General features: G+C 67.9%; 51 protein-coding genes, 3 tRNA genes and 1 pseudogene (1 of these 55 cut by a window edge). 20 read left to right on the top strand and 35 right to left on the bottom strand.

Going from position 1 to position 56290, the window contains the following annotated elements; genetic code table 11:
• On the top strand, window positions 1-103 hold the 3' portion of the coding sequence (locus BLQ39_RS08645; protein WP_167738519.1) for a GAF domain-containing protein. The gene continues 1097 nt to the left of window position 1, outside the view; the window shows 103 of its 1200 coding nt (coding positions 1098-1200); its start codon lies off the left edge, out of view; the stop codon is at window positions 101-103.
• Between the two features lie 85 nt (window positions 104-188).
• Here the strand turns inward: BLQ39_RS08645 and BLQ39_RS08640 are convergent.
• Window positions 189-264 (bottom strand) — tRNA-Arg (locus BLQ39_RS08640).
• Between the two features lie 174 nt (window positions 265-438).
• Between BLQ39_RS08640 and BLQ39_RS08635 the strand changes: the two genes are divergently transcribed.
• Together BLQ39_RS08635 and BLQ39_RS08630 are read left to right on the top strand one after the other, a co-directional pair.
• Window positions 439-1173, top strand: a complete 735-nt coding sequence (locus tag BLQ39_RS08635) for a flavodoxin family protein (protein WP_092323302.1) — start codon at window positions 439-441, stop codon at window positions 1171-1173.
• 5 nt (window positions 1174-1178) lie between these two features.
• A complete protein-coding gene (locus BLQ39_RS08630; RefSeq protein WP_092323300.1) occupies window positions 1179-2738 on the top strand; it encodes a carboxylesterase/lipase family protein in 1560 nt (519 codons plus the stop codon).
• A gap of 14 nt (window positions 2739-2752) precedes the next feature.
• On the opposite strand, the gene BLQ39_RS15840 is transcribed toward BLQ39_RS08630, so the two are convergent.
• From BLQ39_RS15840 to pxpA, 8 genes are all read right to left on the bottom strand, one after another.
• Window positions 2753-5512, bottom strand: a complete 2760-nt coding sequence (locus BLQ39_RS15840) for an Rv1352/Rv1906c domain-containing protein (RefSeq protein WP_218121504.1) — start codon at window positions 5510-5512, stop codon at window positions 2753-2755.
• Window positions 5513-5672: 160 nt separating this feature from the next.
• The gene (locus tag BLQ39_RS08620) at window positions 5673-6557 is read right to left on the bottom strand and encodes a CHAP domain-containing protein (protein ID WP_092323298.1); all 885 of its coding nucleotides are present in this window, start codon (window positions 6555-6557) and stop codon (window positions 5673-5675) included.
• 105 nt (window positions 6558-6662) lie between these two features.
• A complete protein-coding gene (locus BLQ39_RS08615; RefSeq protein ID WP_092323296.1) occupies window positions 6663-6851 on the bottom strand; it encodes a tautomerase family protein in 189 nt (62 codons plus the stop codon).
• Window positions 6852-6913: 62 nt separating this feature from the next.
• Complete coding sequence (locus BLQ39_RS08610; protein ID WP_092323295.1) at window positions 6914-7879, bottom strand: 5-oxoprolinase subunit C family protein; 966 nt, start codon at window positions 7877-7879, stop codon at window positions 6914-6916.
• Window positions 7869-8762 carry a 5-oxoprolinase subunit B family protein gene (locus BLQ39_RS08605; RefSeq protein WP_092323293.1) on the bottom strand — a complete coding sequence of 298 codons (894 nt, stop codon included), beginning with the start codon at window positions 8760-8762 and terminating at the stop codon, window positions 7869-7871. The genes BLQ39_RS08610 and BLQ39_RS08605 overlap by 11 nt, the downstream gene beginning before the upstream one ends.
• Window positions 8759-10114 carry an acetyl-CoA carboxylase biotin carboxylase subunit gene (locus tag BLQ39_RS08600; RefSeq protein ID WP_092323292.1) on the bottom strand — a complete coding sequence of 452 codons (1356 nt, stop codon included), beginning with the start codon at window positions 10112-10114 and terminating at the stop codon, window positions 8759-8761. Before BLQ39_RS08600 ends, BLQ39_RS08605 begins: the two co-directional genes overlap by 4 nt.
• A 34-nt stretch (window positions 10115-10148) precedes the next feature.
• Window positions 10149-10385 carry an acetyl-CoA carboxylase gene (locus tag BLQ39_RS08595; protein WP_092323290.1) on the bottom strand — a complete coding sequence of 79 codons (237 nt, stop codon included), beginning with the start codon at window positions 10383-10385 and terminating at the stop codon, window positions 10149-10151.
• Between the two features lie 93 nt (window positions 10386-10478).
• The gene (gene pxpA / locus BLQ39_RS08590) at window positions 10479-11216 is read right to left on the bottom strand and encodes a 5-oxoprolinase subunit PxpA (protein WP_092323289.1); all 738 of its coding nucleotides are present in this window, start codon (window positions 11214-11216) and stop codon (window positions 10479-10481) included.
• A 97-nt stretch (window positions 11217-11313) separates the two neighbouring features.
• On the opposite strand from pxpA, the gene BLQ39_RS08585 reads away from it, so the two are divergent.
• The gene (locus BLQ39_RS08585) at window positions 11314-12780 is read left to right on the top strand and encodes a PucR family transcriptional regulator (RefSeq protein WP_092323287.1); all 1467 of its coding nucleotides are present in this window, start codon (window positions 11314-11316) and stop codon (window positions 12778-12780) included.
• 99 nt (window positions 12781-12879) lie between these two features.
• On the opposite strand, the gene BLQ39_RS08580 is transcribed toward BLQ39_RS08585, so the two are convergent.
• From BLQ39_RS08580 to BLQ39_RS08570, 3 genes are all read right to left on the bottom strand, one after another.
• Window positions 12880-14265 (bottom strand): purine-cytosine permease family protein, encoded by a 1386-nt coding sequence (locus BLQ39_RS08580; protein ID WP_092323286.1) that lies wholly within the window; start codon window positions 14263-14265, stop codon window positions 12880-12882.
• Window positions 14266-14594: 329 nt separating this feature from the next.
• Window positions 14595-16580, bottom strand: a complete 1986-nt coding sequence (locus BLQ39_RS08575) for a hydantoinase B/oxoprolinase family protein (protein WP_092323284.1) — start codon at window positions 16578-16580, stop codon at window positions 14595-14597.
• Window positions 16573-18618, bottom strand: a complete 2046-nt coding sequence (locus BLQ39_RS08570; RefSeq protein WP_092323282.1) for a hydantoinase/oxoprolinase family protein — start codon at window positions 18616-18618, stop codon at window positions 16573-16575. Before BLQ39_RS08570 ends, BLQ39_RS08575 begins: the two co-directional genes overlap by 8 nt.
• A 211-nt stretch (window positions 18619-18829) precedes the next feature.
• Between BLQ39_RS08570 and BLQ39_RS08565 the strand changes: the two genes are divergently transcribed.
• Both BLQ39_RS08565 and BLQ39_RS08560 read left to right on the top strand, forming a co-directional pair.
• The gene (locus tag BLQ39_RS08565) at window positions 18830-20080 is read left to right on the top strand and encodes a PucR family transcriptional regulator (protein WP_092323281.1); all 1251 of its coding nucleotides are present in this window, start codon (window positions 18830-18832) and stop codon (window positions 20078-20080) included.
• A 68-nt stretch (window positions 20081-20148) separates the two neighbouring features.
• Window positions 20149-20427 carry a cupin domain-containing protein gene (locus tag BLQ39_RS08560; protein ID WP_092323279.1) on the top strand — a complete coding sequence of 93 codons (279 nt, stop codon included), beginning with the start codon at window positions 20149-20151 and terminating at the stop codon, window positions 20425-20427.
• A 65-nt stretch (window positions 20428-20492) separates the two neighbouring features.
• On the opposite strand, the gene BLQ39_RS08555 is transcribed toward BLQ39_RS08560, so the two are convergent.
• From BLQ39_RS08555 to serS, 5 genes are all read right to left on the bottom strand, one after another.
• A tRNA-Ser gene (locus BLQ39_RS08555) sits at window positions 20493-20583 on the bottom strand.
• A gap of 88 nt (window positions 20584-20671) precedes the next feature.
• Entirely contained in the window at window positions 20672-21928 is a 1257-nt protein-coding gene (locus BLQ39_RS08550) for an LCP family protein (protein WP_256332728.1), read from the bottom strand.
• Window positions 21929-21982: 54 nt separating this feature from the next.
• Window positions 21983-22067 (bottom strand) — tRNA-Ser (locus BLQ39_RS08545).
• Between the two features lie 87 nt (window positions 22068-22154).
• Complete coding sequence (locus BLQ39_RS08540; protein WP_198417069.1) at window positions 22155-22958, bottom strand: HAD family hydrolase; 804 nt, start codon at window positions 22956-22958, stop codon at window positions 22155-22157.
• The gene (gene serS, locus BLQ39_RS08535; RefSeq protein WP_092323276.1) at window positions 22955-24226 is read right to left on the bottom strand and encodes a serine--tRNA ligase; all 1272 of its coding nucleotides are present in this window, start codon (window positions 24224-24226) and stop codon (window positions 22955-22957) included. The genes BLQ39_RS08540 and serS overlap by 4 nt, the downstream gene beginning before the upstream one ends.
• 49 nt (window positions 24227-24275) lie before the next feature.
• Here serS and BLQ39_RS08530 point away from each other — a divergent pair, with 49 nt between their 5' ends.
• Window positions 24276-25280: a diacylglycerol/lipid kinase family protein gene (locus tag BLQ39_RS08530; protein ID WP_092323274.1), complete on the top strand. Its 1005-nt coding sequence runs from the start codon at window positions 24276-24278 to the stop codon at window positions 25278-25280.
• 111 nt (window positions 25281-25391) lie between these two features.
• Here the strand turns inward: BLQ39_RS08530 and pheA are convergent, their stop codons facing one another.
• Window positions 25392-26321, bottom strand: coding sequence for a prephenate dehydratase (gene pheA / locus BLQ39_RS08525; protein ID WP_092323272.1), 930 nt, complete (start codon window positions 26319-26321; stop codon window positions 25392-25394).
• Between the two features lie 35 nt (window positions 26322-26356).
• Between pheA and pgm the strand changes: the two genes are divergently transcribed.
• Window positions 26357-27973, top strand: coding sequence for a phosphoglucomutase (alpha-D-glucose-1,6-bisphosphate-dependent) (gene pgm, locus BLQ39_RS08520; RefSeq protein ID WP_092323271.1), 1617 nt, complete (start codon window positions 26357-26359; stop codon window positions 27971-27973).
• A 17-nt stretch (window positions 27974-27990) separates the two neighbouring features.
• On the opposite strand, the gene BLQ39_RS08515 is transcribed toward pgm, so the two are convergent.
• From BLQ39_RS08515 to BLQ39_RS08505, 3 genes are all read right to left on the bottom strand, one after another.
• Window positions 27991-28665, bottom strand: coding sequence for an amidase domain-containing protein (locus tag BLQ39_RS08515; RefSeq protein WP_092323269.1), 675 nt, complete (start codon window positions 28663-28665; stop codon window positions 27991-27993).
• Window positions 28666-28724: 59 nt separating this feature from the next.
• On the bottom strand, window positions 28725-29714 hold the full coding sequence (locus BLQ39_RS08510; RefSeq protein WP_167738518.1) for an amidase domain-containing protein: 990 nt from the start codon (window positions 29712-29714) through the stop codon (window positions 28725-28727).
• A 111-nt stretch (window positions 29715-29825) separates the two neighbouring features.
• Complete coding sequence (locus BLQ39_RS08505) at window positions 29826-30656, bottom strand: M15 family metallopeptidase (RefSeq protein WP_241986900.1); 831 nt, start codon at window positions 30654-30656, stop codon at window positions 29826-29828.
• A 130-nt stretch (window positions 30657-30786) separates the two neighbouring features.
• Between BLQ39_RS08505 and BLQ39_RS08500 the strand changes: the two genes are divergently transcribed.
• Both BLQ39_RS08500 and BLQ39_RS08495 read left to right on the top strand, forming a co-directional pair.
• Complete coding sequence (locus tag BLQ39_RS08500; protein ID WP_092323265.1) at window positions 30787-31482, top strand: NAD(P)H-binding protein; 696 nt, start codon at window positions 30787-30789, stop codon at window positions 31480-31482.
• 72 nt (window positions 31483-31554) lie between these two features.
• Window positions 31555-31968 (top strand): DUF7715 family protein, encoded by a 414-nt coding sequence (locus BLQ39_RS08495; RefSeq protein WP_092323263.1) that lies wholly within the window; start codon window positions 31555-31557, stop codon window positions 31966-31968.
• A gap of 52 nt (window positions 31969-32020) precedes the next feature.
• On the opposite strand, the gene BLQ39_RS08490 is transcribed toward BLQ39_RS08495, so the two are convergent.
• Genes BLQ39_RS08490 through BLQ39_RS08470 form a run of 5 tightly spaced genes read right to left on the bottom strand, consistent with a single transcriptional unit; the run spans window position 32021 to window position 36229 of the window.
• Window positions 32021-32944: an LLM class F420-dependent oxidoreductase gene (locus tag BLQ39_RS08490; protein ID WP_092323262.1), complete on the bottom strand. Its 924-nt coding sequence runs from the start codon at window positions 32942-32944 to the stop codon at window positions 32021-32023.
• A 12-nt stretch (window positions 32945-32956) separates the two neighbouring features.
• Entirely contained in the window at window positions 32957-33883 is a 927-nt protein-coding gene (locus tag BLQ39_RS08485) for a DNA-methyltransferase (RefSeq protein ID WP_092323260.1), read from the bottom strand.
• A 35-nt stretch (window positions 33884-33918) separates the two neighbouring features.
• A complete protein-coding gene (locus tag BLQ39_RS08480) occupies window positions 33919-34254 on the bottom strand; it encodes a hypothetical protein (RefSeq protein ID WP_092323259.1) in 336 nt (111 codons plus the stop codon).
• A gap of 46 nt (window positions 34255-34300) precedes the next feature.
• A complete protein-coding gene (gene lplAB / locus BLQ39_RS08475; RefSeq protein WP_092323257.1) occupies window positions 34301-35350 on the bottom strand; it encodes a lipoate-protein ligase LplAB in 1050 nt (349 codons plus the stop codon).
• 9 nt (window positions 35351-35359) lie between these two features.
• Window positions 35360-36229, bottom strand: a complete 870-nt coding sequence (locus BLQ39_RS08470; RefSeq protein ID WP_092323256.1) for an alpha/beta fold hydrolase — start codon at window positions 36227-36229, stop codon at window positions 35360-35362.
• Between the two features lie 65 nt (window positions 36230-36294).
• Here BLQ39_RS08470 and BLQ39_RS08465 point away from each other — a divergent pair, with 65 nt between their 5' ends.
• The 5 genes from BLQ39_RS08465 (at window position 36295) to BLQ39_RS08445 (ending at window position 41307) form a co-directional block, all read left to right on the top strand.
• On the top strand, window positions 36295-36765 hold the full coding sequence (locus BLQ39_RS08465; protein ID WP_241982766.1) for a MarR family winged helix-turn-helix transcriptional regulator: 471 nt from the start codon (window positions 36295-36297) through the stop codon (window positions 36763-36765).
• A 5-nt stretch (window positions 36766-36770) separates the two neighbouring features.
• Window positions 36771-38084, top strand: a complete 1314-nt coding sequence (locus tag BLQ39_RS08460) for an MFS transporter (protein ID WP_198417068.1) — start codon at window positions 36771-36773, stop codon at window positions 38082-38084.
• Window positions 38085-38228: 144 nt separating this feature from the next.
• Window positions 38229-39158 carry a 2-hydroxyacid dehydrogenase gene (locus BLQ39_RS08455; protein ID WP_092323252.1) on the top strand — a complete coding sequence of 310 codons (930 nt, stop codon included), beginning with the start codon at window positions 38229-38231 and terminating at the stop codon, window positions 39156-39158.
• A 150-nt stretch (window positions 39159-39308) separates the two neighbouring features.
• Window positions 39309-40013 carry a FadR/GntR family transcriptional regulator gene (locus BLQ39_RS08450; RefSeq protein WP_092323250.1) on the top strand — a complete coding sequence of 235 codons (705 nt, stop codon included), beginning with the start codon at window positions 39309-39311 and terminating at the stop codon, window positions 40011-40013.
• Window positions 40014-40041: 28 nt separating this feature from the next.
• A complete protein-coding gene (locus BLQ39_RS08445) occupies window positions 40042-41307 on the top strand; it encodes an alpha-hydroxy acid oxidase (protein ID WP_092323248.1) in 1266 nt (421 codons plus the stop codon).
• Here BLQ39_RS08445 and BLQ39_RS08440 read toward each other — a convergent pair.
• The 4 genes from BLQ39_RS08440 to ddaH (BLQ39_RS08425) all read right to left on the bottom strand — a co-directional run bounded on the left by BLQ39_RS08440 (window position 41258) and on the right by ddaH (BLQ39_RS08425) (window position 44984).
• Window positions 41258-41686: a hypothetical protein gene (locus tag BLQ39_RS08440; protein ID WP_134574503.1), complete on the bottom strand. Its 429-nt coding sequence runs from the start codon at window positions 41684-41686 to the stop codon at window positions 41258-41260. The genes BLQ39_RS08445 and BLQ39_RS08440 overlap by 50 nt on opposite strands.
• A gap of 61 nt (window positions 41687-41747) precedes the next feature.
• Window positions 41748-43007, bottom strand: coding sequence for an ornithine--oxo-acid transaminase (rocD, locus tag BLQ39_RS08435; protein ID WP_092323245.1), 1260 nt, complete (start codon window positions 43005-43007; stop codon window positions 41748-41750).
• Window positions 43008-43018: 11 nt separating this feature from the next.
• A complete protein-coding gene (ddaH, locus tag BLQ39_RS08430) occupies window positions 43019-43864 on the bottom strand; it encodes a dimethylargininase (protein WP_092323244.1) in 846 nt (281 codons plus the stop codon).
• 220 nt (window positions 43865-44084) lie between these two features.
• A complete protein-coding gene (gene ddaH, locus BLQ39_RS08425) occupies window positions 44085-44984 on the bottom strand; it encodes a dimethylargininase (protein ID WP_092323243.1) in 900 nt (299 codons plus the stop codon).
• A gap of 132 nt (window positions 44985-45116) precedes the next feature.
• On the opposite strand from ddaH (BLQ39_RS08425), the gene BLQ39_RS08420 reads away from it, so the two are divergent.
• Together BLQ39_RS08420 and BLQ39_RS08415 are read left to right on the top strand one after the other, a co-directional pair.
• A complete protein-coding gene (locus BLQ39_RS08420) occupies window positions 45117-45554 on the top strand; it encodes an Lrp/AsnC family transcriptional regulator (protein WP_092323241.1) in 438 nt (145 codons plus the stop codon).
• An 85-nt stretch (window positions 45555-45639) separates the two neighbouring features.
• Complete coding sequence (locus BLQ39_RS08415; RefSeq protein ID WP_218121503.1) at window positions 45640-46005, top strand: GntR family transcriptional regulator; 366 nt, start codon at window positions 45640-45642, stop codon at window positions 46003-46005.
• A 31-nt stretch (window positions 46006-46036) separates the two neighbouring features.
• On the opposite strand, the gene BLQ39_RS08410 is transcribed toward BLQ39_RS08415, so the two are convergent.
• The gene (locus BLQ39_RS08410; protein ID WP_092323422.1) at window positions 46037-49603 is read right to left on the bottom strand and encodes a proline dehydrogenase family protein; all 3567 of its coding nucleotides are present in this window, start codon (window positions 49601-49603) and stop codon (window positions 46037-46039) included.
• A gap of 141 nt (window positions 49604-49744) precedes the next feature.
• On the opposite strand from BLQ39_RS08410, the gene BLQ39_RS08405 reads away from it, so the two are divergent.
• The 3 genes from BLQ39_RS08405 (at window position 49745) to BLQ39_RS08395 (ending at window position 52925) form a co-directional block, all read left to right on the top strand.
• Window positions 49745-50683: a LysR substrate-binding domain-containing protein gene (locus BLQ39_RS08405; RefSeq protein ID WP_092323240.1), complete on the top strand. Its 939-nt coding sequence runs from the start codon at window positions 49745-49747 to the stop codon at window positions 50681-50683.
• 52 nt (window positions 50684-50735) lie between these two features.
• Window positions 50736-52337 (top strand): phytoene desaturase family protein, encoded by a 1602-nt coding sequence (locus tag BLQ39_RS08400; RefSeq protein WP_092323238.1) that lies wholly within the window; start codon window positions 50736-50738, stop codon window positions 52335-52337.
• A gap of 81 nt (window positions 52338-52418) precedes the next feature.
• The gene (locus BLQ39_RS08395) at window positions 52419-52925 is read left to right on the top strand and encodes an SRPBCC domain-containing protein (protein WP_092323237.1); all 507 of its coding nucleotides are present in this window, start codon (window positions 52419-52421) and stop codon (window positions 52923-52925) included.
• A 92-nt stretch (window positions 52926-53017) separates the two neighbouring features.
• Here BLQ39_RS08395 and BLQ39_RS08390 read toward each other — a convergent pair whose 3' ends face one another.
• The 4 genes and pseudogenes from BLQ39_RS08390 to BLQ39_RS08375 all read right to left on the bottom strand — a co-directional run.
• Complete coding sequence (locus BLQ39_RS08390) at window positions 53018-53578, bottom strand: acyl-CoA thioesterase (protein ID WP_092323235.1); 561 nt, start codon at window positions 53576-53578, stop codon at window positions 53018-53020.
• A gap of 137 nt (window positions 53579-53715) precedes the next feature.
• Entirely contained in the window at window positions 53716-54879 is a 1164-nt protein-coding gene (locus tag BLQ39_RS08385; RefSeq protein ID WP_092323234.1) for a bifunctional 2-methylcitrate synthase/citrate synthase, read from the bottom strand.
• A 9-nt stretch (window positions 54880-54888) separates the two neighbouring features.
• Window positions 54889-55800, bottom strand: coding sequence for a methylisocitrate lyase (gene prpB, locus BLQ39_RS08380; RefSeq protein ID WP_092323232.1), 912 nt, complete (start codon window positions 55798-55800; stop codon window positions 54889-54891).
• Window positions 55800-56290: pseudogene (locus BLQ39_RS08375) on the bottom strand (MmgE/PrpD family protein); the annotation flags it as partial. The pseudogene BLQ39_RS08375 and the gene prpB, both read right to left, overlap by 1 nt.

Below are 56290 nucleotides of genomic sequence, written 5' to 3'. Positions count from 1 at the left end.
CGATCCGATGCCTCGGCCGTCCGGCGAGATCGACCTGGTGCTGCTGCGTGAGCTGGCCCTCGCCGTGCAGGGCGAGCTGAGACGCGGGGCGCTGGTCGGCTGACGCTGTCGCGTTCGCGCCAGACGTGCCCGGGCAGGAAAAAAGCCCCACTCTCCAGCAGAAACACTGGCGGGAGGGGCTTTCCGCGTGGTGCGCCCGGAGGGATTCGAACCCCCAACCTTCTAATCCGTAGTCAGATGCTCTATCCGTTGAGCTACGGGCGCGTTGGCGTGTTTTCCAGCTGAAACGCTCGAAGACAACTTAGAAACTATAACAGGAAACGGGACCCTCCCACGTCCACCGGTGGCGGGCGCCGGGCCGGGCGACCGCTGGCGGCGTGCTTCCGAGGCGCTCCCGGACCCCTATCCGGCTCCAACGGCCGGTGCAAAACTGACGACATGATGGAGAAGCGCAACACCCAGGCATCCTTCGACTACACGGGGCTCCGCGCGCTCTTCATCAACTGCACACTCAAGAAGAGCCCGGAAATCAGCAACACGCAGGGTCTCATCGGCCTGAGTGCGAACCTGATGCGGGGGCAGGGCGTCTATGTCGAGACGATCCGCGCCATCGACCATGAGATCGCGACGGGCGTTCATCCCGACATGACCGAGCACGGCTGGGCGACGGATGCCTGGCCGGCGCTCTTCGACAAGGTGCTCACCTCCGACATCCTGGTGATCGGCGGCCCGATCTGGCTCGGCGACAACGGCTCGGTCACGAAGCGGATCATCGAGCGCCTCTATGCGATGTCAGGCGAGGTGAACGACGACGGGCAATACATCTACTACGGCAAGGTCGGCGGGGCCATCATCACCGGCAACGAGGACGGCGTCAAGCACTGCGCGGCAAACGTTCTCTACAGCCTGCAGCACATCGGCTACACGATCCCGCCGGCCGCGGATGTCGGCTGGATCGGCGAGATCGGCCCCGGCCCGAACTACCTCGACCCCGGTTCGGGCGGGCCGGACAACGACTTCACCAACCGCAACACGACCTTCATGACCTGGAACCTCATGCACCTCGCCGCGATCCTCAAGGCCAACGGCGGCGTCCCCGCCTACGGCAACCTGCCGCAGGACTGGGCCAGCGGTGAACGCTTCGGCTTCGAGCCGAACCCGGAGCATCGGTAACGGCCATGCTGGTCAGAGTCGATGCCCCGTCACCGCCCCGAAGCCGCCTCGACGTGCGGGTCAGCGGCGGGGTCGTGCGCGGGACACGCGCAGGCGGCGTACTCGCCTGGCGGGGAATCCCCTACGCCGCGCCGCCGGTAGGTGAACGGAGGTTTCGCGCGCCGCAGCCGGTCGTTCCGTGGCCCGGCATCCGCGACGCCTCCCGGTTCGGAAACGTCGCGCCGCAGGCCTACAAGGGCCAGTTCCGGGGCGCCTCGCCGAAGGTGCCGTCCGGGGAAGACTGCCTGACGATCAACGTGCTGACCGCCGCGGTGATCCCCCGGAAGCGTCTGGGCATGCCGGTGATGGTGTTCATCCATGGCGGCGGCTACACGGTGGGCTCCTCACAGGACTTCACCGGCCAGGGTGAGGGCTTCGTGCGGACCGGCAGGGTCGTCTACGGCAGCTTCAACTACCGGCTGGGCGCGCTCGGCTACCTCGACTTCACCCGCTACTCGACGCTGGAACGCCCGATCGAGAGCAGCCTCGGGCTGCGTGACCAGGTGGCCGCGCTCGAATGGGTGCGCGCCAACATCCGCGGCTTCGGCGGGGACCCGAACAACGTCACACTGATCGGCGAATCGGCCGGCGGGAACGCCGTGATCACCCTGATGACGACACCGGCCGCCCGCGGCCTGTTCGCCCGCGGCATCGCCCAGAGCGCGCCATCCAACGCCGCCTACTCACGCGAGGTCACCGCCGCATGGGCGGCGGAATTCGTCGAGGAGCTGCGTGCCCTGCACCCCGGGGACGATTCCCTGGCCTCGCCGGCTGACCTGCTCACCACGGCCGACGCGGTCGACCTCGTCCGGGCCGGCCTGGTGCTGCAGATGCGCACGCCGGTCACGACCCCCGGCACGTTCTGCATGGCCCCGGTGGTGGACGGCGACTTCCTGCCCGAACGGCCCCTCGACGCGTTCCGGCACGGCCGCGCGCACCGGGTGCCGCTGATCATCGGCACCAACGACCGGGAGGGCTCCGTGTTTCGGGGCCGGCTGGACATCCTGCCGAAGTCGCCGGGTCGCATCCAGGCGATCTTCGAGCAGGCGCCGGCGAGCTCCCACGACGCGATGAGGAACGCCTACCCGGGGCTCCCGTTGAAGCGACCCGCCTCCGATTTCGGTGGGGACTACGCATTCTGGTACCCGAGCATGCTGGTGGGCGAACACCATTCGCGGGTCGCACGCGTGCACGTGTACCGGTTCGACGTGGCACCCCGGCTCATGCGCGTGCTGGGGCTCGACGCCACGCACGGCATCGAGATGTTCGCCCTGTTCGACAGCCTCAACGGGCGGTACGTGCGCACCATGACCGCTCTCGGCGGCCTCGCGCCGTACACGAGCGCGGGCGAGCGGATGCGCCGCCACTGGCTGCAGTTCGCGTGCACCGGCCGGGTCAACGACGCGTGGCCCGCTTACTCCGAGATCGAACGGCTGACGTTGATCATCGACACGGTCGATCGCGTCGAATCAGACCCGCGCGGGGAACGCCGAGCCGGCTGGCGGGAGTTCATGCCCGAGATCTAGCCGGCGACGGTGGCTCAGTCACCGATGCGCGTCCACGCGCCGCAGTCCTCAGTTTGGAATCCGACGGCCCAGGAGTCAATGCGCACGATCTGCCGCTCGTAGAAGGAGAAGTCGTTCGCGATGATCGGGTCGAAGCCGCCCTCGAAGCCGGACAGGGTCTCCCAGTAGCAGCCGTCGCCCCCGGGAGCCGAGTAAAGTCCCGGCATGATCTGGCGCGCGACCGAGAACAGCCCCACACTCGGCACCGTGGTCCTGGGGGTAAAGGTCGCGTCCTTCAAACGAATCCAGGAGCCGCAGTCCGACGTGCTGAAGCCCGCATCACTCGCGGAAATCGTCACGATGCGCTGACCGGAGCCGTAGTCGTTCGTGATGATGCTGTCGAACAAGCCGTCGAAGCCGGAGAGGCGTTCCCAGTAGCAGCCGGCAGTGGCCGCACGGGTGACATACGTTCCCGCAGACAGGCCATAGCCCATGCGGTAGGTGCCGTCACTCGGAATTGCAGTGGAAATCACGATGGCTGCCGTCGCCGCTGACACCCTCGACTTCGATGTGTAGCCCAGCTTCGAACCGCGAACGACAACCGAAATCCGCTTGCCGACATCGGGGCCAGAGGGAACATACGTCGAGGCTGTTGCGCCCGAGATGACGATGCCGTTGCGCATCCACTGATAGGTGAGCACGACAGGAGACGGACTCCAGATCCCCGGGTTCGCCGTGAGCTTCCTGGCGGTTGCAGCCACGCCGGAGATGGTGGGAGTCGGGGCGGCCGTCAGCAGCTTCTCGACCTTCAACGCGGGGCTGGTCCGGGAGGCTGTGGTGTAGCCGGACTTGCTGCCCGAGACGGTGACCGTGATCAACCGGCCGGCGTCCGCCGTGACGAGCGTGTACGTGGACGCCGTCGCGCCGGAAATACTGGCGCCGTCGCGCTTCCACCGGTACGCAAGGGTCACCGTGGCCGGCGTCCAGGATCCGGGCTTGGCGGTCAGCGTCCTTCCAACGCGGCCGGTGCCCGAGATCGAGGGAACCGGAGTCGCGGTGAGCAGCTTCTCAATCGAGGCGGCGGCGCTGGTCCGTGAGACGGGGGTGTAGCCGCTCTTGGAGCCCGTCACAACGGCCGTGACCTGGGTTCCGGCATCCGCTGTGACCAGCTTGTAGGTGCTCGTTGTCGCCCCCGGGATCGCAACACCATTCCGCTTCCATTGGTAGGCAAGGGTCACGACCGTCGGAGTCCAGGACCCCGCGGTCGCGGTGAGCACCTGGCCGACCCGGCGGGTGCCGGAAACGGTCGGCGTCGGCGTAGCCGTGAGCGGCTTCTCGATCCGCAGCGCCGCGCTCGTCCGGCTAACGGAGGTGTAGCCGGATTTGCTGCCCGCCACGGTGACCGTGATCGATCGGCCGGCGTCCGCAGCGACGACCACGTAGGTCGATGCCGTGGCTCCTGTTATGCCGGCGCCGTCGCGCTTCCACCGGTACGCGAGGGTCACCGTGGCCGGCGTCCAGGATCCCGGGTTGGCGGTCAGCGTCCTTCCAACGCGGCCGGTGCCCGAGATCGAGGGAACCGGACTCGCCGTGAGCAGCTTCTCAATCGAGGCGGCGGCGCTGGTCCGCGAGACGGTGGTGTAGCCGCTCTTGTAGCCCGTCACAACGGCCGTGACCTGGGTTCCGGCATCGACTGTGACCAGCTTGTAGGTGCTCGTTGTCGCCCCCGGGATCGCAACACCATTCCGCTTCCATTGGTAGGCAAGGGTCACGACCGTCGGAGTCCACGACCCGGCGGTCGCGGTGAGCACCTGACCGACCCGGCGCGTGCCGGAAACCGTCGGCGTCGGCGAAGCGGTGAGTGTGCTTTCCATTGTCAACGCGGCACTCGTCCGGGCCATGCTGGTGTAGCCGAGCTTCGACCCCGTCACGGTGACGGTGATTGCTTTTCCGGCATCCGTGGCCAGAACCACGTAGGTCGATGCCGTGGCCCCTGGTATCGCGACCCCGGCGCTCTTCCACTGCGTGGCCAGTGCAATCGGCTCCGGCGCCCAGGACCCCGGGCTAACCGTCAGCGTCTGGCCACTTCGCGGGGTTCCCTTGATGATGGGCGACGGCGAAGCGGTCAGGGCGCAGGCCGGAGCAGTTCCCTGAGCGACCTGTTGGAGCATGCTGCCGGTGAAGGTCGTCGTCGCTCCCAGGTCGCCGAGGGGGACCGTGGCAAGCCAGTCCAGTCGGCCGGCACCCGCGCACGCCCAGGTCACAGCATTGCCGGCGACGGTTCCCACCGTTCCAGACGAGCTGGAGACATCAAGGACAATCGCCTCGCCGTGCGCGCCCGCCAGGACAGGAAGGTCAACAGCGAGGCCGGCGAGCGCATCCGCCAGCGGCACAACCTGATCGGTCAGGGTCACGTCAGTGAGGTGGCTCAGGCCGGCGAGGGCCGTCAGGTCGGTGATGGCGTTGCCGGCGACGTTCAGGGTCATCAGGTTCGTGGCGAACTGCAGCGGACCCAGGTCGGAGATGTCCGCGCCAGGGCAATCGAGCGCTGTGAGCAGGCCCAGGTCGCCCTGCGTGACGGCGGTTCCGGCGCCGATGCCAAGTTGGTTGGCGACGCAGGCCTCCAGCCCGACATCCCCGAAGGCGACGGGATCGGTCGAGGCGCCGACCTCGGCGTACGCGGCCGCAGGCACGGTGATGGATGCCGCAACGAGCGCTCCGGCAGCGAGAATGGCGGCAAAGCGCCGTCGAGCTGAACCCCGGGTGGCATGTGTCGAGCGTTCAGTAGACAGCATTGATTCCCCCAGGTTGTTCGGACATTCCAGAAGTCCGATTCGCTCATGGCTGCCGAAATCACGCGAGCACGGCCCCACTCCCGAGTCGGAGCCTAACAACGCCCGAGGGGCTGGAGCCAGCGTCGGAGTACCCCCAAAAAGCCCGGCAATCCCCGCGCGTCTAGCCGGCGACGGTGGGTTCGGCCGACAGGTAGCTGGCCTTCCAGGCCGTGAACGTGCCCGGGCTCAGGTAGGCGGCAACGCCGTGCTGCCCGGCCCACGCCGTCGCGAGGGCCGTGTCGCGGGTCTCGAGCCAGGCGGCGCGGCCGCGGCCGTCTCCCGCGAGCGCATAGATCGTGCCGATTGCGTCCTTCGTGGAGTAGAGAGATGACATGCCGTTGTTCCTTTGCGCGATGGGGGTTTGAATGGACTGACCGGGGGAACTGACCCCGGTCATCGAGTCGTAGCCGAGGTAGACCGGGTAGGCGAACCACTGGTTCCTGGGGCGATTGAGCGTGCGGTCCTTGTTCTGCACGGTGCCGTTGCCGTACGCACCGACCGGCAGAACGGTCGGGGTGGTATTGCCCTCGATCGTGCGGATGCGTCCCCCGCCGATGTCGGTGACCAGGCCGACGTGCTGCATGGTGCCGGTGCCGCTCCAGTCCATGAACATCAGGGCGCCCGGATTGGCGACCGTGCCCGTGCGCCCGAGGGCGGCATAGGCCTTGTAGAGCGCCGTGCAGCCGAGGGCCTGCGGCGCCCCGTTGGCCCGAAGAAACCAGTTGACGAATCGATCGCACCACCCCACGGCGGTGGAGCGGCTGGACCAGCCCTCCGTCGCCGGGCAGGCCAGGGACGCCTTGCCGGTCTGGAGCCGCGCCGTCGCGACCACCGTCGCGAGGGACTGCGTTGGGGCGACCGTGGGCCAGGTCGCCGCCCAGGCCGGGTCGCCGTCGAAGAGGTTCGAGGCGACGGCGCCGAACGCGGCCATCGACAGGCCGCCGGCGACGACGGATCGGCGGGACAGGCCGCCATGGACGGAGACCATGCTGTCGCGTTCGCTCATCGTGGCCCCCTTCGCCCTGACCACTATGCCAGCAGGCGCACGGCCCGCGCTCACCCCAAAAGGGGCCGCGACGCCGTCCGTAGCTCGCCGGTTTCCGATTGACAGCTAGAGCTTTCGCTCCCCACCGAACGACCAGTGACTTCGAGGCACGCCCTCGACTACTACCCAGGTGTTCTCTCGTGAGCTTTCGCCGCACACGGACACCACAGCTTCGGTCACCGCCGATGTCAGCCGGCCCGCAAACTCATCATCCGACAAGCGGTCTTCGAAGACCTTCACAGTCACGAACGGCATTGTCTATCTCCTTCAGCATTGGGGCAATTCAGGCTCATCGTGCAGAATCGGGGGCAGCCGACCTACGACCAGATCTTCGCGACCTGCGCAGCGTGTTCGTGCCGGGCCTCGAGCGCCTGATCCATCGTGACGGCCACGAAGCGCGTCTTTGTGCCCGGCGCACACCGCGCCACAAGGTCCATGTCGGTTGAAATCACGGTGGCGACCATCGCGTAGCCTCCGCCCGACACCGCGTCGCGGTGCAGGATGATCGGCTGGGTGCCGCCCGGAATCTGGATCGAACCCACGGCATACCCGGCATCCACAATGTTCGACGGGTCCTGGCCGGCGCCGAACGGCTGTTCGCGCTCCCGCCACTGGACACCCGGGCCGCTGTAGCGCAGACCCATCCGGTCGGCAACCGGGGTCAGTGTCCACTCGGCGTTCAAGAGGTTGTCGATCCCCTCCTGGGAGAGGTGGTGGTCATAGAGACCGAGCATGACGCGCACGCTCACATCGCGCGAGAAGACCGGCCGGTCTTCCTCTGCAATCGTTGCCAAAACGGGCAACCCATTGTCAATCGGCGCACCCACAGGCAGCACGTCATTGGCGGCGAGCGCCCTGCCCTCAAATCCGCCGATTGCCCCAATCGGGTAGGTGGAGCGCGACCCGAGTACCGATGGCACGTCTATGCCGCCGTGCACCGCAATGAAGTATTTCGTGCCGCCTTGAATCACGCCGAACCGCAGCTCGTCTCCTGCCGCGAGCGCCAGGCGTGCGTACTGGGGGGCAGGCATGCCGTTGATGAACACGTCGACGGGCGCGCCCGTGACGGCAACTATGGCATCCGTCGTCGTCACAACCCTGGGGCCGATGTAGGTGCACTCGAGCACGGCCTCTGCAGGGGTATTGCCAACAAGGCGGTTACCGAGAGAGGCGGAGTACTGATCCATGGCCCCGCCCTGGGGGATCCCGTAACGGTAATAGCCGATCCGGCCCTGGTCCTGCACTGTGGTGGAGAGGCCTGGCTCTCGAATTTCAAATGCCATTGAGCGCCTCCAGAAGCGTCGCCTTGTAGCCTTCGGGGTCAGCGAGTGCCGCTGCCAGATCAAACGAAACCGGCGCCTGCCGATAGGTGAATGTGCCCGCCTCGACCTCGGCTTGAATGCGCTTGTATTCGGCCTCGTCGACTGGCTTGAACTTGACGATGTCGCCGGGCTTGAAGAAGACCATGAAGTCCGCGAAGTCTGCCAGCTCCTGACCCGGGTCGAAGATGGGAGCGGCGGCAACACCGAACATCTGGTAGCCGCCCGCGCCGCGCACCGAGTAGATGCAGCTGAAGCATCCGCCGTGACCGATCGTCAGGGCGGGGGTATCGGTGCGGGGGCTGAGGTATTTTGGCACCTCGAGCTGGTGCTCGCGGTCGACGAGCTGATAGAGGAACGGCAGACCGGCCACGAAACCAACCATGGAAACGAGCCAGGGCGATTCGTGGTGCCGCTTGATGAATTCGGCGGCGTCGGCAAGATTGTTCACTTCGGCGGCATAGTCGAGGTCGTTGCCCTCGGGTCGCTGGTGGTAGCCGGCACGAAAGCGCGCACCGGTCTCGTTCGTGTACGGGTCGTTGTACCAAACGGGAATTTCAACGATGCGGGTTTCCAGCACTTGCCTGGTGGATGCACGCACCTCTGCCTCGAGGGAACGCGCCACCTGTTCGAGCTCGGCGGGTGGGAGCGTATCCGGGTTGAAGCGGATCAGGAGTGACGCATTTGCGGGGCAGATGTCGATGACCCCGTCCAGTGCCTTCGCTTCGAGTGCGTTCGCGATGCTGTTCGAGATGAAGTTGGCCTCGAGAGACATCCCTTCCGCGATTTCAATGAAGAGGAACTCGTCGCCGCCCCACGTGTAGCGCGCCTGGGATTGTTGCGTCATGCGGGTACTCCCAACAAGTCGGGTACGGATTCGATGTAAGCGGTGTGGTGGGTGACCTGACGGAAGTCGTCGAGTGCGACGAGCGTGCGCAACAGTCCTGCGGTGGTTTTGACACCCTCGATGCGCGCCTCGCCGAGAACGCGTTCGGCGCGCGAAATCGCCAGGTCGCGGGTGGGCGCCCACACGATGATTTTGCCCAGGAGCGAGTCGTAGAAGGGTGCCACGGCGTTGCCTGCGATGAAGCCGAAGTCGACTCGCACCCCTGGACCACCTGGCAGGTGGAGGGAGGAGATCACTCCCGGGCTGGGCATGAAGTTGTTGCTGGGGTCTTCGGCGTTGATTCGGAACTCCAGCGCGTGCCCGGTGAAGGCGACGTCCTCCTGCGAGTAACCGAGCTTCTCGCCGGAGGCGATGCGCAACTGTTCGCGCACGAGGTCGATGCCCGTGATCGCCTCGGTGATGGGGTGCTCGACCTGAAGCCGTGTGTTCATCTCAATGAACGCCACTTCCTCGGTCTCGGGATCGTAGAGGAACTCGACGGTCCCGGCGCCGACGTACGAGGCCTGACGCGCAAGGTCAACAGACGAGTCCCGCATCAGCTGACGCACATGGTCCGGCAGCCCGGGCGCCGGAGCCTCTTCGAGCACTTTCTGCTGGCGGCGCTGCATGGAGCAGTCGCGGTCGCCCAGGTGCACATAGTTTTCCCCGTCACCAAAAATCTGCACCTCAACGTGGCGGGCTCTCGTGACAAAGAGTTCGAAATAGACGTCTGACGAGTTGAATGCGGCGAGCGCCTCCGCCTGCGCGATTCCGACCGTGGAAACGAGGTCGGCGGGGCTTGCGACCAGGCGGATCCCCCGGCCACCACCACCGGCGGACGCCTTCACGACCAGCGGGTACCCAATTCCGGCAGCGATGCTGACAATGTCGTCGCCGTCGCGGAGCGCCCCCTCCGTGCCGCGAAGCGTGGGAACGCCGGCGTCGATTGCGGCTTGACGGGCCCGGGACTTATCGCCCATGAGTTCGATGGATTCCGGTGACGGGCCGACCCAGGTGATTCCGGCTGCGATGACCTTGCGGGCGAATGCCGCATTCTCCGAGAGGAAGCCGTAGCCGGGATGCACCGCGTCGGCGCCACTCTCAATGGCGGCTTTGAGGACGGCGTCCTGGTTGAGATAGCTGAGGCTGGCGGGCGCCGGTCCAATGACGATAACTTCGTCGGCGAGTTCGGCGGCGTATGACGTCTTGTCGGCCTCGCTGACGACGGCGACGACGACGATGCCCATTTCATGGGCGGTGCGGATGATGCGGACCGCGATCTCGCCGCGGTTGGCTACGAGCAGTTTCTTCATGAAGTAATCCCGTGATTAGGGTGCATCGTTGGCACTAGTTGGTCACGGCGATGACGTCACCGGGGTTGACCATGCCGAAGTCTTCAATTTCAAACCTTGTGAGGACGCCGGCGGTCTCGGCGCGCACCTCGCTGAACTGCTTCATGATCTCGATGAGGCCAATGGTCTGGCCCGCCTCGACGGTGTCACCTTCGTTCACGTAGGGGTCTTTGCCGGGGCCGGGCTTGCGGTAGAAAATACCGGGCAGCGGGGAGATGATGTTCTCGCTCATGTGCTCTCTTTCATTGGGAGATCTTGGGTGGCACAGGCGCTGTCGGCGCTTCGCGTGCGGTGGGTCCAGGTGGGTCCAGGTGGGTTCAGGCAGTCAGTCGCGCAGCGCCGCGCGGACTGCCTCCGCGACCTCCGGCGAGTTGGGAGTGTCCGAGTGGACACAGACGCTGCCGAAGGGAATTTCGAGCAGCGTACCGTCGACCGCGGCAACCGTGCCGTTTTCGAGCACGCGACGCACACGTGCTGAGGCTGCTCCGGGGTCGGTGTGCTCGGGGCGGCGAAGGATGATGAGTCCACCCTCCGGGTTGTAGTCCAGGTCCACATACAGCTCGCCAACAAATTCGACGCCTTCACGCTCGGCCACGCGCTGGTGCGCGCTGCCGGCGATCCCGAACACGGGCACCCCGTAGGTTTTTGCAACGTTCACGGCGCCCTGCATGAGGGCTTCGTCACGGGCGAGCATGCCGTAGAGCGAGCCGTGGGGCTTGATGTGGTTGAGGGGCATGTCGTACTTGTCGAGAAACCCAGTGAGAGCGCCGACCTGGTAGCGGATGATGGACTCAACCTCTTCGGGGTTGAGCTTCATTTCGCGGCGGCCGAAGCCGACCAGGTCGGGCAAGCCAGGGTGTGCACCGACGCGAACGCCGTGCTTCCTGGCCAGGGCCACTGTGGCATCCATCGTGTCCGGATCACCGGAGTGGAATCCGCAGGCGACGTTGGCCACGTCGATTAACGCCATGAGGGCCTCGTCGTTGCCGAAGCTGTGGAGACCGAACGCTTCACCCATGTCGGAATTAATCAGAATTTCTGAACGTCGTTGTGCAGGAAGCATAAACTCACGCTACGCCCGCACCCCGAGTCGCTCCCAGTAGGCAATTGCCCTAAGCTTTGAGCTAAATTTGTGCAGGCTTACAAAAAATGAGGTTTTGATGCGCGTTGTTGACCTTCTCCTTGAGCCTTCCCTTCAACTCCGGCTCCAGACGCCATCAACGAAGGCTCGGCTTGAGTGCGAAGTGAGCGGCTGCTCACCTACCGAACTCATGGATCCAACCCCTTACCTCGATCCCGACTCGCTCCTGCTCACCAGCGGCATCGGAATGAACTTCAGCGAAGAACGAACCTGGGATGCCTTCGTCGAGCGCCTGGCCGACGTGCCCGTTTCGGCGATCGTTTTCGCGACGGGGATGGCCCACCGGGTGCTTCCGCCAGGGCTCGTCACCGCCTGCGCCACGTACGACGTGCCGCTGCTCGAAGTCCCCTCCGTCGTGCCGCCGCTCCAGGTGGACCGGCATGTCGAAAGTGTCATGCAGGCAGAACGCCTCGTTGTCGTGAACCGCGGCTGGACCCTCGCGGACGAGTGCGCGCGGCTCGCGAACAAGGGCGCCGAAGTCGTCACCCTGCTCGCCGCAGTCTTCGACACGGTTCAAACTCCGCTCGCGGTTTACGACGCCTACGGGACGGTGATCGCCCAGTACCCGGAGATCGTGTCCTGGGCACCCGGAATCAGCAAGAAGCCCAGGGCAGGAGTACTCAACATCCCCCTCCCCATGGGGCTCAACAACCCGTGCCACCTCGCCGTACGGCAACCCGATAATGACACCCCGCTGGCATCACTTCTCGGGCCGGTCGCGTCTATCATCGCGCTGCAGCTCAATCGCTCCGTCGTCGTCGATGCGAGCCGACATCAGGAAATCAAGCTCCTCGTGACCGTTTGCGAGGCCTGGGAAGAAGCGACCCACACCGACGTCACCAAAGCATTCAACACGCTCGGGCTCGACCGGCGCTCCGAGACCACCCTCCTCGTCGCCGACATGAGCGGCGAATTCGCGTCCACGTCATGGCAGCTCCGAGTCGCATTGCATGACACCTTCCACACGGTGCGCGTTACCGAGTTCGACGGCCGACTGGTCGCCTTTGCGCAGCTGCCGCGGGAAGACTTCGACACGGTCGCCCAGCGACTCCTTCGGATCCACGCAAGACAGCCGCTCGTACTTAAAGCACCCACCACAAGCCTCTTCGAGTTGCGGCTCTCGGTCGTTCACGCGCTCGACCTTGTGCGACACATCGAGCGGCCTCAGCTCGCGCCAGACCTCGGGCTGAGCGCCGTCGTCACCGCGACCGCGGGCCGTGGGGCGCGTGAAGCCGCGCACAGGTTCCTCGCCCCGCTGGTCGAACATGACAGCAAACGCTCAAGCCAACTCCTCGACACACTGAGCACGTATCTGCGCCATAACGCCCAACCGTCCCGAACGTGCGACGCGCTGTTCATCCACCGCAACACGCTCAATTACCGGCTTCGCCAGATCGAGAACCTGCTCCGAGTGCAGCTTGACACCGTCGACGGCCAGGCCACCAGCCTGTTTGCGTTGCGCCTCGCGGGCCTGGAGACGCACTAGTCAGGAACTCCGCCGACGCGGCCGACGCGGCACGGGCGGGCGCATGAAAAAGGTGGGGCACCCCGAAGGGCGCCCCACCTGTGTGAGCCGCGGCGGCGGTTACCGCTTGACGCGGAGCGCGGTTCTGGAGGAAGTGCCGTTCCAGAGGAGCGCGTAGACAACCGCAGCAACAACCGCAGTGGTGATCGGGCCCCAGGTCGCACCCACACCGGCCAGGTCCGGGTTGATCGCCCCAAGCTGGAGCATGAGGATGCCGATGGCTGTGGCCGCGATCCAGGCGATGAGGCCCGAGTTGTTGAACGAGCGGTAGTGCGCGTCGCCGAGCATGCCATGTTCTTCATTCTTGCCACGGTTCAGCAGAATGTGCGTCAGCGCGATCGCCACCCACGCCGTGACCAGGACGCCCTGCCACGCCAGCGCGAGCAGGATGTACTGCACGATGGGCAGCAACATGAGCAGGAAGATGATCAGCGACGAGATGAGCACCCAGACCAGGTTGGGCAGCTTGACGCGGAAAACGCGCTCCCCGAATGACTTGAGGTTTGCTGCACCGAGGTAATAGTTGGCGGTGTTGATCCGGGTCTGCGAGACGAAGACGACGATCAGGCCGAGAATGCCCATCATGGAGACGAGACCGCCTGCCACGCCGGTCTCCGAGACCTCCATGCCGGGAATGGTGAAGGTGAGGAAGATGCCCACGATTGCGCTGAATCCGTAAGCGACGATGTAGAACAGCCAGCCGAAGCTCCAGCGCTGGTGGAACTTGATGTCTTTGCGCTTGCCGAGGGCCGCGTAGTCCATAGTGAACATCATCATGATCCACACGCCCATGTAGCCGGCGAAGGTGGCCAGCCAGCCGGGTCCGCCGACGGCGAGCGGCACGGCGAGGTCAGCCTGCTGCGTGAGCCAGGTGTCGGTGAATCCGTACTGCACGCCTGCCCAGATCACGGCGGCAATGAGCCCGCCCAGGTAGATGGGCAGGAGCCATCCGTTGAGCTTGTCGATGAACTTGCGTGCGCCGCCGAGGATCAGCGGCGTGGAGTAGACCACAACAATCAGGTACCACATCCACGTCGGACCGCCGAATGCCGTCTGGAAAGCGTAGGCGACGATGGATCCTTCGAAAACCGCGTAGTAGATGGCGACGAGGGCGAAGATGATCGTGGCGATGGACGAGCCGGCAGTCCCGAGGATGGTGCGCGAGAACAACGCCACGGTGGTGCGGTTGTTGATCGCGTACTTGGCGAGCACCCGGTTGATCAGACCGTAGACGAAGATCGTGAGTACGAGGCCGATAACAGCGTTGAGGGTGCCGTAGGCCATCGCCATGGCGGCCCCGATATAGACGAAGAACATCGCGCTGGCGACGCCGTACCACGCCATCGAGAGCGAGCCGCGAGTCATCTGATCTTCATCGTTGCCCTCTCTGTAGAGCGCATCCGTGGCCTCAACGGTGTCGTTGCTGCCAGTCAAATTCAAGTTCACTGTTACCTCCGATAGTGACAGGCGCGAACGGCCGGAACGTCGTTGTGGGTGGCGCTCGCATGCGACTGTCGTGTGGTGATGCCGTGCCTTGGAGCCGAGCGGTGCGCGGCCCAAGTCATTCGTGGTGAGGGAGAGTGTGAGCGCCGCGAGGCTTTCACATTCAGCAATCATGGGTAAATACTGCAGGTGCTAACAAGTGGGCATGCGCCCGAGGAATACTCGAAATATTGTGCTGTTGCACAATATCTGGGCGGGCATCCTGCACCTCGCGCTGGCTTGCGCATGCCCGGTCGGATGCCCGCCCCAGACTTCCAGGGCGTCTGCTGCGGTCAGCCCCAGTGTTGCGCCGACCGCCGTTCCATCAGCGCACGGAACTGATCGGTGGTCGTGGGAAAGAGCTCGCCCGTGCCCCAGTCGAGGATGACGCCATGGCGGCGGATCACATCGAGCATGTCGATCTCGCCCGACTTGTAGCCTTCTGCGATCACCGTGGGGTCGACTTCGAGCCACCCCTGCCGCTGCGCGGAAATTGACTCGCGCTTGGCAGCGGTGGAGGCAAAATCGATTCGGAAGTCATCGAGCTCGGCATCGATCTCATCGATCACCACACCGTAGTCCTCGGCAGCGCGACGCAGCGAGACGTAGCCGTCGATGACGTCGTCCAGCACTTCTTCCGCCGGGCGTTCAAGCGGGTCGCCGTACCCGCCGCCACCGGCGGAGGGGCGGATGAAGGAGTCCCCGGGCTGCAGGGGCACCGACGAGAAGTTTGAGCCGAGGAACCTCTCGTTGTCAGATCCGCGGTTGAGCCACACGCCGTGCGGGATCGAGGGCAACCCGCCTTCAATGCCCCAGGTGATGGAACGAGCCCGGTCGCAGGAGTAGCTCATCACTGTGGACTCAGCGTCGGTCAACGTCCCGCCCTTTTCGATGCCGCAGCCACCGCGAAAGCGACCGGGGCCACCCGAGTCGACGGCAATCTGATGCACCGAGGTGAGCACGGGCGAGAGACGCTCCTGACCTTCGAGCGGCTGCACGGCGAGGCCGGGGCCGAACACGGGTGCGGTCGCCGTCGAGCCGTCTTTGGACGCGCGGCCACCCCAGCCGCCGGCCATCCAGTCGTACCACATGAAGTAGGGCTTCTTCTCGCTGCGCGCATCGCGGCCGCCCACGAGCAGGTATTCGAGATTGAACGCACACGCCATGGCCCGCTCGGGCATGACCTGGGACCAAATTTCGAAAATGCCGTTCATCAGCTTCTCGTAGGGGCCGGAGCAGAAGCCGGTGACCGCGTAGGGCCATCCAGCGTTCACGACGGTGCCCTCGGGCCCGATGTCCGCGGTGACGGCCGCATAGAATCCCGAGTTGAGTGGCACGTCAGGAAAGAACGTCTTGGTGCCGGCGTAGATGGCTGAGAACGTTGTGCCATAGCCCGAGTTGAGGAATGTTTCAACAACCGGTGCCGAGCCGGTGAGGTCATAGTGAATGCCCTCGCCGTCCAGGGTGAGCTTGATCTTGATGGGTACGAGCCCCTCACCCTTTCCGGGATCGGCATCCATGTAGTCGACTGTTTCCCAGGTGCCACGCGGCAGCGTCTCCAGGCGGCGGCGCACGGTTCGCTCCACGTAGTCCTGTGTCTCCTTGAGCGCGGTCTTCACCGTTGCGGTGCTGTATCGGCCAATGAGGCGTTGCATTTGTCGCTCGCACACAGCGGTCGCCTCGGACTGGGCGTGCAGGTCGCCCATAGCCTGTGCAGGCGCACGCGTGTTGGAGACGAGCAATTGCGCCACATCGTGGAGAAACACGCCCTTGGACCAGACCCGCACCGGAGTTATGCGCAGGCCTTCCCCGAAGTGCTCCTTGGCGTTCACATCGAAGGAACCGGGCACGTTGCCACCGATGTCGGCCCAGTGCCCCTTGTTCTGCGCATAAGCGATCACTTCGCCATCAGCAAAGATCGGACGAATAAATGACACGTCGTTGAAGTGAGTGCCCCCCCGATATGGGTCGTTGATGGCGAAGACGTCGCCGGGGTGAATGTCCGTCCCGAATTCCTCAATCACGGCCTTGCACTGGAAGTGCAGCGTGCCGACGTGGACGGCGATGTCCCCTGAACCCTGCATCACGGTGTTGCCCTCGGCATCACACAATGCCGAGGAGAAGTCGCGCGAATAGATGACGAAGGAGTAGCAGGTGCGCAGGATCTGTTCGCTCATGAGGTCAACGCTGGTTGCGAAGGCGTTCTTGAGCACCTCGAAAGTGACCGGATCCAGCGTGGTCAGGGGGGCGGTTGCGGTTGCCGTTGCGGTGTTACCCATGGAGTATCTCCTCGAGGTGAATACGGATGTTGAGCCATTCGTCGATCTCGGCGTGTGTGTATGGCGGCACCACCGTGGTCGAGTCGAGTTGGTTGATGATGGCCGGGCCCCGGAACCTGGCCCCGGCCGGGATGGTGTCGCGGTCGTACACCGGCGTGTCCAGCCAGCCGTCGGCGCCGAAGTACACGGGATGGGTATCGATCGGCGTCCCGGGGTGGGTCGACGTGCGCGCATGCGGTCGAAACGAGGGCTTGGGTGTCTTGCCGATGGCGGCGAGGTGCAACTGGTAGATTTCCACCGGCGTGCCATCCTGTCGAAAGGCGAACTCGCGCTCGTACTGCTCGTGAAACGCCGTGATCGCCTGCTTGAGCGCTCCCTCGCCCGACCCCATCGGCACCGAGAGAGAACGCCACTGGCCCAGGTAGCGCATCGACACTTGCCGCTGCAACAGCGCGTTTTCGTCGGCGACACCCTCATGCCGCAAGCGGGCGGATGCCTCAGACTCGAGGGCGGTGAAGCTTGCCTCGAGGTCATCGGCGTCCGCGTTTGCGGCCAGCCCGGTGTACATCTGTGACAGGTCGTGACGAATGTCAACGAGCAGGCATCCCATCGCCGAAGTGACGCCGGGGTTCGGCGGCACGATGACGACAGGGATGTTCAATTCGCGGGCAACGTCAGCACCGTGCAGCGCACCCGCGCCGCCGAAGGCGAGCAGCGCAAAGTCGCGCGGGTCGTAGCCTCGACGAATCGAGATGAGACGCACCGCGTCTGCCATGTTCGCATTGGCGACCGCGACGATCGCGTGGGCTGCCTCGGCCAGTTCCAGGTTGAGTGGCTCCGCAATGAATCGGGTGATGGCCTCTGCGGACAGGCGCTTGTCGAGGCTCTTGGCGCCGCCGGCGAGCGAGGTGCCGAGCCGGCCGAGCACCACGTTGGCGTCGGTGTTTGTCGGCTGGTCGCCGCCCATGCTGTAGCAGGCGGGCCCGGGGTCCGCCCCGGCCGACTGGGGGCCGTTACGTAGTGACCCGGCAATGTCGATGTGGGCGAGCGATCCGCCGCCCGCGCCGATGGTGAGCACTTCGATCGAGGGAAAGATGATCGGGTGGCCGTACTCCACCTGCCACTCCTTGGTGATGCGCAGCTCGCCGTCAGCGATGAGGGCGATGTCCGTTGACGTGCCGCCCATGTCGAGGCTGACCGCGTTCTCGTAGCCGCACTGCTGGGCGATGTGCTTTGCGGAGATCGCCCCCGCGGCGATGCCCGAGGCGGCCAGGCGCACCGGGTACTTCTCGACCATGCGAGGGGTCATGGAGCCGCCACCCGAGTGCAACAGCAGCAAGTCGCCGGCGTAGCCGCCCTCCTTCAGATGGGTGGCGAGGCGGTTCACGTAGCCCGACACGAGCGGAGCGAGCACCGCGTTCGCGACCGCGGTATTGAACCGGTCGTATTCGAAGATCTCGGGCAGAATCTCGGCCGAGGTCGAGACAGTGGCATCCGGGATCTCCTCTTCGAGGATCTCGCGCATACGGGTCTCATGGGCCGGATTCGCGTAGGAGTTGAGGAAGCAGACGGCGATGGTTTTGGCGCCGCGCCGTTTCAGCAGGGCCGCCACCCGGCGGGCCTCCTCCTCGTCGAGCGGGGTGACCGTGCGTCCCGAGAAGTCGATACGCTCGCTCACCTCGAATCTGTCACGGCGACGAATGTAGGGACCAGAAACGTCGTTGTAGGCATCCCAGAGGTCGTCCTTGGTACCGTCGCGAATCTCGATGACGTCACGAAACCCTTTGGTGGTGACGAGGGCGGCGGCCGGAAACTTTCTTGTGATCAGAGCGTTGGTCGCCACGGTGGTGCCGTGCGAGAACAGGCTGACGTCGGACAGGTTGATCTCACCCCGTTCAACGCCGTTCATGACGGCGATCATTGGGTCATGCGGCGTTGAGGGAACCTTTGTCACCCGCATGGTCTTCGTATCTTCGTCGAAGATGCACACGTCGGTGAAGGTTCCGCCAACATCCACGGCTACGCGGAGTTGTGTCATCGGTGTTCCTCCTGGGATTTCTGGGACTGGTCAATGAATGGATTGATGACAACTGTGGGGGCACGGTTCCCGTTCGTCATTAGAAAAATCCAAACCTCGACCGGGGCACGCCTGTAGAATCTCCAAAACCCCCCGGACAACGCAGGACCGGATCTGAACTTTCTCAGATTTTTTCCTCCGCGCGGGCGAAATTCGGGCGCGGAGGAGAGGCATGGAGCAGGGAACCGGTTCAAACCCGTCGCTAGCGGACCAGGCCGCGGAGCTAACCCTCACCCTCAAAGTCACGACCCTGCTCCTGAACGCTGTGTCTATGGAGGAGCCGGTGAAGGCGCTCGTCGGACGGGTCGCCGACCTGTGTCATGGCGCGGCCGTGGTGTATGACGCCGACGGGGCAATTGTCGAAAGCTCAGGCGAGGCCCCCACCCGGCTGATCTGGAACGAGGTGGCGGCCTCGCACGCGACCGATCAGGAGTTTTCCATTGGCCGATGGCACCTGCGCACCCGCACGGTGGCCCTGCACGACGGCGTGCACGTGCTGGCCATCGGCACCCGCAGCGAGGACCTGCTGCCCCGGCTCGGTGACGTGCTGCTCGACACCGCCGAGCGCATGCTGGCAGCGGTGAATGGCATCCAGCACGGGGCGAGCCTGCGCGATCGCCGAGACAACGCGCACGTCCTGGCCACGCTGCAGGATGGGGTCCTGCCCTCGCGCGAGCACCGGCACTGGGGACGACTGGCGCAGTACAAGTTCCCGAGTTATGTTCCGCTGCGCGCGCTGGAGGCGGCGGCGCCCGGGGGCGAATCGGCGACCGAGGCGCACGTGCAACGGCTGATCGATTCGGCCAAGAGCTTCGGAGTGGCACTGCTCGTTTCGATCCGCAGGCTTGATCAAGAGACACCGGCGACCATCAGCGCGGTCATTCCCGCGGCCGGACGTGCCGAGGCGTGGCTCAATCAGGTCGCGCAGACGCTCACCGTGGGCACGTCGGCGCCCTTCGGGGCGTTAGCGGAAACCCCGGCGGCATTCCGCGAGGCCGAAATGGCGTTGGAGATCGCCCGGTCACGGGCACGCTCCTTTGCAGCCGACGCCGGCCCTGCGACGGCGACCGAGATCGTGCGCCTGGACGAAGTCGACCTCGCGACCTGGCTGCTCTCCCAGGTGGATGGACAGCAGTTGCTGGCACGCATGCGCCCGATTCTGCACGAACTGCGCGGTGCCGACACGTTGCACGCAACGCTGGTGACTTATCTGGCGTTGGATCAGAACATCACAGCCACCGCGCAGGCCATGTTCGTGCATGCCAACACGATCAGGTATCGACTCGGGAAGATCGAGGAGCTGTTCGGCGAGCCGGTCACGTCTGCGGCATTCGTGACGAACCTGTACCTGTGCCTCCAGAGTCCTGTGCTGGGGCGTCAACGTGCGCTGGGCCACCAACACGACGTCGCGGCCGGCGGGTAAGCCGGCGCGACTCGGGCAAGCGGGGCAAGTATGCTCGGCTCAACGACAACACAATCGAAGGAACCGCTATGGCCATCAGCGAGACCCAGATCGACAACGGCATCTTTCGGGTGACGAAGTGGGTGATCGAGCCCGGTGGAGCGATCCCCATGCACCGGCACGAATTCGAGTACGTCGTGGTGCCTCTCGTCAACGACACGATGTATGTCACAAACGCCGACGGGTCGGAGATTGCCGCGGAACTGCGCATCGGCCAGAGCTACACTCGCCCGGCGGGCGCGGAGCACACCGTGGCGAACCGAGGCACGGCCACGATCGTGTTCGTCGAAACCGAGAAGCTGTCCTAGCGACCCTCGACGCGCAGTTCGCAATTTAACGAACTCGGCCGTTGCACAGGCTGAATTCCCCAGTGCGGAGACGGTGGGATTTGAACCCACGGTGCCCCGTAAAGGGCACTCCACCTTAGCAGGGTGGTGCACTAAGCCGAACTATGCGACGTCTCCTTGGTGCTTGCGCTGCAAACACACGAGTTCAATCATAACCGCACCGGGGGCCTCCGGAGGAACCAGGCCCGGATGCCGCCGGCGGTCACTACTGGTTGTTGAGCGTGCGGCCGACCGAGCAGGTGAACTCGTCCGCAGTCTGGCCGGTGGCCGAGTCGGGGAGCACCGTCGCCGGGACGCTGGGCTTCGGTGCCGGCGTTGCCGACGTGCCGGGCTTCGGTGTGGCCGACGCGGTGGGCTCGGGCGTCGCCGGGGCATCCGGGTCAGCAGTTGCTCCCCGGCCGGTCGAGCCTCCCAGCTGGATCGGCTGGTCGGCGGCGATGGTCGTGAACATGTCCTCGAAGTCCGGCTGCAGGGGCTTGACGCCGCTGTCGACCTCGCCCGTGGGCACCTGCACGAAGACCACCTTGTCCAGGTCGATGTCCTTGAGCGCCAGCGCGATCGAGATCAGGGTGTCGACGTTGTTGAGGCTCGTCGACAGCTGCATGTTGGCGGTCGCCGCCTTGGCGAGCGAGTACACCTTGGTGGGGTCGGAGAGCGTCTCGGAGCTCTTGATCGTGCGGAGCAACGCGGACATGAAGACCTGCTGGTTGTTGATGCGGGTCAGGTCGCTGCCGTCGCCGATGCCGTGGCGGGTGCGCAGGAACTGGAGGGCGGCCAGGCCCTGCAAGGTGTGCTTGCCGGCCTTGAGGTAGGTGTCGGTGTGCTTGTCCTCGATGTCCTCGGCGACACAGACCTCGACGCCGCCGACCGCGGTCGACATGGCCATGACCCCGCCGAACTGCACCTCGGCCGCATAGGGAATCTTGAGCCCGGTGAGCTCCTCCACCGTGAGCACGGTGCAGGCGAGCCCGCCGTAGGTGAGGGTCGTGTTGATCTTCTGGCTGCTCATCGCGTCGTAGGTGCCGCCCTTGCCGTCGGGGCAGCCGGGGATGGGCACGTACATGTCGCGGGGAAAGCTGATCACGGAGGCGTTGCTGTGGTCCTCCGAAATGTGCAGCAGCATCGTCACGTCGTTGAGGTCGCCGGTTTCGTCCTCGCCGCCGAACACGGCGGCCTGGCCCTTGCGGCTGTCACTGCCGACGAGCAGCAGGTTCACGCCACCCTTGATCGCGCTGAACTTCGGACCGGGCTCGCCCTCGACCTCGTTCTCGAGGTGGACACCGGGCTTGACGCTGGCCACAACGTCGTAGGCCGCGATCGCGGCGACAGACACGCCACTGACCATGAGAACGGCCAGGGCCGCGGCGATGAACTTGAACACGGTCGTAACCGGGTTGGATTTCTTCAGCCGGCCGTGCCGGGCGATGGTGCTCAGCTTCGATCGCGAAGAGCGTGGACGCATCTGGTCGCTCACTCTGATCCCTTCGTTCCTGGCTGGCGGTGACACCTCGCAATGCGGAGGGCGTGGGATTCGAACCCACGAGACATTTCTGCCCACCAGTTTTCAAGACTGGCTCCATCGGCCGCTCGGACAGCCCTCCCGGTTCGCGAACGAACAAGGCCCGATTCTAGCCGATGGCGGACTCTCCAGAATGACAGGATTACCTGAAAACCGGCTGCATGCGGGTCTAGAGCGTGCCGAGCACGAGCGCGAGTCCGTCGTCGAGAACCGAGGCCGTGATCTCGCCGGCCGCCTCGATCACGTCTGCGGGGGCCTGGCCCATGGCCACGCCCCGCCCCGAAACGGATGCCCAGAGCAGCAGGTCGATATCGTTGCGTCCGTCGCCGACGGCCATCACCCGGCTGCGCGGAATCCCGAATTCCTCGCGCACCCGTTCCATCGCCGTGGCCTTGTTCACGCCGTCGGGCGCGATGTCCAGCCAGGCCGTCCAGCCAATCGCGTAGCTGACCCGGTTGAGGCCCATCTTCTCGACCACCTGGAGGAACTCCTCCATGTCGTGATCGGGCGAGATGACAACCACCCGGGTGGCGGCGTGCAGGAGTAGCTGGTCGAAGTCGACGTGTTCGCTGTCCAGGCCGATCGTGGCATCCGGGAAGGGTTCGGTGTAGCGGTAATAACCGTGCTCGTCCTCGACCGCATAGCGCGCGCCGGTCAGGTGCGAGCGGATCGAGGTGAGAACGTCGGTCGGGTCGAAGGTCTCGACCCATTCCCGGCGGTAACCGGTCGGCGCGTCCGGGTCGCGGTGCAGGGTGATCGCCCCGTTCGAGCAGACGACGAAGCGGGGTGCGATGTCGAGGCGCTCGAGCACGGGCAGGGTGGCGGAGGCGGACCGACCCGTGGCCAGCATCACCTCGTGGCCGGCCGAGGTGAGCCGCTGGATCTGCTCGAGCACGGCGTCGCTGATCGTGCCGTCCTCGTGCATGGTCGTGCCGTCGATGTCGAGGGCGACGAGCCAGCGCCCGTCGGTCACGGTCGGCTCACCGGTTCGAGCAGCTCGAGGCCGCCGAGGAAGGGCCGGAGCGCTTCGGGCACCCGCACGGATCCGTCGGCCTGCTGGTGGGTCTCGAGCAGCGCGACGATCCACCTGGTCGTGGCCAGGGTGCCGTTGAGGGTCGCGACCGGCGCGGTCTTGCCGGATTCCGTGCGGTAGCGGATGTCGAGGCGGCGGGCCTGGTAGGTGGTGCAGTTGCTCGTGCTGGTCAGTTCTCGGTAGGCGCCCTGGGTGGGCACCCACGCCTCGATGTCGAACTTGCGGGCGGCGCTCGAGCCGAGGTCCCCGGCTGCGACGTCGATGACCCGGTAGCTCAGTCCGAGGGCCTGAAGCATGTCCTCCTGCAGCGCGACGAGGCGATCGTGCTCGCCCTCGGCGTTCTCCGGGAGCACGTAGGTGAACATCTCCAGCTTGTTGAACTGGTGCACCCGGATGATGCCGCGGGTGTCCTTGCCGCCGGAGCCGGCCTCACGGCGGTAGCAGGTCGACCAGCCGGCGTAGCGGAGCGGCTCGGCCGAGAGGTCGAGGATTTCGTCCTTGTGGTAGCCGGCGAGCGCGACCTCGCTGGTGCCGGTGAGGTAGAGGTCGTCGCCGGGCAGGTAGTAGACCTCGTCGTTGTGCTCGCCGAGGAATCCGGTGCCGTCCATGATCTCCGGCCGCACCAGCGTCGGCGTGATCAGGGGGACGAAACCGGCCGCGAGCGCGTGGTCGAGCGCCATGTTCATCAGGGCGATTTCGAGGCGAGCGCCGATCCCGCGCAGGAAGTAGAAGCGCGATCCGGACACCTTCGCGCCGCGGGCCATATCGATGGCGCCGAGCAGCTCGCCCAGCTCCAGGTGGTCGCGCGGTTCGAAGTCGAAGGTGGGGGTCTCGCCGTGGGTGCGGAGGGTGGTGAAGTTCTCCTCGCCGCCCGACGGCACGCCGTCGATGACCGGGTTGGCAATGCTGCGCACGATCGTGGTGAAGCGCGCCTCGGCATCCGCCGCGGCGGCACCGGCCGCCTTCACCTCGGCGGCCAGGCTCTGCGCTTCCGCGACGAGCGCCTTCTTCTCTTCGGGCGGGGCGGAGGCGACGCGCTTGCCGAACTGGTTCTGCGTGGCCCGCAGCGCCTCGAAGGAGGTGATCGCCGCCCGGCGGGCGGCGTCCGCGGACAGCGCAGAATCGACCGCCGCGACGGAGTCGCCGCGCGCCTCCTGCGAACGCTTGATGAGCTCAGGATTCTCGCGTAACAGCACCGGATCAATCACAGCATCGAGTCTACAAGCGCGAACCGGGGCGGCTTGCTAGCCTTGCCCCGTGACAGCCTCCGGTCCGCCCCGCATCGACCGGTATGCCGCCGTCGTCTACAACCCGATCAAGGTCGACCTGGCCAGGCTTCGGAGGAGCGTGCACGCTGCGCAGTCCGCCGCGGGCTGGGCCCCGACACTTTGGTTCGAAACGAGCGCCGAGGATTTCGGAAACGAGGCCGCCCGTCGAGCCGTGCGCCGCGGGGCATCCCTCGTGATCGCAGCCGGGGGCGACGGCACCGTGCGGGCCGTGGCCGAAGCCCTGCGCGGCTCCGAGGTGAGCCTGGCCATCGTGCCGCTCGGCACCGGCAACCTGCTCGCGCGAAACCTGCAGCTGCCCCTGGGCAGCATCGACGAGTCGGCCGCGATCGCGTTCGGGGGGATCGACAAACCGGTGGACGTCGGCGTCGCCGAGATGACCACCTTTGACGGGCGGACCATCGAGCACGCCTTCGTCGTGCTGGCCGGGGTGGGCCTGGACGCGGAGATGATCGCGAAGACCCGGCCGTCGCTGAAGAAGCAGGTCGGCTGGCTCGCGTACGTCGACGCGGGGGCACGGGTCATCCCCCGGGCCGAACCCTTCCGCATCGGCTACAGCCTCGACGGCCGTCCCGAGCGGCATGCGCACATCAGCACGATCCTCGTCGCGAACTGCGGCACCCTGACCGGGAACATGCTGTTCCTGCCCGACGCCCGGCTCGACGACGGCATCCTCGACACGGCGATCATGCAGGTCAAGGGCGTGCGCGGCTGGTTCAGGATCTGGCTGCGCGTGATGTGGGAAAACGGCGTGCTGCGCCGCTCGGCGGCGGGCCGCGAGGTGATCCGCCTGCGCGAGAAGGGGAACCAGCGCATGATGAAAACGCTCTCCGGCACCGACATCCGGATCAGGCTGGACAGCCCGCAGCCGCTCGAACTCGACGGCGACGGATTCGGGATGGTGCGGTCGGTGTTCCTCCGGTCGGACCCGCAGGCGCTGGCCGTGCGGGTGCCCGCCTGGTCCCCTCCCGTCTGACTTTCCTCCCCGCGAAACCGCAGTTGTGCGCGCTAAAACGCCCGAATAACGCGCACAACTGCGGTTTCGCGGAAGGAAAAGGGGGGTTCTTTAGGGGGAGGGGAAGGGGGTTTAGGGGAGGAGGGTGCTGAGCCAGGCGCGGGCCTCGATGAAGATCTCGTCGTCGTAGCGGGACGTGAACTCGATCGGCCGCTTGTCGGCGCGCGGGTACGAGCCGAGGAAGATCACGTTGGGGCTCGAGCGGCGCAGGCCCAGCAGGGCGTCGGCGACGCGCTCGTCGAGGATGTGGCCGTCGGCGTCGATCACGAAGCGGTAGCGCCCCAGGGCGTCGCCGATCGGCCGCGACTGGATCAGGCTGAGGTTGACCCCGCGGGTGGCGAACTGTTCGAGCATTTCGAGCAGGGCGCCCGACCTGTCCTCGGGCAATTCGACGATCACGCTCGTCTTGTCGGCGCCCGTCCTGGCCGGGAGCTCGGTCGTGCGGCTCACCAGCACGAATCGGGTGACCGCGTTGGGATTGTCGCCGATGTCCGTGGCCAGCACGTCGAGGTCGTGGTGCTTCTCGATGCCGGGCGGGGCGATGGCGGCATCCGCCTGGCTGTTGTCGAACAGGGATGCCGCGGCGGCGACGTTGCTCGACGCCGGGATGTGGCCGTGGCGCGGCAGAGTGGACTCGAGCCAGGTGCGGCACTGGGCGTAGGCGACCGGATGCGCGTTGATGACCCGCACGTCCGCGAGCGCGGTGCCGGGGCGGGCGACGAGCACGAAGTTCACCGGGACCAGGTATTCGCCGATGATCCGCAGGTTAGGGGCGCCGGCGAGGGCGTCCTGGGTGGCCGAGACACCGCCGTCGACCGAGTTCTCGATCGCGATCATCGCGGCGACGCTGCGCCCGGTGAGGACATCCGCGAGGGCCTCGCCCACGTTGTTGACGGCACGCCACGGCTTTCCCTGCGCCTCGGGCACCTGGGCCAGCGCGGCTTCCGTGAAGGTGCCGACCGGCCCCAGGAAGCTGTAGGTGACATTAGGGGACTCGGCCATGGCTCACAGCCTAGTTGCAGTGCCAAGATGGGGGCATGAATGAACGTGCGGGAACCCCGGCCCAGGACTCAGACCTCATCGACGCGGAGGCGCTCGTCAACGCGTATTACGCGCTGAAACCGGATGTCTCCATCCCGGCGCAGAGGGTCGTCTTCGGCACATCGGGCCATCGCGGCAGTTCGCTCAGCCTCGCGTTCAACGAGGACCACATCATCGCCACGACGCAGGCGATCGTCGAGTACCGAGCCGCCCAGGGCATCACCGGGCCGCTGTTCATCGGCACCGACCCGCACACGCTCAGCGCCCCCGCGTACACGACCGCCCTCGAGGTGCTCGTCGCCAACGGCGTTCGCGCCCTGGTCGACGAATTCGACGACTATGTGCCGACGCCGGCCCTCTCGCACGCCATCCTCGCCTACAACCGGGCCGGGAACGGCGACGAGGCCGACGGGATCGTCGTGACCCCCAGCCACAACCCGCCCTCCGACGGCGGCTTCAAGTACAACCCGCCGCACGGCGGCCCGGCCGGCAGCGACGCCACCTCCTGGATCGCGAACCGCGCGAACGAGCTCATCGCGGGCGGCCTGAAAGACGTCAGGATGAGCGAGCCGAGCGCGGTGGAGACCTACGACTTCCGCGGCAACTATGTCAATGACCTCGAGAACATCATCGACATGAAGGCCATCAAGGACAGCGGCATCCGGATCGGCGCCGACCCGCTCGGCGGCGCGAGCGTGGGCTACTGGGGCGCCATCCGCGACCGGTACGAGCTCAACCTGACCGTCGTGAACCCGAAGGTCGACCCGACCTGGCGGTTCATGACCCTGGATTGGGACGGCAAGATCCGGATGGACCCGTCGAGCCCCTCGGCGATGGCCTCCGTGCTGGCGCACAAGGATGATTACGACATCCTCACCGGCAACGACGCCGACGCCGACCGGCACGGGATCATCACCCCGGATGACGGGCTGATGAACCCCAACCACTTCCTGGCCGTCGCCATCGACTACCTGTACAGCCACCGCGACGGCTGGCGGGCGGACGCCCGGGTCGGCAAGACCCTCGTCTCGTCCACCATGATCGACCGCGTCGCCGGCTTCCTCGGCCGCGAACTCTGGGAGGTTCCGGTCGGCTTCAAGTGGTTCGTCCCCGGCCTGATCGACGGGTCGGTCGCGTTCGGCGGCGAGGAGAGCGCGGGAGCCAGCTTCGTGCGCTTCGACGGCACGGTCTGGACCACCGACAAGGACGGCATCCTGCTCGCCCTGCTCGCCTCGGAGATTCTCGCGGTAACCGGGAAGACGCCGAGCCAGCGCTATGCCGAACTCGCCGAGCACTTCGGTGCGCCCGCCTACGCGCGGGTGGATGCCGCGGCGACGCCGGCGCAGAAGGCCCAGCTCGGCAAGCTCGACGGCGACGCCATCACGGCCACCGAGCTGGCCGGCGAGAAGATCATCGCCAAGCTCAGCCACGCGCCCGGCAACGGCGCGGCCATCGGCGGGGTCAAGGTCGTCACCGAGAACGCCTGGTTCGCGGCCCGGCCGAGCGGCACGGAAGACGTCTACAAGATCTACGCGGAGTCGTTCCTCGGCCCGGAGCACCTGAAGCAGGTGCAGGTCGAGGCGAAGGCGATCGTCGACGCGGCGATCGCCTGATCTCGTCGAGACCCGGGCTAGGGGATGCTCCAGTAGTACGCCCGGCCGCCCGGGTGCTTCGTCGTGATCGCGTAGTCGACCGAGAGGTAGTCGCTGTCGTCGGTGTGCCCGGCGTAGTAGATCTGCACGCCCGCCGCGGTCTTCTCCACGCGGGTGACGATTCCGGTGTGGTCGCGGTCACCCGACTTGTCCCAGTCGAATTGCACGACGTCGCCGAGTTTCACCTGGTCACGCTGGGCGTCGGTCAGGGCCGTGGCCCGGCCGGAGTCGGCGAGGTAGCGCATCAGCGCGGTCGAACTCACCCAGGGCTTGGAGAAGGAAAAGCTGGAGCCGGTGCCCGCGGTGCGCCACTCGGCATCCATTTTCCAGCCGCGCGCGATCAGCGACTGGTTGGTGAAGTTGACGCAGTCGTTTCCGGTGACGACCCCATAGTCGGCGACGTTGTAGTTCTTCCAGTGCGCCAGCGCGTAGGCCAGCTGCTTCTGAACGGCGAGGTCGACCGGGACCGGCGCGTTCGGGGCGTCGGGCATGGCTCGGGGGGTCGCGGTATCCGTCGGCACCGATGTGGCCGCCCGGCCGGCGGAGGGTGAATCCTGTGCAACCACAACCGAGGTCAGCGCTGCCGCTCCCGCGATGAGGCCGCCGACGGCGAGCGCCACGAGGCCGATCCGGATGGGCCGGGAGAGCGCCACGATATCCTCGATTCGTTGGGGGTGAGTTCACCTGGTCGGCTGCGGATGCGGGTCCGCCTTTAGGTGATACTCCAGTATGAGACCGTTCCTCCGGCGTTCGCGAGCGACTCGTCGACAGACTTGAAGTCGTTGTCCATCGTGTGGCTGGCGTAGTAGATCCGCGCGCTGCCGCCCGTCTTCTCGACGCGGGTGACGATCCCGGTGTGGTCGCGGTCGCCCGAGCTGTACCAGTCGAACTGCACGACGTCCCCGACCTTGACCTGCGCGCGCCGGTCGTCGCCGAGCGCGGTGGCGCGGTTCGGATGTGCGGCCAGGTAGGCGGCAAAGGCCGTGGAACTGGCCCAGGCCGCGCTGTACTGGCTGGTTCCGGCGTTGAACGACCACTCGGCATCCATGGTCCAGCCGCGTGCGATCAGCGACTGGCTGGTGAAGTTGACGCAGTCGTTACCGGGGAGCCGGCCGTACTCGGCGGAGTTGTAGTCCTTCCAGTGGGCCAGCACATAGGCGGTTTGCGCGGCGACCTTCGGGTCGGGGATGTAGCGGAAGCTCAGCGGCGCGGTGGCCAGGGACGGGGTCGCGGCCGAGTGGACGGGTACGGCGACGCCGTCGGCGTCGAAGAGCTCCACCGGGACGGCTCCGAGGCGCGTCGAGGCCGGGGTGCTGAGGGTGGCCGTGTCGCTCGTGACCGAGACGACCGTGCCGGGGTTGGCGCCGAAGTTCACGCTGGCCACCTTGTTCAGGTCCGCGCCGGTCACGGTCACGACGGTGCCTCCGGCGACGGAGCCGGCAGAGGTGCCATTGGCCGCGATGATGCTGCTGCGCACGATCGGCTCCGGCTGCCAGGCCGGGGCGCTGCCCGCGGCGGCCGAGGGTCCCGGCTCGGAAACCGCACCGATCGCGCCTCCGCCGGTGGCCAGGCCGACCGACAAGGCGACGGCACTGCTGGCTGCGATGATGCTTCCGGGGAGGAGGATGTGCCGCTTCTCGCGGGGCCTCTCGGCGGAGTGGCGGGGCCGGTTGCGGGTGTCTCGGGGTGAATTCAGGCGCACAAAATCGTCTCTGTTTGGGGGGGAGGGGACCCAAAAGTTAAACATCGCCCCATGGCAAACCCCTGTGCGAAGCATCCGAAACCCATGGGTGCCGGTGCGGCGGACCCGTCGCTAGTCGTAGTCAGGCGCCGCGGGGAGTCCGAAGAATTCCTCCAGTGTGCTCACGCGGGTGCGGTGCATTTCGCCCGCCAGCTGCACCCCGATGTAGCGGAAGTGCCAGGGCTCGAACTCGTACCCGGTGATGGCGACCTTGTCGGCCGGGTAGCGCAGCAGGAACCCGTAGCGCCACGCATTCGCCGCGAGCCACCGTCCGTGCGGGGTGTCGGCGAAGCAGGCACTCAGGGCACACCGTGACGGAACCGAACTGATGTCCAGGGCCAGGCCGGTCTGGTGTTCGCTCGAGCCGGGGCGGGCGATGGCGGCGTCCGCAGACGCCTGTCCGTTCGCTCGCACCGCCCGGTCGTACACCCGGGTCTGCGCCTCGAAGCCGCGGTAGGCGCTCTGCGACTGCAGGCTGAGTCCGGTCGCCTCGGTGATGCCCGCGAACATCGCCACGGCTGCGACGGATGCCTCCTGCCGCAGCTTCGGCTCGTACACGTGAGGCACCGGGACATCCGCGAGGTCGGTCGGGGCGAAGTCCGGCGGAGTCAGCGGACGTTTCTTGTTCACGACGACCCACAGGCTGGCCGGGTCGTCGGTCGACCGGGCGCCCCGGTCGAACGTCGGCACCGCGGTCGGCGCGGCGGAGGGCGCCGGCCGCGCCGGCTCGGCCGCCGCGGGGCTGGGCGCCGGGGAGTTGCGGGACGCGGGGGCGGACGCGGAGAGCACGCCGGCGATCAGGGCGCCGGCAGCCAGGACGACCGCCACCGGCACGAGCACGGCGGCGCGGCGGACGCGCCACCGCCCTCCCGGGCTGGAACCGGGCAGACGTTGGTCAGGCACGAGGTCGAGCCTACCCTCGGCCGCGCGGCGGCAACCGGCGCCGCCCGCGTCGGCGAAGGCGGAACGGCCCGCTCCGGTGAGCTGCACCGCCGAGGGGAATGAACGGTGGCCGCACCGGGTTGTCGGTGAGATGCGTATTGTCATTGCTGGTGCACACGGAAAGATCGCCCGACACCTGACCCGGGCGCTGGTTCGGGACGGGCACGAGGTGACCGGGCTGATCCGGAGCGAGGCGCAGGGCGCCGACCTCATGGTCGACGGCGCGGCTCCGGTGGTGCTCGACCTCGAGAGCGCCTCGGTCGCTGATCTGGCCCGGGTCCTGTCCGGCGCGGATGTTGCGGTGTTCGCCGCCGGGGCGGGAGCCGGCAGCGGAGACGCCCGGAAAGAGTCGGTCGACCTCGGCGCATCCGTGCTGCTGGCCGACGCGGCGGAGGCCGCGGGCGTGCCGCGTTTCATCCAGATCTCCTCGACCGGGGTCGAATCGGTGCGGGACAGTGCGGTGCCCGACTCGGTGCCCGCCGATTTCGTTGCGTACCTCCGGGCCAAGCTGGCCGCCGAGGAGGATCTCGCCGCGCGCCCGCTGGCCTGGACCATCGTTCGCCCCGGCGGGCTCATCGACGACCCGGGCACCGGGGCCGTGCGGCTCGACCTCACCGGCCCGGGACACCTCGAGCCCGGCCGGTCCGAGCCGCGAGGGACCGTGCCTCGCGCCGACGTCGCAGCCGTGCTCGCCGAGCTGGTGCGAACCGGCGCCGGCACGCGGCAGGTGCTGCACCTGCTCTCGGGCACGGTTCCCGTCGCCGACGCCGTGGCGGCGCTGGGCTAGCACCGACGACGTCGAATGTCGGACGGTGCCGATAGAACGGTCGCAATGATTCCCAACAAAGGAGGAAGCGACATGAACGTTCTCGTGGCGACATCCCTGTCCCAGGGCACTCGAGACGACGACTACCACTGGTGCGTCGAAGGCGAATTAGTGACGATCCAGGAACCGTGCGCGTGCGACAGCGTCCACCCGGAGTCCGGTTGCGGCTGCTCCCGTGGATTCGCCGGCCTGAGCTCCCAGCGCGCGACGACAACTGCGCGGATCGCTGAGATTCCCGGCTTCACGGTCGGCGACTACGTCGCTGCACTCGCATCCGGGCTCTCCGCACAGGGTTGGGATCCCGCAGACGCCGAGGGGCTCGCGCGGGATCAACTGGCCCTCATCGCGGGATGGCCCACGGATGCGATCCTCGAGCGGTCCTACGACAGGATCAGCATTCGGCGGCGTCCATCGGCACCGGGCTTCGACGGGCCCGGCCACCGGTGATCGGGCCGGGGTCTCGACAAGCTCGACCACCGATGGTCGAGGCCAGTCGGGATCAGTCCAGCTGCGGCACGACCTCGCGGGCGATGAAGTCCAGGTGGTCGAGGTCGGACAGATCCATGATCTGCAAGTAGACGCACTCCACGCCGTCGGCGGCGAGGGCGCCCAGCCGGTCCACGATCTCGGATGCGGTGCCGGCCACGCCGTGCTGGCGCAGCTCGGCCGGCTCGCGGCCGACCGCGGCGGCCCGGCGGGCGAACTCTGCCTCGTCCCGCCCCGCAACGGCGATCAGGGCGGCCGAGTAGACGAGCTCGTGCGGGTCGCGGCCGATGGCCGTGCAGGCCGCGCGGACGCCGGCGAACTTGCCCGGAATGTCCGCGAACTCGGGGAACGGCAGGTTGAACTCGGTGCCGAAGCGGGCGGCCAGGGCCGGGGTGCGTTGAGGCCCGCCGCCGCCGACGATGACCGGAACGCGCGCCTGCACGGGCTTCGGCAGCGCCGGGGAGTCGACGAGCCTGTAGTGCTCGCCGGCGAAGCTGTAGCTCTGTCCGACCGGGGTCGCCCACAGTCCGGTGACGATCTCGAGTTGTTCCTCGAGCATGCCGAAGCGCTTCCGCGGGAACGGGATGCCGTAGGCGAGGTGTTCCCTCTCGAACCAGCCGGTGCCGAGGCCGAGTTCGACCCGGCCGCCCGACATCTGGTCGACCTGGGCCGCCTGGATCGCGAGGATCCCCGGCGGACGGAAGGTCACCGACGAGACGAGGGTGCCGAGGCGGATGCGCCGCGTCTCGCGGGCGAGCCCGGCCAGGGTGGTCCAGGCATCCGTCGGGCCCGGCAGACCGGAGGCGTCGCCCATCGCGAGGTAGTGGTCGGAGCGGAAGAACGCGTCGAAGCCGAGCGACTCCGTGGCCTGGGCGACGGCGAGGATGTCGTCGTAGGTGCCGCCCTGCTGCGGTTCGGTGAAGATGCGAAGTCTCATGGGTTCAGTGTTTCAGGTCTCGACAGGCTCGACCTCCGGGGCGGGCGGGCCGAGGAACTCGACGTCGGGCAGGGGCGCGAACCGCGTGCGCATCACCGCGATCGATTCCGGGTTCTGGTCGACGAGCACGAAGCGGCGTCCGAGGGCGGCGGCGACCGCGCCGGTGGTGCCGCTGCCGGCGAAGAAGTCGAGCACCCAGTCGCCTTCGCGACTGGAGGCCTGGATCATCCGGCGCAGGATGCCGATCGGCTTCTGGGTGGGGTACCCGGTCTTCTCCTTGCCCGTGGGCGACACGATCGTGTGCCACCAGACATCCGTCGGCAGCTTGCCGCGCGCGACCTTCTCGGGCGTGACCAGCCCGGGCGCCATGTACGGCTCGCGGTCGACGGTGCTCGAGTCGAAGTAGTACCGGGCCGGGTTCTTCACGTAGACGAGGATCGTGTCGTGCTTGGTCGGCCAGCGGTTCTTCGACTTCGCCCCATAGTCGTAGGCCCAGATCAGTTCGTTGAGGAAGCAGTCCCGGCCGAAGAGCGCGTCGAGCAGCACCTTGGCGTAGTGCGCCTCCCGGTAGTCGAGGTGCAGGTACAGGGTGCCGTCGTCGGCGAGCAGGCGCCAGGCTTCGATCAGGCGCGGTTCAAGAAAGGCCCAGTAATCCTCGAACTGGTCGTCGTAGCCGAGCAGGTCGCCCTTGATCCGCTCGTACAACTGACCCTTGAAACCGGTGATGGTGCCGGCCGCGCGCGCGCCCTTTCCCGGGCTTGCCGGCGGCGTCGGCAGGCGCACCGACGTCGTTGTGCGGCGATTCTGCACGCGGCCCGTGTTGAACGGGGGGTCGAGGTAGATCAGAGTGAAGGACGCGTCCGGCAGTGCGGGGAGCACCTCGAGGTTGTCGGCGTGGATGACGCGGCTGGGAGACGTCTGTGACCACGCAATAGGCATTCCCTCATTCTGCCAGTCGACATAGCCCGCGGGAGCTAGCTGGGATCCGGCCCCGGTCGCCGGTCGATTCGCGGCTCGTCGTCTCGCAGCTGGTGGTCGTCTCGCAGCTGGATGGTGATGCGGCCGTCGTAGACCTTGTCTGCGGCCGGATCCCCGGCGAGGGGCGCGGGCGCCGGGAGCACGCTCTGGCGGTCCAGCTCGATGGCGGCCTCATGCCGAGCGGGCGCGAAGACCTCGTCGCCGATGCTCACGATGCTTCCGCCGCCGCCAGGGCGATGGTTCTTGTTCGAAAGGTCGATCCAGCCGAGCCGGTTGGCCAGGTATCCGAGCAGCACAAAGCCGGCCAGGCCGATCGGAAACCACCACTCCATTCCGCCAGTCTACCGAGGGGCGCGCAGTCCGCCGGGCGGCATCCGGTCAGGGAACGCGGGTGATCCATTCGTCCGTGCCGAACTTGGTGACGACAAGCTCGGCCGCCTTCGCGTACTCCTCGTCGGTGATGTCGCCGGAACGCGCACCATAGAGCTCGATGAAGGTGTCCTTCATCCGTTCGATGATTTCGTCGCGGCCCAGGCCGGTCTGGCTGCGCAGCGGGTCGACCCGCTTGGCCGCGCTGGTGATGCCCTTGTCGCTCAGCTTCTCGCGGCCGATGCGCAGCACCTGGACCATCTTGTCGCCGTCCATGTCGTAGCTCATGGTGACGTGGTGCAGCACGGCGCCGCTGCCGAGCCGCTTCTGCGCGGCTCCGCCGATCTTGCCCTTCGGGCTCGTGATGTCGTTGAGCGGCTGGTAGTACGCGTCGATGCCGAGTGACTTGAGCGCGGTGAGCACCCAGTCGTCGAGGAAGGCGTACGAGTCGGCGAAGGTCATCCCCTGGACCAGTTCGACCGGCGCGTAGATCGAATACGTGATGACCGATCCGGCCTCCATGAACATGGCGCCGCCGCCGGTGATCCGGCGCACGACGGTGAAGCCGTGCAGGGCGGCGTTGGCGGGGTCCACCTCGTTCTTCAGTGACTGGAAACTGCCGATCACCACGGCCGGCTCGTTCCACTCCCAGATGCGGAGCGTGGGCTTGCGGCGTCCTTCGCCGACCTCGATCGCGAGCACCTCGTCCAGCGCCATCTGCATCATCGGCGCAACCGGCTTGGAGTGGATGAGCTGCCAGTCGTAGTCGCGCCAGCCGCTGGCCTGGGCCAGGGACCGGCGGATCGCGACCGCCACGGACTCCGGCGAGAAGCCGAGCAGGGTCGCGTGCGCGGGCAGCGCCCCCCGCACCGCGGCGGCGATGGTCGCGGCGTCGCTGCCGACCGGCAGGCCGTTCACCGCGGCGTTGATGTCCTCGAGGGCGTCGTCCGGGTCGAGGAAGAAGTCTCCGGCCAGCCGGAAGTTGACGATCTTGTCGTCGACCACGTCGAGATCGACAACCACGAGCTTGCCACCTGGAACCTTGTATTCACCGTGCATGGGGCAAGCCTAATCGCCCGGGCCCCCGACATCCGTGTGCGCGCGGAAGCGCTCATCGAGCCAGGCGACGAGGTCGGCGACGACGTCCGCCCGGTTGGTTTCGTTGAAGACCTCGTGGCGGGCGCCGGGGTACACGACCAGCCTCACGTCGCGCAGGCCGGATCGCCGCGTATATGCCTTGACGAGCATGCGTGCGCTGCGCTCTCCGCCGACGGTGTCGTCGCCGCCCACCTGGATCAGCAGCGGGAGGGCGGGCGGCAGCCCCTGGGCCGGTCGACCGAAGATCCGGGCCGCCTCGCGCAGCCCGAAAAGCCGGGCCAGGGGGGTCGTCGTGGTGAGCGGATCCGCGATGAACGCGTCGGCCACCGCGGGGTCGCGGCTCAGCCACTCGACGCCCGTCGTGCCGAGGTGCTTGTGTTTGCGGTTGAGGTCACCGCTGTCGAGGTAGCCGGGCCAGCGATACGCGGTGCCGCTGAGCACGATGGCGTCGTAGTCGGCCGGGTACTGGTTCATGATCATCTGCACCATGAACGACCCCCAGCTGTGCCCGAGCAGCACGAGGGGCAGCCCCGGCTGCTGGGAGCGGATGATCCCGCTCAGCTGGTGCACGCCGGCGACGGCCGCGCGCATCCCGCCCGGCCCGAGCCGGCCGATCTTCGACAGGTCGCCTCCGTGCTGATCGAGTCCGGTCTGGCCGTGGCCGCGGTGGTCGTCCGCGTAGACCGTGTAGCCGGCGGCGTTGAGCGCCCGCGCGAGTTCCGCGTAGCGGCCGGCGTGCTCCCCCACCCCGTGAGCGAGCTGAACCACGGCCCGCGCGTTCGGGACCGGCCAGGCGTAGTAGGTGATCTCGACGCCGTAATCATCCGTGAAGGTGGGCACGGTGTCATTCTGGCAGCAGACGGCAGCGCAGAGGAATACTTAGCAACGCTAATTGGTTATGCTCAATGCTTATGGAATCCGCGACCCCTGCCCCCGCCTCGACACCGGCCCGGCGCAGCAGCGTTGCAGAACTCAGCCACGACTTCCGGATCGCCAACGGCCGGCTGGCCCGGCGCCTCCGCCAGGAGAAGGCGGAGAACGAGCTCAGCGGTGGCCAGTTCTCTGCCCTCGGCACCCTCTTCGTCGACGGACCGCTGACCCTCGGCGAGTTGAGCGAACTCGAACACGTCACACCGCCCTCGATGAACCGCACCGTCAACTGCCTCGTTGAGGCGGGCCTCGTGCAGCGGGCCGGAGCCGAAGACGACGGCCGCAAGGTCGTGCTCAGCGCATCCGAGCAGGGCCAGGCGCTGATGCGCGAGACCCGGATGCGCCGGGACGCCTGGCTGGCCACGCGCGTCAGTGCCCTCACCCCCGAGCGTCGCCGCGTGCTCGCCGAGGCGACGCTCATCATGAGGGGACTGGCCGACAGTTGAGTGCGATGTTCCGCTCCCTGGGCGGCGTGAATTACCGGATCTGGTTCGCCGGCGCCCTCGTGTCGAACATCGGCACCTGGATGCAGCGCACCGCGCAGGACTGGATCGTGCTCACCGAGCTGACCGATCACAATGCCACCGCGGTCGGCATCGTCATGGCGCTCCAGTTCGGGCCGCAGCTGCTCCTGATGCCCTGGTCGGGCCTGATCGCCGACCGCTTCAACCGGCGCCGGCTGCTCATCCTCACCCAGACCCTGATGGCGATTCTCGCCCTCGGGCTCGGCATCATCACGGTGACCGGGGTGGTGGAGCTCTGGCACGTCTACCTCTTCGCCCTCGCCCTCGGGGTCGTCGCGGCGATCGACGCGCCGGCCCGGCAGACGTTCGTCTCCGAGCTCGTCGCCGATGACAACCTGTCGAACGCCGTCGCGTTGAACTCGGCGTCATTCAACGGGGCCCGGCTGATCGGACCGGCCGCCGCGGGCATCCTCACCGTCGCCGTCGGTGCGGGCTGGGTCTTCCTGATCAACGCGGCCACCTTCGCCGTGACCGTGCTCGCGATGCTGCTGCTGCGCCGGGAGAAACTCCGGGCGCAGCCGAAGGCATCCCGGGAGCGAGGCCAGCTGGTGGCCGGGTTCCGCTATGTCTGGCGCCGGCCGGACATCGTGGTCGTGCTGATCACCGTGTTCCTGGTCGGCACGTTCGGCTTCAACTTCGCGATCTTCACGGCGACGATGGCGACCGTCGAGTTCGGGATGGGCGCCGGGGAATTCGGCCTGCTCAGCTCGATCATGGCCATCGGGTCGGTGGCCGGGGCCCTGCTCTCGGCGCACCGCAGCCGGCCGCGGCTCCGGCTCGTGGTCGTCGGCGCCGCGACATTCGGTATCGCCTGCGGGGTTGCGGCCCTGATGCCCACCTACGCCGCCTTCGCGATCGCCCTGGCGCTCGTAGGGTTCTCCGCCATCACCCTGATGACGACCGCGAACGCCTACGTGCAGACGACGACCACCCCTGCCATGCGCGGCCGCGTCATGGCCCTGTACATGGCGATCTTCGCCGGCGGCACCCCGCTCGGCGCTCCGCTGGTGGGCTGGGTCACCGACCAGTACGGCCCACGCTGGGGGCTCGGGGTCGCCGCCCTGTCCGGGATCCTGGCCGCCGCCGCCGTGCTGTTCTGGATGATCAAGTACCGCCGGCTGCGCGTGCGCTTCCGCCCGCGCGGCACGCCGCGGCTGCTCGTGCGGCACGACGGGTCCGGCCGCGACCGCGAAACCGCGACCCGGGAGATCGCCATCGTCGAGGCAACCACCCCCCGCTGAGCCGCCCTTAACCCCCTAATCCCCTAATCTCCCGCGAGCCCCCCGCAAACATCCCGCGAAACCGCAGTTGTGCGCGCTAAAGCGCGTTCATAACGCGCACAAATGCAGTTTCGCGGGGCTAACGGGCGCCTCTAGGCTCGGAAGATGACTTCTCCGCGATTGCGTGTCAGTGTGCCGGAAACGAAACTGCGGGAGGCCCTCGGCGACCTGCCCGACGGGGTCGAGCTTCTCGACTGGGAGCTGACCGGTCCGGCGCCGGTGCCCGTCATCGACATCGTGGTGACGCCGTATATGGGCAAACCGGCCGGCCTCGCGCACCTCGCCGGCGTGACGACGCGCCTGGTGCAGAGCCAGTCGATCGGCTACGACCAGGTCAAGGCGGCGCTGCCGGCCGGGCACGTGTTTGCCAACGCGGCCACCGTGCACGAGACGTCGACCGCCGAACTCACCCTGGCGCTGATCCTGGCCTCACAGCGCGGCATCCCGGACTTCGTGCGGGCGGCAACCGAGGGCCGTTGGGCCCCTGCCCAGCACGCGAGCCTCGCCGACCGCACCGTGCTGCTGGTGGGCTTCGGCGGCGTGGGCCAGGCGATCGAGGCCCGGCTGCTCCCGTTCGAGACCACTGTCGTGCGCGTGGCCCGCACCGCCCGCTCCGACGACCGCGGCGTGATCCACGGGTTCGAGTCACTGCCCGGACTGCTCCCCCAGGCCGACATCGTCGTCGTCGGCGTGCCGCTCACCGCGTCGACGACGCACCTGGTCGACGACGCCTTCCTCGGCCGGATGCGCGACGGCAGCCTGCTCGTGAACATCGCCCGCGGCCCGGTGGCGGACACCGACGCGCTGCTCGCCCACGCCGGCAGCGGGCGCCTGCGGCTCGCCCTCGACGTGACCGATCCGGAGCCGCTGCCCCAGGGGCATCCGCTCTTCGCCCTGCCCAATGTGCTGATCTCCCCGCACGTCGGTGGAGCCTCGACGGCCATGCTGCCGCGGATGGCCCGCCTGCTGCGCGGCCAGATCAACCGGATGCTGCGCGGCGAGGCCCCCGCCAACGTGGTGCTGCGCACGGACTGATTTTCAGATTGAGTTGCGGAGAAAGTGCCTTCAATCCCCCAACGAAGGTACCTTCTCCGCAACTGAGCCAGACGGTGCGAGCGCGGAGTGAGTCATGTACTGTGGTCAGACCACACCAGTGAGCATCACCCCAGGTCGAGGAGGACCATCGTGCCCGACGACGACCGCCGCGCCTGGGAGACCGTGCTCGCCCACATCGAGACTGACCTGCTCGAAGGCCGCCTCCGCCCGGGCGACCGCCTGCCCGGCGAGCGCGCCCTGGCCGTGGAGCTGGGCGTGGGCCGGTCCAGCGTGCGCGAGGCGATCCGCGTGCTCGAGGTTCTCGGGCTGATCCGCACGGCGACCGGCTCCGGCCCCTCCGCCGGCGCGATCATCGTCGCCCTCCCCGGCGGCGGCATGTCGGCCCTGATGCGGTTGCAGATGGCCGCCCGGGGATTCCCGGTCGCCGACGTCGTGAAGACCCGTCTCGTGCTCGAGGCCTCGGTCGTGACCGAGCTGGCCGGGGCGCCGAATCGGCCCGACCTCGCCGGGTCGGAGGCGCTGCTTCGCGCGATGGAGTCCCGGGAGTTGACCGAGGCCGAGTTCCTGGCCCTCGACGCACAGTTCCACGTGTCGCTGGCCGAGGCGTCCGGCAACCAGGTCGTCACGGCGATGATGGCCGGCCTGCGGAGCGCCATCGAAGGCTACGCGCGCGCCGGCGTTCCCGGCCTCGTCTCCTGGCCCGCAACATCCGCCCGCCTCATGCTCGAGCACCGCGCCATCCTCGCGGCCGTCGCCTCCACCGACGCGGAGGCCGCACGCCTGGCCGTGCAATCCCACATCTCCGGCTACTACGCCGAAACCCACCTCACCTAACCCAGGCCCAACAGGAAGAAGGCACTCGATGGTTCAACGACGCATCCCGAAGATTCAGGATCTCGCCCCGCTGATGCAGTTCAAGACGCCGGAGCTGAACGCGAAGAAGCGCCGCCTCGACGCCGCGCTCACCATCTACGACCTGCGCGACATCGCCAAGAAGCGCACCCCCCGGGCCGCGTTCGACTACACGGATGGCGCCGCCGAGGCGGAACTCTCGCTCGGCCGGGCGCGCCAGGCCTTCGAGGACATCGAGTTCAACCCGTCGATCCTGCGCGACGTGTCGACGGTGAACACCGGCTGGGACGTGCTCGGCGCGCCCGTCGCCCAGCCGTTCGGCATCGCCCCGACCGGCTTTACCCGGATGATGCAGACCGAGGGTGAGACCGCGGGCGCCCACGCGGCGGCCAGGGCCGGCATCCCGTTCTCGCTGTCGACGATGGGGACGACCTCGATCGAAGACGTCAAGGCCGCGAACCCCGACGGGCGCAACTGGTTCCAGCTGTACATGTGGAAGGACCGCGACCGCTCGATGGCCCTCGTCGACCGGGCCGCGAAGGCCGGCTTCGACACCCTCCTCGTGACCGTGGACGTGCCGGTCGCCGGCGCGCGCCTGCGCGACAAGCGCAACGGCTTCTCGATCCCGCCGGCGCTGACCGCGGGCACGGTGCTGAACGCGCTGCCCCGCCCGGAGTGGTGGATCAACTTCCTCACGACCGAACCGCTCGCCTTCGCCAGCCTGGACCGCTGGAGCGGCACCGTCGCCGACCTGCTCGACACCATGTTCGACCCGACCGTGACGTTTGAGGACCTCGCCTGGATCAAGGCGCAATGGCCCGGCAAGATCGTCGTCAAGGGCGTGCAGACCGTGGCCGACGCGAAGCGGCTGGTCGACCTCGGCGTGGACGGCATCATCCTCTCCAACCACGGCGGACGCCAGCTCGACCGCGCCCCGATCCCGTTCCACCTCCTGCCGCAGGTCGTGCGCGAGGTCGGCTCCGAGATGGAGGTGCACCTCGACACCGGGATCATGAGCGGAGCGGATGTCGTCGCATCCGTCGCCCTCGGCGCGCGTTTCACGCTGGTCGGGCGCGCGTACCTGTACGGCCTGATGGCCGGCGGGGAGGCCGGCGTCGACCGGGCGATCGCGATCCTCTCCGAGCAGGTGTCGCGCACGATGCGCCTGCTCGGCGTGAACTCGCTCGAGGAGCTCGAGCCCGGGCACGTGACGCAGCTGACCCGGCTCAGCCGGATCGCGGCCGAGGCGCCCGCCCCGGCATCCGTGGTTCTCTAGACGGCGCCGTTGGCTGCGCCCAGAATCGCCGAATCTGCCGAGTGTCGCCGATACAACGGGTCGACTCGGTAGATTCGGCGACACTCGGCGCCGTTGATTGGCCGCGGGGGGCCACCTCGGCCGCGAAGCGCTGGATGGTCGCGGCGTCATCCGTGGCCAGGATGTACTCGCTCATCCCGTGCTCGAGCGTCATCGACGCGAGATCCTCGGCCCACCGGCCGGGCGGCCCGCGCAGCAGTCCCTCGGCGCTCGGGGTGAACGCCCCGCCCACGTTGAGCAGCCGCCTGATCGACCGGGGATCCCGCCCCGCCTCGGCCGCGCCGTCATCGATCCGCGCATTCAGGGCCGTGCGGTCGAGTTGCCCGGTCGTGCCGGGCAAACTCGACCGCAACGGTCACGGTCGGCGTTGAACGACCGCGCCGAAACGCGGCGAGGTGCGATCAGGCGGCGGGGCTCGCGAGTTCCTCGAGCACGCCGGCCAGCTGCTCGACGAGCCAGTCGATGTCTTCGGCCGACACGACGAGGGGCGGCGCCAGACGGATGGTCGAGCCGTGCGTGTCCTTCGCGAGCACGCCGCGGGCCAGGAGCGCCTCGCTCACCGCACGCCCGGACGCGAGCTCCGGGTCGATGTCGATGCCGGCCCAGAGGCCCGCGCCGCGCACCGCGAGGACGCCGTGTCCGATCAGCCTCGTCAGCCCGGCGTGCAGGTGCTCGCCGAGTTCGCGGGCGCGCTGCTGGAATTCGCCGGTCTCCAGCATCGTCACCACGGCGAGGCCGACGGCCGCCGCCAGCGGGTTGCCGCCGAAGGTCGAGCCGTGCTCGCCGGGCTTCAGCACGCCGAGGATGTCGCTGTTTCCGACCACCGCGGACACCGGCACGATGCCGCCGCCGAGGGCCTTGCCGAGCAGGTAGAGGTCAGGCACGACCCCGACCAGGTCGCAGGCGAACGTCGAACCGGTGCGGCCGAGGCCGGACTGGATCTCGTCGGCGATGAACAGCACGTTCTGGCGGCTCGTGATCTCGCGCACGGTGGGCAGGTAGCCGGCCGGCGGCACGACGATGCCGGCCTCGCCCTGGATCGGCTCGATCAGCACGGCGACGGTGTTCGCGTCGATCATGGCCTCGAGCGCCTCCACGTCACCGTAGGGAACCGTGCGGAACCCGGGCGTGAACGGCCCGAAGTCCGCCCTAGCCGACTCGTCATCCGAGAAGCTGATGATCGTGGTCGTGCGGCCGTGGAAGTTGCCGCCGGCGACGATGATGTTCGCCTGCAGGGGCGCGACGCCCTTCACCCGGTAGCCCCAGGCGCGGGCGACCTTGACGGCGGATTCGACCGCCTCGGCGCCCGTGTTCATCGGCAGGACCATGTCCTTGCCCGAGAGCTTCGCCAGGGCGGTGACGAACGGGCCGAACTGGTCGTTGTGGAAGGCGCGGCTGGTGAGCGTGATCCGTCCGAGCTGCGCGCGCGCGGCATCCAGCAGCACCGGGTTGGAGTGGCCGAAGTTCACGGCCGAGTAGGCGGCGAGGCAGTCGAGGTAGCGTCGGCCGTCGATGTCGGTCACCCAGGCACCCTCACCGGATGCCACGACAACGGGCAGCGGGTGGTAGTTGTGGGCGGCGTGCTCGTTCTCGAGCGCGATGGCCTGGGCCTGGCGGGGCGTGGTGGTCAGGCTCGGCGCGGCGTGGGTGGTGTGGGTCATTGTTTCCTCGCTCATCGTCGGAGTTCCAGGGTGCAGCACTTGACGCCGCCGCCGCCGAGCAGCAGCTCGGACAGGTCGACGCCGATCGGGTTGTAGCCGCGGGCGCGCAGCTCGCGTTCGAAATCCTTCGCGCGCGAGGCGATGACCACGTTGTAGCCGTCGGAGTAGGAGTTGAGGCCGAGGATGGCGGCGTCCGCTTCGGTCGCGATGATGGCATCCGGAAAGCGCTCGCGCAGGATCGCCAGGCTGGCCTCGTCGAAGGCGCTCGGCAGGTAGGCGATGTTGGTGTCGTCGAGCACGGCGATCGCGGTGTCGAGGTGGTAGAAGTTCGGGTTGACCAGCGTGAGCGTGATCACCGTGCGGCCGTAGATGCCGGCGATCTCCTCGTGGCTGTTCGACGCGCTGCGGAAGCCCGTGCCGGCCAGCATGACGTCGCCGACGAGCAGGAAGTCGCCCTCGCCCTCGTTGACCTCGGCGGGATCGCGCACGTCGAATCCGTTGGCGCGGAACCAGTCCATGTACGCCGGACCCTCCGGCTGGCGCTGCGGGTAGGTGAACCGGGCGCCGTAGGCGATGTTGTCGATGACGAAACCGCCGTTGGCCGCGTAGACCATGTCGGGCAGGCCGTCGATCGGGTCGATCAGGTGCACGTCGTAGCCGAGGCCGAGGTAGGTGTCGTACAGGGTCTGCCACTGGGCCACCGCGAGGGACGTGTCGGTCGGCAGCGCCGGGTCCATCCACGGGTTGATCCGGTAGACCACGGTGAAGTAGTCGGGCTTGCACATGAGGACGGTGCGCTTGACGGCCGTGCGCACTGGAACGTCCGGCGTCACGAGTTCCTCGAGATTGGTCGACATGGGATCTCCTTGCTCTGCGCTCCGGCCCGGTACCCGGGGGTCGGTGCGTGGGGTGGATGGCGGACCAAGTCGCTCACGAGAGCCCGGCGCGATCGGTTCACGATCCCGCGCGGGACGCCGCCTCAAGTCTCACACAGCCGGAATCAATGGTGCACGCTAATTCGCGCACGAAATCAGCGTGCTTCCCGCCCCCTGCGCACGATTCACGGCGCGCAGCAGGTCAGCGGCGCAGTTCCTGGGACACGCACTTCACTCCGCCGCCGCTCTTGAGGAGCTCGGACAGGTCGACCGGAACCGGGGTGTACCCGGCGGCGGCGAGGGCCGCGATGTAGTCGTGCGCGTCCTGGGCGACGACCACGTTGCGCCCGTCGGACACCGAATTGAGCGCGAGGATCGCGGCCTCCTCCTCGGAGACGAGGATCGAGTCGGGGAAGCGGTCGGCGAGCAGCGCCCGGCCGGCCTCGTCGAACGCGCTCGGCAGGTAGGCGATCCGTGCCGGGCCGTCGATCGCCTCGGAATCCAGGACCGTGAGGGCGACGTCGAGGTGGTAGAAGCGCTCGTCGACGAGGCGCAGGCTGAGCACCTCACGGCCGAAGACGCGCGCGAGTTCGGTGTGGCTCTCCGCGCTCGAACGGAAGCCGTGGCCGGCCAGGATCACGCCGCCGGCGAACGCGAAGTCGCCTTCGCCCTCATTGACGGATGCCGGCTCGTGCGTCTCGAAACCGTGCGCGGCGAACCAGGCGCGGAAGGAGTCCGCCTCCGCCCGCCGCTCCGGGTGGGCGAAGCTCGCCACGTAGGCCCGGCCGTCGACGGTGAAGCCTCCGTTGGCGGCGAAGACCATGTCGACGAGCCCGGGGACCGGGCCGAGGAACGCTACCTCGTGGCCGAGGCCGCGGTAGACGCCCACGAGTGCGTCCCACTGACGAAGGGCGCGGGCCGTGTCCGTCGGGGCGTCGGGGTTCATGAACGGGTTGATGGCGTAGCTGACCGTGAAGTATTCCGGGCGGCACATCAGGTAGCTGCGCGGGCTCGCCGTGCGCGTGGGCGCCGCCTCGGGCGTGGGCGCGGGAGCGATCGTGGGCGTCGGAGCGATCGTGGGCAGAGCGGTGTCCAGCAGCATTCTCGCCAACGGATCTCCTTTGTCGTGGTGGGTTCAGTTTTCCACGCAGCTATCCGGTGATTCCCGCAATCGAGCGCGGGATTACTGCGTAATCTGCGCGGTCCGCGCAACGATTTCGCCTAGACTCGCGGGATGGACAACCTCGACCGCAGCATCCTCGATCTCCTGCGCCAGAATGCGCGCACCGGCTACGGGGACATCGGTTCCGTCGTCGGGTTGTCCGCCTCCGCGGTGAAGCGCCGGGTGGACCGGCTCGTGGCCGACGGGGTCATCCGCGGCTTCACGATCCAGGTCGATCCCGCCATCGACGGCATGAGCACGGAGGCCTACGTCGAGCTGTTCTGCCGCGGGACCGTGGCACCCGACGAACTGCTGCGGATCCTCTCCGGTGTGCCCGAGGTCGTGGATGCCGGAACCGTCACCGGCAGCGCCGACGCGATGGTGCACATCCGGGCCCGCGACATTTCAGGACTCGAAGCGGCCCTGGAGAAGGTGCGGCTGGCCCCCAACGTCGACCACACCCGCAGCTCGATCGTGCTCTCCCGCCTGATCCACCGCGCCGCCGAGTAGCGAGGCTCGCTGGGGTCGGCCGCGGTTGCGCCCGGCACTCCGAGTTGCCACACTGGCCAGACGCAGCCCCCAGGGAGAGCAAGCCGTGCCACTGTCATTCCTCACAATCGACTCGACGTCGGCCACGCCGCCGTTCGAGCAGCTCCGCGTGCAGCTCATTGAGGCCGTACGCTCCGGTGAACTCGCCGCCGGCACCCGGCTGCCGCCGGTTCGCGCCCTGGCCGCGGACCTCGGCCTGGCCACGAACACGGTCGCCCGCGCCTACCGCGCGCTCGAGCGCGACGAGGTCATCGAAACGCGCGGCCGGAACGGATCGTTCGTCGCAGCGACCGGGGACGCCACCCACCGCCAGGCGCAGCTCGCCGCCATCGCCTACGCCGACCGGGTCACCGGGCTCGGCGTCGACCCGGCGGAGGCGCTGGCGCTCGTGGCGGCCGCCCTCGCTCGGTAACCCCGCAGCGCCCCGCAGCGTGGCGCGCCGGCTAGATCACGCCGTCGGAGAGCGTGCTCGGGTTGCCGAAGCGGTGCGCGGTGATTGAAATCGCCTGCTCGCGGAGGAACGGCAGCAGTTCCACGCGGCCGGCCTGGGTGACCTGGTGCGCGTAGACGGCCGCGTCGGGGCTGCCGGCGAGCGCCAGCGCGAGGGCGGATGCCTCGGCGGCGGCGCCCGTTCGCGGGTCTCCGCCGATCAGGCGAACCCGGCTCGTGCTGATGCCGCCGGCGGCCGCGCGTTCCAGCCACTCGGCGTCGCTTTCGACGGTCACCGGCACCTCGCGGGCGTCGAGAACGCCGCGCACGCCGGCCGGCACCGGGACGGCCGTGGACACGACGAACCGCGAGTTCGACAGCACCGCGGCGCTGATCACGCGCAGCAGGTCGGAGAGGGTGCCGCTGTCGGTGAGGCGCACCGTGACGGGCAGCGGCAGGTAGCGGAAGACGTTGCGTTCCAGGACCAGGCCGGAGGCATCCTTCACGGCTCCGAACTCTTCCCGCCAGGCCAGCGCGTCGCTGAGCGCAGACCGGCGCAGCACGTCGAAGTCGGCGTAGTCGAGCACCGACTGCGACGCCTCGATCACGTCGGTCACGCGCTCCTCGAGGCCGCGCAGGTGCAGCGTCGAGCTGTTCTTGCCGGGGTCGGTGACCCAGCCGCCCAGGCCGAACAGGTAGTTCGGTCCGCCGGCCTTGGTGCCGGCGCCCACGGCGGAGCGCTTCCAGCCGCCGAACGGCTGGCGCTGCACGATCGCGCCGGTAATGCCGCGGTTCACGTAGAGGTTTCCGGCCTCGATGGTGTCGAGCCACTCCGCCAGTTCGTCGGCGTCGAGCGAGTGCAGCCCGGACGTGAGCCCGTAGTCCACGGCGTTCTGGAACCGGATGGCCTCCGCCAGGTTCCGGGCGTGCATGACGCCGAGCACCGGGCCGAAGAACTCGGTGAGGTGGAAGTAGGAGCCGGGGGCCACACCGGTGCGGATTCCCGGCGTCCACAGCCGGCCGGAGTCATCCAGCTGCCGGGGCTCGACAAGCCACTTCTCCTCCGCGCCGAGCGTGGTGAGGGCGTGCAGGAGCTTGCCTTCGGCCGGCTCGATGATCGGGCCCATCTGGGTCACCGGGTCGGCGGGCAGTCCGACGCGCAGTGAGGTCGCGGCATCCACCAGCTGGCTGATGAAGCGCTCGGACCGGGCAACCGAGCCGACGAGGATCACCAGGCTGGCGGCGGAGCACTTCTGGCCCGCGTGGCCGAACGCGCTCTTGATCACGTCGGCGGCGGCGAGGTCGAGGTCGGCCGACGGGGTGACGATGATGGCGTTCTTGCCGCTGGTCTCGGCGAGCATCGGCAGGTCGCTGCGGAACGTCCGGAACAGCTGCGCGGTCTCGTACCCGCCGGTCAGGATGACCCGGTCGACCGACGGGTGCGCGATGAGCTGGGTGCCGAGCGTGCGGTCGGCGAGGTCGACGAGCGCGAGGAGCTCGCGCGGGACGCCGGCCTCCCAGAGCGCCTCCACCATGACGGCGCCGCTGCGCTGGGCGAGCCTGGCCGGTTTGATGATGACACCGGATCCCGCGGCGAGCGCGGACAGCACGCCGCCGGCCGAGATGGCCACCGGGAAGTTCCACGGCGGGGTGACGACGGTGAGCTTCGAGGGCACGAAAATGGCGCCCTGGACCCGGTCGAGGTCCTTGGCCCGCTCGGCGTAGTAGTGGGCGAAGTCGATCGCTTCGCTGATCTCGGGGTCACCCTCGGCGATGGTCTTGCCGGTTTCGGCGGCCATCACCTCGATCAGTCGGTCGCGCCTCGCTTCGAGCGCGACGCCGGCGCGGTGCAGCACTTCGGCCCGTTCGGCGCCGGTCTTCTGCCCCCACGCGGCGCCGGCCCTGGCAACGGACTCGATGATGCCGTCGAGGACGCCGGCGTCATCGACCCTCGCGGCCGCGATCGTGTCGACGCCGAGTGTCGAGCCCTCGACGCGGGCCAGGATGCTGCGCCCCCAGGCGCGGTTGGCCGGCAGGGACGGGTCGGTGTCTGCCGCGTTGTGGAAGCCGGACGGCACGCCGGCCGAGCCGCGGGTGAGGCCGAGCACGGCCGCGGTCAGGTGCGCGTCGGTCTCGTCGGCGGCATCCGCGGCGAGCGCCGCCGGGGCTGCGGACTCGAGCGGCGTGGCCTGCGACCGGTCCTGGCTGCGGTTCGGCTCGGGGACGACGGCGTCCTGCGCCCGGAGGGAGGCGAGGAAGCGCTCCTTCTCGCGAGCGAACAGTGCCGGCGTGCTGGTCAGCTCGAACACGGCCGACATGAAGTTCTCCTGGCTCGCGTTCTCTTCGAGGCGGCGGATCAGGTAGCTGATGGCCACGTCGAACTCGGCCGGGTTGACGACCGGCGTGTAGAGCAGCAGGCGGCCGACGTCCTTCTTGACCGCGTCGGCCTGGCTCGTCGCCATGCCGAGCAGCATCTCGAATTCGACCTGGTCCTGCACGCCGCGGCGGGTGGAGAGGATGTGGGCGTAGGCGAGGTCGAACAGGTTGTGGCCGGCGACGCCGATGCGGACGGCATCCGTGTTCTCGGGGGTGAGCGCCCAGTCGAGCAAGCGCTTGTAGTTCGTGTCGGTGTCCTGCTTGGTTCCGTAGGTGGCAACCGGCCAGTCGTGCACGACCGCGTCGACCTGCTCCATCGCCAGGTTGGCGCCCTTGACGACGCGCACCTTGATCGGCGCTCCGCCGGCCGCGCGCCGGGCCTTCGCCCACTCCGTGAGCCCCTGGAGCGCACCGAGCGCGTCGGGCAGGTAGGCCTGGAGCACGATGCCCGCTTCCAGGGTGCGCACCTGCGGCTGGTCGAGGATGCGTTCGAACACCGCGATGGTGAGGTCGAGGTCGCGGTACTCCTCCATGTCGAGGTTGATGAACTTGGGCGTGGGCGACGCCGCGGCCAGTTCGTAGAGCGGGGTGAGGCGTTCGACGACGCGGGTGACGGCCTCGTCGAAGGACCACATCGACAGCTGGCTGGCGATGGAGGACACCTTGATCGAGACGTAGTCGACGTCGGGGCGCTGGAGCAGCGTGCGGGTCCCCTCGAGGCGACGCAGGGCTTCCTTCTCGCCGAGCACGGACTCGCCGAGCAGGTTGATGTTGAGGCGATTGCCCGACTCGGTGAGGTGTGCGATTGCCGGGCCGAGCTTCGCGGGGGTCGCATCGATGACGAGGTGGCCCACCATCTCGCGCAGCACCTTACGGGCCGCGGGGACGACGACCCAGGGCAGCACGGGGCCGAGCACTCCGCCGACGCCGATCGCGCCGCGCATATACCAGGGCAGGAAGGCCGGTGCCTTTTTCGCGACCTTCTGCAGGCTGTAACCGGCGACCATCTTGTCTTCGGGGCGCATCACTCCGTCGACGAATCCGACGGTGAAGTCCAGCCCGTTGGGGTCTTTCAGTACCCCGGCGAGGCGCTCGGCGGACACGTCCGCGGGGATCGTGGCGCTCTCGGCGAGCCACTTCTGCACGAGCGCGACAACCTCGACGCTGAGGTCCTTCTCGACATTGGGGATGAGGGGGTTGGTCATGGTCACGACGTTAGTCTTTCGTTTCGTTATGCCGCACAGAAGAGGTATCTAGTCTCAGTGTGCGGCCCAATGTCAATAGGCAAAAGCGAATCTTTGTGCACGATATTCATTAGTATTACTGATGAATAGTGAGGCGGTCTGATGCTGGATGTCCGGAGGCTCCGGTTGCTGCGTGAACTGAAGATTCGCGGCACCCTGGCCGGGGTGGCCGAGGCCCTCGCTTACAGCCCGTCAGCGGTGTCGCAGCAGCTCGCGCTGCTCGAGAAGGAGGCCGGCGCCAAGCTCCTGCAAAGGGTCGGCCGGCGGGTGCAGCTCACGCCGCAGGCCGAGATCCTGGTCGAGCACACGACGCATCTGCTCGAGCGCCTCGAGCGGGCCGAGGCGGAGATGACCGCGTCGCTGACGACGGTGTCGGGCACCGTGCGGGTGGCCGTGTTCCAGTCGGCCGCGCACGCCGTGATCCCGCGTGCGCTCACGCTCCTCTCGGCCCAGTTCCCCGAGCTGCGGGTGGAGATCACCGAACGCGAGCCGGAGCTGGGACTGTTCGAGGTATCCGCCCGCGACTTCGACCTCGTCATGGCCGAGCAGTACCCCGGCCACACCAGGGCGCACTGGCCGGACCTCGACCGGGTGGATCTGGCCTCGGATGCGCTGCGGCTGGCCGTTCCCCGCCGCCGCACCGGGCGGGTGTCGGCGCCGACGCTCGAAGAAGCGGCCTCGCTGCCGTGGGTGATGGAACCCGCAGGCACGGCTTCCCGCCAATGGGCGACGCAGTTGTGCCGCTCGGCCGGATTCGAGCCCGACGTGCGGTTCGAGACCGCCGACCTGGTCGCGCACATCCGCCTGATCGAATCCGGCAACGCCGTAGGCATCCTGCCCGACCTCGTCTGGGCCGGCGACAAACCGTCGGTGCGCCTGCGCGAGCTCCCCGGACGTCCCCACCGCACGGTCTTCACCGCCGCCCGGCGCTCGAGCGCCGGCCGGCCCGGCGTGCTCGCGGTGCGCGACGCGCTGGCCCGCGCCGTCGCCTGGCCTTCCTCCCGCGAAACCGCAGTTGTGCGCGATATAACGACGTTTTAGCCCGCACAACTGCGGTTTCGCGGGGATGGGGGACACGGCTTAGGCTCGTGCCATGACCGAACCCACACACGATGTCGTGATTGTCGGAGGCGGGCACAACGGCCTGACCGCCGCCGCCTACCTCGCCCTGGCCGGCAAGTCCGTGCTTCTGCTCGAGCAGGGCGATCAGGTGGGCGGCGCGGCCATCTCGGCCGCGGCCTTTGCGGGCATCGACGCCCGCCTCTCGCGCTACTCCTACCTGGTCAGCCTGCTGCCCGAGCGGATCATCAGCGAGCTCGGCCTCTCGATCGGGCTCGCCCGGCGCCGGTACTCGTCGTACACGCCGGACCCGTCCGACACGACCGGCGGCCTGCTCGTGGACCGCGGCGACGACGCCGCCACCCGCGCCTCCTTCACCCGGGTCGGCGCGGCCGGCGACTTCGAGCCCTGGAACGCCTTCTACCAGGCCACCGAGCACGTCGCCCGGGCCCTCTTCCCCACCGTGTGCGAGCCGCTGCCGACACGCTCGGAGGCGCGGCGCCTGGTCGGCGACGACGCGCTCTGGGACGCGCTCATCGAGCAGCCCCTCGGCCGGGTGATCACCGACCGATTCGGCAGCGGCCTCGTGCGCGGGGTCGTCGCCACCGACGGGCTGATCGGCACTTTCACGGCGCTGGATGACGCCTCCCTCGACGCCAACCGCTGCTTCTTGTACCACGTGATTGGCAACGAAACCGGCGATTGGGACGTGCCGATCGGCGGCATGGGAGCCGTGTCCGGCGAACTCGAGAAAGCCGCCCGCGCGGCCGGGGCCCGGATCGAAACCGGGGCGCGGGCGACCTCGGTCACGCCGGACGGTGAGGTGCGCTACGAGCAGGACGGCCGGGACATCGTCGTCGCCGGCCGGTACGTGCTGGCGAATGTCGCGCCCTGGGTGCTGCAGGGGCTGCTCGCGGATGCGACCGGCGCGGCTTCCGGCACCGCTTCCGGCGCCGCTTCCGGCCGGCCCGTCGCCAAGCCCGAGGGCGCCCAGGTCAAGGTGAACCTGCTGCTCACGCGGCTGCCGAAGCTCCGCGACGAGTCCGTCTCGCCCGAGGCCGCGTTCGGCGGAACGTTCCACATCAACGAGACCTACGACCAGCTCGAAACGGCGTACCTGCAGGCGGCAGGCGGTGACATCCCCGGCGTGCTGCCGTGCGAGATCTACTGCCACTCGCTCACCGACCCGAGCATCCTGGCGCCCGAGCTCGTCGCCGCCGGAGTGCAGACGCTCACCGTGTTCGGCCTGCACGCCCCCAGCCGCTGGCTGACCGAGGAGAACAACGACGCCCTGCGCGAGCGGCTCCAGGCCGCCGTGCTGGCCTCGCTCAACTCGGTGCTCGCCGAGCCGATCGAGGCGCTGCTGCTCACGGATGCCGCGGGCAACCCCTGCGTGGAGACCAAGACCGCGCTCGACCTCGAGCACGCCCTGAACATGCCCGGCGGCAACATCTTCCACGGCCCGCTCGACTGGCCCTTCCTCGAGGACGACGCCCGTCGGGACACCCCGGCCGAGCGCTGGGGCGTGGCGACGGAACATCCGCGCATCCTGGTCTGCGGGGCCGGCGCGCGTCGCGGCGGCGGCGTCAGCGGGATCGGCGGGCACAACGCGGCGATGGCGGTGCTGGAGGACTGAGGCCGGCCGGGGCTCTGGCATCCGGAGGGCGGAAGGCATAGCCTCATAGCAGGTACTCGATCACTCACCGCGGAGGTCGCCATGTCAGCAAAACCCACCGGTCGCCTCGCCCATCGCCAGGACGGGCTCTACCTGATGCTCGACCGGCTGTTCTCCGCGCCGGCCGTCGACGTCTGGGCGAGCCTCACCCGGACCGACGAGCTCGAGACCTGGATCGGCACGTACACCGGCTCGCCGCGCACGGGCGCCGTCAAGTTCCGGATGAACGCCGAGGACGACGCCGAGTGGGAGTACGTGAGCATCCTCGAGTGCACTCCCCCGTACCGCTTCGCGGGCGACTTCGGCGAGGGCGAGAACGAATGGCGCGCCCTGGTGCACCTGAGCGAAGCCGACGGGATGACGACCCTGACCTTCGGCCAGCGCCTGAACAGCGCCGCCGAGGCGGCCACGGTCGGCCCCGGCTGGGACTACTACCTCGACCGCCTGGTGGCGGCCCGCACCGGCAAGCCGCTGCCCGAGCGCGAGCACTACATCCCGGCCCACGCGCGTTACTACAAGGAGCTCGTGGTTCCGAGCAAGTCGGCCTGACTTCCTCGCGCACCGCGGTTGAGTTGCGGAGAAAGTACCTTCACGGCGCCCGCGAAGGTACTTTGTCCGCAACTGAGCGATCGGGGAACGCGCTAGGGCCAGACGCTGGGCGCGGCCGCGCGGGTGGGCGGCATCGCGACGTCCGCGCTCCAGTCCAGCAGCCACTGCGGGACCGCGTCCGCGGGAGGGGCGCCGACCGCCGCGACCAGCTCGTCGATCCCCACGACGCCGCCGGTGCGCTTGAGGAACCGGCCGCGGATGTAGCCCTGGGCATAGATTTCGGGGTTCCCGTCGGCATCCGGGCGCACGAAGCGCTGCTCGACGTAGACGGCCTTCGCGTCGTAGCCGAGGATGCGCGATTCGACCGTGAACTTCTGGCCGACGGTCAGTGACTTCCGGAAGCTGATCGTCTCCGACACCACGACCGGATACCAGCCGCGGGCGACGAAGATCGCCCAGATGCCGGTGCGGTGCAGCATGTCGAAGCGCGCGATGTCCATGATCGACAGGTACACGCCGTTGTTCATGTGCCGCAGGATGTCCTGGTCGGTCGGCAGTGTGATGAACCGCGTGCGGGCGACCTCGTAGTGGCCGAGGCGAGGGCCGAAGCGTGAGCGGACGGAGTGCAGGAGGGTGCGGAGCAGCATATGCATCCTCGCAGGCTAGCGGGACGCGCCGGATGCTCCCGCCTCGGTTGTGCGAGCCCCACAAGCGTCACGCCCGGCTCGAGCCTCCGCGTGCACGACGCCGACAGCCGACGGCCCCGCGGCCGCCGACGCCGGCGTGTTGGTCAGGCGGGAACCTCGCGCTGCTCGACGCCGTTGTAGACCGACAGCGGACGGATGAGCGCGTTCGCGGCGCGCTGCTCCATGATGTGCGCGGTCCAGCCCACGATGCGGCTGGCGACGAAGAGCGGCGTGAAGGTCTCGGTGTCGAAGCCCATCACGTGGTACGCCGGGCCGGTCGGGTAGTCGAGGTTGGGCTTGATGTCCTTGCGTGCGGCCATGGCTTCCTCGAGCGCCGTGTACAGCTCGAGCAGGTCCTGCCGGTCGTAGTGCTCCAGCATCGCCTCCATGGCGTGGCGCATGGTGGGAACGCGGGAGTCGCCGTTCTTGTAGACCCGGTGCCCGAAGCCCATGATCTTGCTCTTGCTCGCGAGCGCGTTCTCGAGCCAGGCGTCGACCTTGTCGGCCGTGCCGATGTCGCCGAAGGTGTGCATGACTGCTTCGTTCGCGCCGCCGTGCAGCGCGCCCTTGAGGGCGCCGACCGCTCCGGTGACCGCGGAATACAGGTCGGCCAGGGTGGAGGTGATGACCCGCGCGGTGAAGGTCGAGGCGTTGAAGGAGTGCTCGGCGTAGAGGATCATCGACACGTCGAAGGCCTCGACGACGACGAGCTCCTGCACCTCGCCGTGGGTCATGAACAGGAAGTTCGCCGAGTAGCCGAGGTCGTCCCGGGGTTCGACGAGGTCGAGTCCATGGCGGCGGCGCTGGTCATAGGCGACGATGGCGGGCAGCTGAGCGAAGAGGCGGATCGCCTTGGCGAGATCGGCCTCCGGCGAGGAATCGTTCGCCTCGGGGTCCCTCGCGCCGATGACGCTGATGGCCGTGCGCACGACATCCATCGGGTGAGCGGTCATCGGCAGTTCGTCGATCACGCGGTGCACGGCCGGGTCGAGGTGGCGCAGCGACCGTTCGAGGTCCTCGAACGTCGCCAGCTGCGACTCGGTCGGCAGCTCGCCGTGCCAGAGCAGGTAGGCGACCTCTTCGAAGCTGCGGCGATCGGCCAGTTCCTGCACCGGATAGCCGCGGTAGAGCAGCGAGTTCGTGTCGGAGTTGACCTGCGAGATCGCCGTATAGTCGACCGGCACCCCGGCCAGCCCCTTGTAGATGACGGGTGTCGGTGGCTCGGCACCGACAAGCGTCGGGGCCACGGCCTGCTGTGTTTCGGTCATGTTGCTCCCCTAGCGCTTGATCTGGAAGTTGAAGACATTGGTGTCGAACTGGTTGTAGGACTCGTAGTCGAGGAGTTCGTAGAGATCGGCCCGGTGCTGCATTTCAGCCAGCACCGGTTCCAGGGTGCCGTGGCCGATAAGCGTATCGAGCCCGCGGGCGGCGGAACCCATTGCCAGGCGCAGCAGCGAGACCGGCCAGATCACCATGTTAATACCGATGCCCGCCAGCTGGTCCACCGTGAACAGCTCGCTCTTGCCGAACTCGGTCATGTTCGCCAGCAGCGGCACGTCGACGGCCGCGCGGATCGCCTCGAACTCGGCCAGCGTCGCCATCGCCTCGGGGAAGATCGCGTCGGCGCCGGCGTCGACGAGCTTCTTCGCCCGGTCGACCGCCGCGTCGAGGCCGCCATCACCCGGCACCGTGGCACGGATGTCGGTGCGCGCCATGACCAGGAAGTTCGGGTCCCGGCGCGCATCGACCGCCGCGCGGATACGCTTCAGCGCGGTCTCCTCGTCGACGACCTGCTTGCCGTCGAGGTGCCCGCAGCGCTTCGGGTTCACCTGGTCCTCGATGTGCATGCCGGCCAGGCCGGCATCCTCGAGGGTCTGGATCGTGCGCGCCACGTTCATCGGCTCGCCGAAGCCCGTGTCGGCGTCGACGATCGCCGGCAGGTCGGTCATCCGGGCGATCTGCTGCGCCCGCCCGGCGACCTCGGTGAGCGTGGTCAGACCGATGTCGGGCAGGCCCAGGTCGGCCGAGAGCACCGCCCCGGAAATGTAGACGCCCTCGAAGCCCTTCGCCTGGATCAGCTTCGCCGAGAGCGGGTTGAAGGCGCCGGGGAAGCGCTGGATCGTGCCGCTGGCGAGCCCGGCCCGCAGGTTCAGGCGCTTCTCGGCGGCGGTGGCGGCGGCGTAGAGCATTAGAAGAGCCCCTTCGGCATGGGCGCGGCGGCGAGCAGACCGGGCCTGGCGACGATCGTCAGCTGGCCGATGTCGTGGGCGCTCAGCTCGGGCAGGCGCTGCGCAAGGTCGAGGAAGCGCTCGATCTCGTCCGCCTCGAGCACGTCCGCGGCCAGGGTGCGGAACTTGTTCACGTACTCCGCACGACCGAACGGACGGGCGCCCAGCGGATGCGCATCCGCGACCGCGATCTCGTCGGTGATGGTCTCGCCGGTGCTGAGCGTGATGACGACGCGGCCGCCGAAGGCCTTCTCGCTGACATCGAGCGAGTGGTACCGGCGGGTCCACTCGGGGTCTTCGACCGTGGTCACGCTGTGCCAGAGGGCGACGGTGTCGGCCCGGCCGGCGCGCTCGGGCGAGTAGGAGTCGACGTGGTGCCAGCTGCCGTCCTGCAGGGCGACCGTGAAGATATACGGGATCGAGTGGTCGAGCGTCTCCCGGCTCGCGGTCG

This window comes from Cryobacterium psychrotolerans, from assembly GCF_900101115.1.
Classification (GTDB): domain Bacteria; phylum Actinomycetota; class Actinomycetes; order Actinomycetales; family Microbacteriaceae; genus Cryobacterium; species Cryobacterium psychrotolerans.
Note: the sequence above shows the minus strand (reverse complement) of the source record. Positions and strands in the feature narration are given on the sequence as shown.

Excerpts from the sequence above, each read along its gene's own strand:
- BLQ39_RS08635 (WP_092323302.1), top strand. The coding sequence starts at position 439 with ATGATGGAGAAGCGCAACACCCAGGCATCCTTCGACTACACGGGGCTC.
- BLQ39_RS08630 (WP_092323300.1), top strand. The coding sequence starts at position 1,179 with ATGCTGGTCAGAGTCGATGCCCCGTCACCGCCCCGAAGCCGCCTCGAC.
- BLQ39_RS15840 (WP_218121504.1), bottom strand. The coding sequence starts at position 5,512 with ATGCTGTCTACTGAACGCTCGACACATGCCACCCGGGGTTCAGCTCGA.
- BLQ39_RS08620 (WP_092323298.1), bottom strand. The coding sequence starts at position 6,557 with ATGAGCGAACGCGACAGCATGGTCTCCGTCCATGGCGGCCTGTCCCGC.
- BLQ39_RS08615 (WP_092323296.1), bottom strand. The coding sequence starts at position 6,851 with ATGCCGTTCGTGACTGTGAAGGTCTTCGAAGACCGCTTGTCGGATGAT.
- BLQ39_RS08610 (WP_092323295.1), bottom strand. The coding sequence starts at position 7,879 with ATGGCATTTGAAATTCGAGAGCCAGGCCTCTCCACCACAGTGCAGGAC.
- BLQ39_RS08605 (WP_092323293.1), bottom strand. The coding sequence starts at position 8,762 with ATGACGCAACAATCCCAGGCGCGCTACACGTGGGGCGGCGACGAGTTC.
- BLQ39_RS08600 (WP_092323292.1), bottom strand. The coding sequence starts at position 10,114 with ATGAAGAAACTGCTCGTAGCCAACCGCGGCGAGATCGCGGTCCGCATC.
- BLQ39_RS08595 (WP_092323290.1), bottom strand. The coding sequence starts at position 10,385 with ATGAGCGAGAACATCATCTCCCCGCTGCCCGGTATTTTCTACCGCAAG.
- pxpA (WP_092323289.1), bottom strand. The coding sequence starts at position 11,216 with ATGCTTCCTGCACAACGACGTTCAGAAATTCTGATTAATTCCGACATG.
- BLQ39_RS08585 (WP_092323287.1), top strand. The coding sequence starts at position 11,314 with ATGCGCGTTGTTGACCTTCTCCTTGAGCCTTCCCTTCAACTCCGGCTC.
- BLQ39_RS08575 (WP_092323284.1), bottom strand. The coding sequence starts at position 16,580 with ATGGGTAACACCGCAACGGCAACCGCAACCGCCCCCCTGACCACGCTG.
- BLQ39_RS08570 (WP_092323282.1), bottom strand. The coding sequence starts at position 18,618 with ATGACACAACTCCGCGTAGCCGTGGATGTTGGCGGAACCTTCACCGAC.
- BLQ39_RS08565 (WP_092323281.1), top strand. The coding sequence starts at position 18,830 with ATGGAGCAGGGAACCGGTTCAAACCCGTCGCTAGCGGACCAGGCCGCG.
- BLQ39_RS08560 (WP_092323279.1), top strand. The coding sequence starts at position 20,149 with ATGGCCATCAGCGAGACCCAGATCGACAACGGCATCTTTCGGGTGACG.
- BLQ39_RS08550 (WP_256332728.1), bottom strand. The coding sequence starts at position 21,928 with ATGCGTCCACGCTCTTCGCGATCGAAGCTGAGCACCATCGCCCGGCAC.
- pheA (WP_092323272.1), bottom strand. The coding sequence starts at position 26,321 with ATGGCCGAGTCCCCTAATGTCACCTACAGCTTCCTGGGGCCGGTCGGC.
- pgm (WP_092323271.1), top strand. The coding sequence starts at position 26,357 with ATGAATGAACGTGCGGGAACCCCGGCCCAGGACTCAGACCTCATCGAC.
- BLQ39_RS08500 (WP_092323265.1), top strand. The coding sequence starts at position 30,787 with ATGCGTATTGTCATTGCTGGTGCACACGGAAAGATCGCCCGACACCTG.
- BLQ39_RS08495 (WP_092323263.1), top strand. The coding sequence starts at position 31,555 with ATGAACGTTCTCGTGGCGACATCCCTGTCCCAGGGCACTCGAGACGAC.
- BLQ39_RS08490 (WP_092323262.1), bottom strand. The coding sequence starts at position 32,944 with ATGAGACTTCGCATCTTCACCGAACCGCAGCAGGGCGGCACCTACGAC.
- BLQ39_RS08485 (WP_092323260.1), bottom strand. The coding sequence starts at position 33,883 with ATGCCTATTGCGTGGTCACAGACGTCTCCCAGCCGCGTCATCCACGCC.
- BLQ39_RS08480 (WP_092323259.1), bottom strand. The coding sequence starts at position 34,254 with ATGGAGTGGTGGTTTCCGATCGGCCTGGCCGGCTTTGTGCTGCTCGGA.
- lplAB (WP_092323257.1), bottom strand. The coding sequence starts at position 35,350 with ATGCACGGTGAATACAAGGTTCCAGGTGGCAAGCTCGTGGTTGTCGAT.
- BLQ39_RS08465 (WP_241982766.1), top strand. The coding sequence starts at position 36,295 with ATGCTTATGGAATCCGCGACCCCTGCCCCCGCCTCGACACCGGCCCGG.
- BLQ39_RS08460 (WP_198417068.1), top strand. The coding sequence starts at position 36,771 with ATGTTCCGCTCCCTGGGCGGCGTGAATTACCGGATCTGGTTCGCCGGC.
- BLQ39_RS08455 (WP_092323252.1), top strand. The coding sequence starts at position 38,229 with ATGACTTCTCCGCGATTGCGTGTCAGTGTGCCGGAAACGAAACTGCGG.
- BLQ39_RS08445 (WP_092323248.1), top strand. The coding sequence starts at position 40,042 with ATGGTTCAACGACGCATCCCGAAGATTCAGGATCTCGCCCCGCTGATG.
- rocD (WP_092323245.1), bottom strand. The coding sequence starts at position 43,007 with ATGACCCACACCACCCACGCCGCGCCGAGCCTGACCACCACGCCCCGC.
- ddaH (WP_092323244.1), bottom strand. The coding sequence starts at position 43,864 with ATGTCGACCAATCTCGAGGAACTCGTGACGCCGGACGTTCCAGTGCGC.
- ddaH (WP_092323243.1), bottom strand. The coding sequence starts at position 44,984 with ATGCTGCTGGACACCGCTCTGCCCACGATCGCTCCGACGCCCACGATC.
- BLQ39_RS08420 (WP_092323241.1), top strand. The coding sequence starts at position 45,117 with ATGGACAACCTCGACCGCAGCATCCTCGATCTCCTGCGCCAGAATGCG.
- BLQ39_RS08410 (WP_092323422.1), bottom strand. The coding sequence starts at position 49,603 with ATGACCAACCCCCTCATCCCCAATGTCGAGAAGGACCTCAGCGTCGAG.
- BLQ39_RS08405 (WP_092323240.1), top strand. The coding sequence starts at position 49,745 with ATGCTGGATGTCCGGAGGCTCCGGTTGCTGCGTGAACTGAAGATTCGC.
- BLQ39_RS08400 (WP_092323238.1), top strand. The coding sequence starts at position 50,736 with ATGACCGAACCCACACACGATGTCGTGATTGTCGGAGGCGGGCACAAC.
- BLQ39_RS08395 (WP_092323237.1), top strand. The coding sequence starts at position 52,419 with ATGTCAGCAAAACCCACCGGTCGCCTCGCCCATCGCCAGGACGGGCTC.
- BLQ39_RS08390 (WP_092323235.1), bottom strand. The coding sequence starts at position 53,578 with ATGCATATGCTGCTCCGCACCCTCCTGCACTCCGTCCGCTCACGCTTC.
- BLQ39_RS08385 (WP_092323234.1), bottom strand. The coding sequence starts at position 54,879 with ATGACCGAAACACAGCAGGCCGTGGCCCCGACGCTTGTCGGTGCCGAG.
- prpB (WP_092323232.1), bottom strand. The coding sequence starts at position 55,800 with ATGCTCTACGCCGCCGCCACCGCCGCCGAGAAGCGCCTGAACCTGCGG.